Genomic DNA, 45,906 nt, shown 5'->3' with positions numbered 1-45,906 from the left:
AAAGAAACACGTGTGTCGGGCGGACCCCCCCCCCCCCCCCCCCCCCCCCCCCCCCTTCCTCCCCCCTCCCCCCCCCCCCCCCCCCCCCCCCCCGCCCCCCCCGGGGCCGTTCCGTTGTCCCGCGGCCCGTGAACAGCGCTGTGCCAAGGTCCCAGCTCTGCAACCAAACGGCCACCGACCTGCGAGCACAGCTGACGGGTCGGTAGGTTATGCCTCGCCGGACCGATGCCCGGGCGCCCTCACCGCGCCCGTGACCGACCGGATGACCTCACCGCTCTCCCAGGGGGATCACCACATGACCGCCGACACACCACGGGACGCCACGGCCTCGCCGCTCCCGCCGGTCTTCCAGCCACTGCACCCGGACGACCCGCGCGAGGTCGGCGGCTACCGGCTCTTCGCCCGCCTCGGCGCCGGCGGCATGGGCCGGGTCTACCTGTCGTACACCCCGGGCGGCCGTCCGGTGGCACTCAAGGTGGTCCGCCCGGAGTTCGCCGAGGACGGCGAGTTCCGCCGCCGCTTCGCGCAGGAGGTCAGCAACGCCCAGCGGATCCACGGCCTCTACACGGCCCAGGTGATCGACTCCGGCGGCCTGGACTCGGACGCCCCCTGGCTGGTCACCGCGTACGTGCCGGGCCCGTCGCTGCAGCAGGTGGTCCGCGAGAACGGCGCCCTGCCGGTGCGCACCGTGCTGCTGCTGATGGGCGGCATCGCCGAGGCGCTGCAGGCCATCCACAGCGTCGAGGTGGTGCACCGCGACCTCAAGCCGGCCAACGTGCTGGTGGCCGGCGACGGCCCGCGCGTGATCGACTTCGGTATCGCCCGGGCCGCCGACGCCACCGCGCTGACCGGCACCGGCTACCGGATCGGCTCGCCCGCCTTCATGTCGCCGGAGCAGGCCCAGGGCCGCCCGGTCACCCCGGCCACCGACGTCTTCGCGCTCGGCGCGCTGGCCGCGTACGTGGCCGGCGGCACCGCGCCGTTCGGCGACGGCCCGGACACCGCCGTGCTCTACCGGGTGGTGCACGAGCAGGCCGACCTGGACGCCGTCCCGGCCGACCTGCGCGAGCTGATCATGCGCTGCCTGGCGAAGTCCCCCGAGGACCGCCCGAAGCCCGCCGAGATCATCGAGATCGCCCGCAACCACCCGTCGGTCGGCGGACAGCTGCGGTTCGCCGACGACTGGCTGCCCCGGCAGGTCAACACCGAGATCACCCGCCGCTCGGACCTGCCGAAGACCCCGCCGACCCCACTGCCGGCCGCGCCCACCGCGCCTCCGAGCGGCCCGCCGACCACCCCGCCGCAGCCCTTCGCGCCGCCGACCCACCCGGCCACCGCGGCCTCCTTCGGCGTGCCGGACTTCGGCACCCCCCGGCCGCAGCCGGTCACCCCGCCGCCGGGCTTCACCCCGCCGCCGCTCGGCGCGTACGGCCCTCCGCAGCCCGGCTACGAGGCCCCCACCGCGCCGGTGCTGCCCTCGCCGCCGACCGTGCAGCTGCGCCAGGAGCCGCCGTCCTACGACACCCCGCCGCCCGGCCCGGTGGTGACGGACACCCCGGCGCCCGAGCCGCGGCGCAAGGGCGTCTCCTGGAAGGTCCTGCTGGTGGTCGCCCTGGTGATGGCCCTCGGCGGCACCGCGGGCGGCGTGGTGCTGGTGAAGAAGCTCGGCGACGACAACAAGAAGAACGACAGCGCGAGCACCGCCCAGCAGAGCCCCGGCAACCAGCCCCAGCCGCTGCCGTCGCAGACCGCGGACGCCGGGGCCGCCGGCTCGTACAGCCCCTCGCCGACCCCGTCGTCCGCCGGGAAGGTGACGGCCGCGCCGTCGGCCACGAGCAGCAACGGCGTGACCGCGCCCGCCCGGCCGGTCGGCTACACGCCGCTGCTCGACAAGAAGCCGCTGGCCATCCCCGGCACCGAGGCGTACTACGACTCCTACCGGATCGACCTGGACGGCGGGACGGTCGTGCCGCGCGGCAACGACCTCAAGTGGGGCCTGGGGCTGAACGCCACCGGCAGCAGCAGCAAGGCCAACTCCTTCACCACGGCGGGGGACGACAAGTCCGACTTCGCGGTGATCACCGAGGCCAGCGTGACCCCGGAGCAGTGCGCGATCGCGATCGACTCGCGGCCCGACACCGACCTGTCCTTCAACCGGGTCTCGCCCGGACGCCTGCTCTGCGTCCGCGACCGGCTCACCCGCAACATCGCCATCGCGGTGGTCGAGATCGCCGACGGCACCACCGGCGCCGTCAAGCTCACCGTGAGCACCTGGCGGGCCAGCTGACCGGGCGCCCGCCCGGACTATCCTGACCAGGTCGAATCCCCACCGGACCGGAGCGAACCCGTGTACTTCACCGACCGCGGCATCGAGGAGCTGCAGAACCGGCGCGGCGACGAGGAGGTCACCTTCGAGTGGCTGGCCGAGCGCCTGCGCGAGTTCGTCGACCTCAACCCGGACTTCGAGATCCCGGTCGAGCGGCTGGCCACCTGGCTGGCCCGGCTCGACGACGAGGACGACGAGTGACGCGGTAGACCGTGACCGAAGGGCCCGGGAGGCACCAGCCTCCCGGGCCCTTCGCGTGCCGCGCCCCGTAGGGGGCGTCTCGGGGTTCGTTCCGGGTCGCTCTCCGGGGCGCCCTCGGGGCCGGATCCCTTGACTTCGCCGTCACGCGATATATCGTCTTTGGAAGAGGACGCGATACATCGCGAGTCGTAACGGGAGGCGGCAGACATGAGCCAGTGGACGGTCGAGGGCCCCGACAGGATCACCATCGACGGGGAGGTCGACGCCCTCCACGTACGGATCGTCGGAGGCGCCGTGAACGTGGTGGCCACCGAGGGCCCGGCCCGGTTGGAGGTCACCGAGCTGGAGGGCGAGCCCCTTCAGGTCACCCTCGCCGAGGGGGTGCTGACGGTCACCTACAAGGACCTCAGCTGGAGCGAGTTCGGCGAGTCGGTCAAGTCGGTGCAGTCCATCAAGTCGTTCTTCGGCGGGCTGCGGCGCACCCGCCGGGCCGTGGTCTCGCTGGCCGTACCGGCCGGCGCCAAGGTCAAGGCCGGCACCGTCTCGGCCGGCGCCACCGTCTCGGGCATCACCGCGCCGGTCTCGGTGCACAGCGCCAGCGGCGACGCCACCCTGGTCGGCCTGACCGGCCGGACGGAGGCCCACACCGTCTCCGGGGACGTCGACGCCCAGTCGCTCTCCGGCGACCTCAAGGTCAACACCGCCTCCGGGCAGGTCACCCTGGTCGCCGGCACCTCGGACAACGTGCAGGTCCACTCGGTCAACGGGGACGTCACCCTCGACCTCGACGTGGCCACCCCGTCGGAGATCCGGGTCACCACGGTGAGCGGCTCGGTCGGCGTCCGGCTGCCCTCGCTGGTCGACACCAAGGTCGAGGCGGGTACCAACAGCGGGGACGTCACCAGCACCTTCGAGCAGCTCAAGGTCGGCGGCTCCTGGGGCGCCAAGCGGCTCTCCGGCAAGCTCGGCGACGGCCGGGGCAACCTGGTGGTGACCACCGTGTCCGGCGCCGTCACCGTGCTCCGCCGGCCGGAGGCCGAGGACGACGGCCCCGTGATCGTCAAGGAACTCCCGGCCGGCCCCGACCTCGGCACCGGCCCCGACCTCACCAAGGAGGTCTGAGATGACCCCCGTCTTCGGCCACGGCCGCCTTCGCCTCTACCTGCTGAAGCTGCTCGACGAGGCACCGCGGCACGGCTACGAGGTCATCCGCCTCCTGGAGGAGCGCTTCCAGGGCCTGTACGCGCCCTCGGCCGGCACCGTCTACCCCCGGCTCGCCAAGCTGGAGCAGGAGGGCCTGGTGACGCAGAGCACCGAGGGCGGCCGCAAGGTCTACCGGCTCACCGAGGCCGGCCGGAGCGAGCTGGCGGCCCGCCAGGGCGAGCTGGACGAGCTGGAGCTGGAGATCCGCGACTCGGTGGCCCAGCTCGCCGGGGCGATCCGCGAGGACGTCCGGGACGGCGCCCGGAGCCTGCGCGAGGAGCTGTGGGGGGCGGCGAAGCAGGCGCCCCGCCCGGAGGGCGCCGAGAGCGGGGACCCGTGGGCCGGCCCCTGGGGGGACAAGGACGCCTGGCAGCGCGCCAAGGACGAGTTCGCCCAGTTCAAGAAGCAGGCCAAGGAGCAGGCCAAGCGCGCCAAGGAGCAGGAGAAGGCGGCCAAGGCCAAGGCGAAGGCCGCCGAGGAGGAGGCCCGCAGGCTCCGCGAGCAGTCCCGGGCGGCGCGGACGGCCGCCCAGCAGGAGGCGCTGCGGATCAAGCGCCGGGTCGAGCAGCAGGTCCGCGACCACGCGGCCCGCGGCGACTGGCCGACCGGGCTGGCCGAGGGGCTCTCCGAACTCACCAAGGGTCTGGCCGGGCTGGCCGACGCCGCCCGCTGGGGCCACCCGGCGCAGGACGCCGAGGCACCCGCCGAGAAGGTCAGGGTCACCCGGATCGACCTCGACAAGGACGAGCCGGCCGGCACCGCCCCGGCCGACCTTCCGGCCTGGACCGCGACCGACCCGGCCGGTGATCCGGCCCGCGAGCTGGAGCGGCTGCTCGACCGCTTCCGGGACCAGGTCCGCGACGCGGCCCGGGACGGCGGGGTGACGCCCGAGCGGCTGGCCGAGGCCCGCTCGGTGCTGGGCACGGCCGGCGAGCGGCTGCGCCGCCTGCTGGGCTGACCGGGCCGACGGGTCCGTGCGGGCCGGCGCTCCCCCGGGAGCGCCGGCCCGCCGGCGTTCAGGGGGTGAGCACGATCTTCCCGAAGACGTCGCCCCCGGCGAGCCGGGCGAAGCCCTCCCGGGCCTCGGCGAGCGGCAGCACCGAGTCGATCTGCGGCCGGACGCCGGTGGTGGCGCAGAGCGAGAGCAGCCCGGCCAGCTCCTCCTTGGTGCCCATGGTCGAGCCGACCACCCTGAGCTCCAGGAAGAAGATCCGGTTCAGCTCGGCGGTCTTCGGGTTGGGGCCGGAGGTGGCCCCGGAGATGACCACGGTGCCGCCCGGGCGCAGCGACTTCACCGAGTGCGCCCAGGTCGCGGCGCCGACCGTCTCCATCACCGCGTCCACCCGCTCGGGCAGCCGGGCGCCGCTCTCGAAGGCGGCGTCGGCACCGAGCTCCACGGCCCGGGCCCGCTTGGCCTCGTCCCGGCCGGTGACCCAGACCCGCAGTCCGGCGGCCTTGCCGAGGACGATCAGGGCGGTCGCCACACCGCCGCCGGCGCCCTGCACCAGCACGGTGTCGCCGGGCTTCACCCCGGCGTTGGTGAACAGCATCCGGTAGGCCGTCAGCCAGGCGGTGGGCAGGCAGGCGGCCTGCTCGAAGCTGAGCCCGGCCGGCTTGGGCAGCAGGTTCCAGGTCGGCACCGCCACCCGCTGGGCGAAGGTTCCCTGGTAGTGCTCGGTGAGGATGGAGCGCCGCTCGTCCGGGCCCACGCCGTGGCCGCTCTGGCCGATCACCGAGTGGACGACCACTTCGTTGCCGTGCTCGTCGACGCCGGCGGCGTCGCAGCCGAGGATCATCGGCAGCTTCCCGGCGGGCAGGCCGACCCCGCGCAGCGACCAGAGGTCGTGGTGGTTGAGGCTGGCGGCCCTGACCGTGACCACGCTCCACCCGGGACGCGCCTGCGGTTCGGGGAGTTCGCCCAGCTCCAGCCCGCTCAGCGGGTCGTCGGCGTCGATTCGTGCGGCGTAGGCAGCAAACATGGTCCGGACGATAGCGGCGACGGGCGGGGCCCGGAACAGGGTGTGACTGTGACGCGCGTCCCGGGTTCGGCCGGGAGCGCGGAGCCGGCCGGGAGCGCCCCCGCCGCGGGGGCGCTCCCGGCCCGGGCGTCAGCGCCGGGCGACGCCCTCGGCCCGGGCGGCCTCGGCGACGGCCTTGGTGACGGCCGGGGCGACCCGCTCGTCGAACGGCGAGGGGATCACCTTCTGCGGCGTCAGCTCGTCGGCGACCACACCGGCCAGCGCCTTGGCGGCGGCCAGCTTCATGCCCTCGGTGATCCGGGTCGCCCGGACCTGGAGGGCGCCGGCGAAGATGCCGGGGAAGGCCAGCACGTTGTTGATCTGGTTCGGGAAGTCGCTGCGACCGGTGGCGACGACCGCCGCGTACTTGTGCGCGACCTCCGGGTGGATCTCCGGGTTCGGGTTGGCCATCGCGAAGATGAAGGCGCCCTCGGCCATGGTGGCCACGACCTCCTCCGGCACGGTCCCGCCGGAGACGCCGATGAAGACGTCGGCGCCGGCCAGCGCGTCGGCCAGCGAGCCCTTGACGCCGGTCCGGTTGGTCTGCGCGGCGATCTCGGCCTTGACGTCGGTCAGGTCGCCGCGGCCCTCGTACACGACGCCCCGGCGGTCGCAGACCGCCACGTCGCCGATGCCGGCGGCGACCAGCATCTTGGCGATCGCGATCCCGGCCGCGCCGGCGCCGGAGATGACGGCCCGCAGGGTGCCGATCTCCCGGCCGGTCACCCGGGCCGCGTTCCAGAGCGCCGCGGTGGTGACGATCGCGGTGCCGTGCTGGTCGTCGTGGAAGATCGGGATGTCCAGCGCCTCCTGGAGGCGGCGCTCGATCTCGAAGCAACGGGGCGCGGAGATGTCCTCCAGGTTGACGCCGCCGAAGGAGGGCGCCAGCCGGACGACGGTCTCGACGATCTCGTCCACCCCGGTGCAGGCGAGCGCGATCGGCACCGCGTCCACGCCGCCGAACTGCTTGAACAGGATGGCCTTGCCCTCCATGACGGGCAGCGAGGCCTCCGGGCCGATGTCGCCGAGGCCCAGCACCGCGGTGCCGTCGGTGACGACGGCGACCGTGTTGGCCTTCCAGGTGTAGTCGTTCACCAGCTCCGGCTGCTCGGCGATGGCCGTGCAGACCCGTGCGACACCGGGGGTGTAGGCGAGGGACAGGTCGTCCGCGTCGCGCACCGGAACGGTCGCCCGGACCTCCATCTTGCCGCCGCGGTGGAGCGCGAAAACGGCATCGACCGGATCGACGGTGTCCTGGGTGCTGCTGTGGATGATCTCCGCTGCCACGATGACCTCTTCGTCATTGATCAGCGAGGACGCGTGGCCGACGGGCGGACGACCCGGCCGGAAACTTGAAACCGGGTACGCCGAGGCGGACCCGGGGAGGGCTGGATCGGGGCGCCGCCGTCGGGGCCGCGCCCTCGGAATGAGGGTTGTGTAACTGTTGAGCCTGCGCTGTGCTGCTGCTTCTTCCCGGGCCGAGCGTAGGTCGGACGACGGCATCGCACCTATGCCTTTTCGTCCTCGTCGCGCGTGCTTCCTCCGCATCGCGGCCAAAAGACGGGGTGCCTGGCGTCTGGAACACCGGGCACCGGTGGCGGCAACAGCGGACGAGCACGCGCACTCGCAGGAGTGAACCAGGACACGACGGGGAGGCGGTGCCTCGGATACGGAGTCGGCGTCGTCGTGGACTTCCGTTCCTGTGCACCCCGAGCCTGTCGCGACTCGGTGGTCCGGTTCGAGCATCGGGGGTCACCCGGTACTGGATTCTGACACACCCGCCGCCGGGACCGGCAGGTCGGGATGGGAGGATCCCTTCTTCCGCCGTCTCGCGTACATCTCCGCGACGGCGTGGCGACACCACCTCCCTCCCACAGGAGCACCCTCATGCACCACCGCGCCCACCCCCGCCGACCGGCCGCCGCGGCCCTCTGTCTGGCCACCGCCGGCGCCCTGCTGCTGACCGGTTGCGGCGGCGACGAGCAGGCCGCCGCGAAGGACCCGGTCCAGGAGCTGCGGGGCCGGATCCCCCAGGCCCAGCGCACCGCGGGCGTGCTCCGGGTCGCCTCGGACCTCAACTACGCGCCGGTGGACTTCCGGGGTGCGGACGGCAAGCCGGACGGCATCGACCCCGACATCGCCAACGCCGTCGGCAAGATCCTCGGCCTGCGGATCGAGGTCGTCGACACCCCGTTCGAGAAGCTGATACCGAACCTGCACGCCAAGCAGGTCGACGTGGCGATGTCCGGTCTGAGCGACATCCGCCAGCGCCGTGACGGCGTCGACGACGCGGGCAAGCAGGTCGACCCGGGCGTGGACTTCGTGGACTACTTCATCGCCGGTACCTCGATCATCGTCCAGAAGGGCAACCCCAAGGGCGTCCGCACCCTGGACGACCTGTGCGGCCGGGTCGTCGCGGTGCAGCAGAACACCACCCAGGACGAGATCGTCGCCCGCCAGGTGCTGGCCTGCGGCCGGAGCGGCAAGCCGCTGACCGTCCACAAGTTCGACAGCGACGCCAAGGCGCTGGCCGAGGTCGCCGCGGGCACGGCGGCCGCCGGCCTGGACGACTTCCCGGTGGCCGCCTACGCGGCGAAGACCACCGACGGCGGCAACCGCTTCGAGGTGACCGGCGCGCAGTCCCGGTCGAACCCGTACGGGATCGCGGTGCGCAAGGGGGACACCGACCTGCGCGACGTGCTGACCAAGGCGGTGGACCAGCTGATCCGCAGCGGCGAGTACGACAAGATCCTCGCCAAGTGGAACGTCGCCGCGGGGGCGGCCCAGAACGCGGTGGTCAACGGCGGCATCTGAGCCGCCGCACGGGGGCGGGCACCGGGCACCGTCACCGGACGCCGTCCCACCGGACGCCGTCTCGGGCGCCGTCACCGGGCGTCATCACCGGGCGGCGCGGCCGGGGGACCCATCCGGCGGGCACACGGGCGGGCCTCCGGGCGGAGCGCGGGGAGATCTGCATACTTATACGCAGGGTGACAGGGACACGGTATTGGTCCGAATAGCGGACAGTGTGACCCCCCGTTATCCGATTTTGATCTGAATGAGGGCCATCCGACCGTCATCAGATGGCAGGATTCCCCCCATCTCCGATCGAGCCGGCCACTGGTCGAGGCGGTTCGATCAACGTCCACCTCGGCGGAGGGTGGCGGAAGCAGTACCTCGCACCACCCTGCGCGAAGCCTGCTCAGGCCCAGCACGACCGGCTCTGCCCGTTCGACGACGTACAGCGACATACACCCCGTACAGCGCCGTACGGCCTGCTGCCCCGGTGTGCCGCTCCCCGCGGCGCGCTCCGCCCGACCTCTCCCTCAGGAGGAGATCCCCCATGACCGCCCGTACCCCGCGCACCCGTCTCCTCGCCGCCGGCGCGGTACTCGCGTCCGTCTCCCTGGCCCTCACCGCCTGTAGCAGCAGCAAGGACGAGAGCACCGGCGCCCCCAACGCCGGCGCGACCGTCAACGAGGTGAAGGCCGACGACAAGCTGGTCGCCCTCGTCCCCGCCGACATCAAGTCCGCCGGGAAGCTCACGGTCGGCTCGGACGCCTCGTACGCGCCCAACGAGTTCAAGGCCGACAACGGCAAGATCGAGGGCATGGACGTCGACCTGATCACCGCGGTCGCCGCCAGGCTCGGCCTCAAGGTGGACGTCCAGGACTCCGGTTTCACCGCGATCATCCCCGGTATCCAGTCGAACAAGTTCCAGATCGGCATGTCGTCCCTGACGGACAACAAGGAGCGCGAGCAGACCGTCGACATGGTCACCTACTTCAACGCGGGCAGCGCCATCGCGGTGAAGAAGGGCAACCCGGACAAGATCGACCCCGCCGACCTGTGCGGCAAGAAGGTCGCCGTCCAGACCGGCACCACGCAGGCGCAGGAGATCACCGACACCCGCAACCCCGCCTGCGCCCAGGCCGGCAAGCCGGGCATCGTCAACGACGGTGACAAGTTCGACCTCCAGACCGACGTCACCAACGCCGTGGTCTCCGGCCGCGACCAGCTCATGATGGCCGACTCCCCGGTCGTCGACTACGCGATCAAGCAGTCCGGCGGGCAGCTGGAGAAGGTCGGCGCCACCTACGACGCCGCCCCCTACGGCATCGCGCTGGCCAAGGGCTCGGCCCTGACCCCCGCCGTCCAGAGCGCCGTGCAGTCGCTGATCGACGACGGCACCTACAAGCAGATCCTCTCCAAGTGGGGCGTCGAGGCCGGTGCGATCGACAAGTCGACCGTCAACGGCGCCGTCAGCTGACCCTCCGCCTGACTCTCTCTCCCCCGAGGCCACACCGTGAACTCTCTGGACAAGGGGAAGGCGACGAAGGGACGGCCTGAGACCATCAAGGCCGTCCCCGTTCGCCACCCCGGACGCTGGGCGGGCGCCGTCGTCATCGCCCTGCTCGCGGCGATGCTGCTGAGCGCCCTCTTCACCAATCCCGCCTTCAAGTGGGACATCGTCGGGAAGTACCTCTTCCACGACAGCATCGTGCACGGCATGCTCGTCACGCTGGAGCTGACCGCGCTCGCCATGATCATGGGTGTGGTCGGCGGCATCATCCTCGCGGTGATGCGGCTCTCCCCCAACCCGCTGCTCTCCGGCACCGCGTGGATGTACATCTGGATCTTCCGCGGCACGCCCGTCCTGGTGCAGCTGGTCTTCTGGAACTTCCTCGGCCTGATCTGGGCCAAGCTCTCGATCGGCGTACCGTGGGGACCGGAGTTCTGGTCCGAGTCCACCAACGTGCTGATCCCGACCTTCGTCGCCGCCCTGCTGGGCCTGGGCCTCAACGAGGCCGCCTACATGGCGGAGATCGTCCGCGGCGGCATCCAGTCGGTCGACGAGGGCCAGAGCGAGGCCTCGCACGCGCTCGGCATGAGCCGCTTCCAGACCATGCGGCGGATCGTGCTCCCGCAGGCCATGCGGGTGATCATCCCGCCCACCGGCAACGAGACCATCTCGATGCTGAAGACCACCTCGCTGGTCAGCGTGATCTCCCTGGAGGAGATCTTCCGGGCCGGCCAGGTGATCTACTCGCGCAACTACCAGAACATCCCGCTGCTGATCGTGGTCAGCCTCTGGTACCTGTTCTTCACGTCGCTGCTGACCATCGGCCAGTACTACATCGAGCGGCACTACGCCCGCGGCTCCAACCGGACGCTCCCGCCCACGCCGATCCAGCGGCTGCGGAGGCTGTTCGCCGGGAAGCCCACCCCGAAGACCACCACCGACGTGGTCCCGGGGCTCGAGGGAGGTGGTCACGTATGACCGATCTGACCAAGACCCCCGCCGACGCCGGCAACGGCGGCCCGATGGTCCGCGCCGAGGACGTCCACAAGTCCTACGGCACGGTCCAGGTGCTCAAGGGCATCGACCTGGAGGTCAAGCAGGGCGAGGTGTTCTGCCTGATCGGCCCCTCCGGCTCCGGCAAGTCGACCTTCCTGCGGTGCATCAACCACCTGGAGAAGATCAACGCCGGCCGGCTCTGGGTCGACGGCGAGCTGGTCGGCTACCGGCAGAAGGGCGACCGGCTCTACGAGCTCCGGGAGAACGAGGTCGCGCTCAAGCGGCGCGACATCGGCATGGTGTTCCAGCGCTTCAACCTGTTCCCGCACATGACCGCCCTGGAGAACGTCATCGAGGCGCCGGTGCAGGTCAAGGGCGAGTCCAAGGCGGACGCCCGGACCCGCGGGATGGCCCTGCTGGAGCGGGTCGGCCTGGCCGACAAGGCGAAGAACTACCCCTCGCAGCTCTCCGGCGGCCAGCAGCAGCGGGTCGCGATCGCCCGGGCGCTGGCCATGAAGCCCAAGCTGATGCTCTTCGACGAGCCCACCTCGGCGCTCGACCCGGAGCTGGTCGGCGACGTCCTGGACGTCATGCGCGGCCTCGCCGAGGAGGGCATGACCATGGTCGTGGTGACCCACGAGATGGGCTTCGCCCGCGAGGTCGGCGACGCCCTGGTCTTCATGGACGGCGGGGTGGTGGTCGAGTCCGGCAACCCCCGCGACGTCCTCACCGACCCCCAGCACGAGCGCACCCGCGCGTTCCTCTCCAAGGTGCTCTGAGCGCACCGGCACGGCGCCCGGCAGGCCGGTCCTGCCGGGCGCCGACGTTTTCCCCGCCCGGGTAATAGGCTGGAGCTAGTCAGCCTGTTACCGACTCTGGAAGGACCACCGTGGAGCTCGCCTCGTACGCCGAACGGGCCGTTCGGCTGGTGAACACCGAGGAGCCCGAGCGCGGCACCGACACCCTGACCTCCGTGGACGCCGTGCGGTCGCTGTTCTCCGAATCCTCCCGGGCCGCCGCGCTCGCCGACGAGTCGGACCTGCCGCGGCTGCGCGCCGTCCGGACCAGGCTGCGCGGAGTGTTCGAGGCCGCCGCCGAGGGGGACGAGATCCGCGGCGTGGACCTGCTGAACAGCCTGCTGATGGAGTACCCCGTCAGCCCGCTGGTCTCCGGGCACGACTACCTGGACGACGCCGGGCGGCCGCGCTGGCACCTGCACCTCGCCGACAACTCGCCCACCGCCACCGCGCACTTCAGCGCCGTCGCCTGCATGGGACTGGCCGTCCACCTGACCGAGCTGGGCGCCGACCGGCTCGGCATCTGCCAGGCCTCGCCCTGCCGCAACGCCTACCTGGACACCTCCACCAACCGCTCCCGGCGGTACTGCTCCGACCGGTGCGCCACCCGCGCCAACGTCGCCGCGTACCGGGCCCGCAAGCGGCAGGAGGCCCAGGAGGCCTCGGCCCTGGCCGGGGGCTGACCGGTACCCCGGCTACCAGGCGCCGGGGTCGACCCAGACGCCCAGCCGGCGGGCGAGGCCCGGGATCCGGGCCGGCGGGCCGGCCAGCAGCAGCCGCTCCAGCCGGTGCCCCGGGGCCAGCCAGGCCGGGCGCGGGCGCAGCCGCAGCAGCACCCGGCCGAGCACCAGCTCGTCCGGGACGACGCCGTAACTGCGGCTGTCGCTGTCGACCGGCCGGTTGTCGGAGAGCAGCCACCAGCCCTTGGCCCGCCGCTCGACGGCCCGCTTCACCACCAGCAGGTCCTGCTGGAAGGGGTGACGGAACACCACCACCGCCCCCGGTCTGATCCGCGCGCCGTACCTGACCAGGAGCCGGTCGCCCTCACGCAGGGTCGGCACCATCGAGGGCCCCGCCACGTCGATCAGCCCGAACGGCGCGCCACCCCCCGGGGTGCCGCCCTCCGGTTCCGTCATCCGCGCCACGCCTGCTCCTCCCGGCTCGCCGCGTCCAGTCTGCCGTACGGGCCGTCCGCGGCCGATGCCCGAATTGGCCCGGTTCCGGCTCCGCCTTTTGCCCTAGGCCCGCCGCCCGGCCGCGAAACCCGGTGCCCGGAAGGGTAATCTCGCTCGCGGGAAGACGATCTAAGGAAGGACTCCCATGTTCTCTCGTCTGTTTGCACCGCGCGCCACCGCCCACGCCCACTGCGACCTCCCCTGCGGCGTGTACGACCCCGCGCAGGCCCGGATCGAGGCCGAGTCGGTCAAGGGCACCCAGGAGAAGTACCAGGCCAACGAGGACCCGGCGTTCCGCACTCGCGCCCTGATCATCAAGGAGCAGCGCGCCGAGGCCGTCAAGCACCACATCTCGGTGCTGTGGAGCGACTACTTCAAGGCCCCGCACTTCGAGAAGTACCCGCAGCTGCACCAGCTGATCAACGACACCCTGAAGGCCGCCTCGGCCGCCAAGGCGTCGACGGACCCGGCCACCGGCCAGGCCCTGCTCGACCTGATCGCCGAGGTCGACAAGATCTTCTGGGAGACCAAGCAGGCCTGATCACCGATCAGGCACCGCCGACCGCCCCCGTCCGCAGCGCCGGACGGGGGCGGTCGCGCGTTCTCGCGCGCGCGAACCCGGTAAGGGTCGCTCCGGCCCCGCGCTTGTTATGCTGCCAGGGCGTCCGAGGGAGAAGTCCGGTGTGAATCCGGCGCTGACCCGCAACGGTGGGCGGAGCCCTGTGCCCGCGAGCCCGATCGCCCTGGGACGCCGATCTCCCGACAACTCGCCGTGGACTGCGAGGGGATGGCGCCCCGGCAGCTCCGTGCCCGGGCGCGCCGCCTCGCTGCCGTCCGCGGCCCGAGGCGAAGGCGCGCCGCCCGTGAGCACCGCAGTGACCGCACCGGCCCCCGTACCGGCGGCCCGTCGAATACCCGTCGCGGCGCTGGCCGCCGGCCTGCTCGCGGCGCTGCTGCTCTCCCTGGTCTGCGGGGTGGCCCTCGGCGCCTCCGGACTCGGCTGGGCCCGCGTCCTGCGGCTGCTGGGCGCCGGACTGACGGGCGGTCGACTCGATGCCGGGGAGGCCGCCGCGTACGCGATCGTCTGGGAGATCCGGCTGCCGCGCACGGTGCTGGCCGCCGTGGTCGGCGCCGGGCTCGCGGCCACCGGGGTCGCGGTGCAGGCGATGGTCCGCAACGCGCTGGCCGACCCGTTCGTGCTGGGCATCTCCTCCGGCGCCTCGGTCGGCGCCAACGCCGTGCTGCTGCTGGGCGCGTTCGCCTCGCTCGGGGTCTGGGCGATCTCGGTCTCCGCGTTCGCCGCCGCCCTGCTGGCGATGGTCCTGGTCTACGCCGCCGCCCGGACGGCGTACGGGCTCACCCCGCTGCGGCTGGTGCTGACCGGTACCGCGATGTCCTACGGGTTCTCGGCGGTGACGGCGCTGATGGTGTTCGGCGCCGCGCGCGGGGAGGCCGCCCGCAGCGCCATGATGTGGCTGCTCGGCAGCCTCGGCGGCGCGACCTGGGGGTCCGTCCCGATCGCCGCCGCCACCGTGCTGGCCGGTCTCGCCTACCTGGCCGGCGCGGCCGGGCGGCTGGACGCCCTCGCCATGGGCGACGAGACGGCGGCCTCGCTCGGGGTGGACGGCGACCGGCTGCGCCGCGAGCTGTTCGTGGTGACGGCCGCCGTGACCGGCACCGTGGTCGCGGTCAGCGGCGCGATCGGCTTCGTCGGCCTGATGGTGCCGCACCTGACCCGGATGCTGGTCGGCGCCGGGCACCGCCGGGTGCTGCTGGTCGCGCCGCTCGCCGGGGCGCTGCTGCTGGTCTGGGTGGACATCGTCTCGCGCACCCTGCTGGCGCCGGCCGAACTGCCGGTCGGGGTGGTCACCGCCGTCCTCGGGGTGCCCTGCTTCCTGCTGCTGATGCGCCGACGCGGCTACACCTTCGGAGGCCGCTGATGGATCTCGCCCTCGACGGCGTCTCGGTGGACCTGGCCGGCACCCGGCTGGTCCACGACGTCACCCTCGGCGCCGCCGCCGGGCAGGTGGTCGGCCTGGTCGGGCCGAACGGCAGCGGCAAGTCGACCCTGCTGCGCTGCGTCTACCGGGCGCTGCGCCCGGCCGCCGGCGCCGTCCGGCTGGACGGCGAGGACCTGCACGCGCTCGCCGCCCGCGAGGCCGCCCGGCGGGTGGCCGCGCTGCCGCAGGAGCACTCCGCCGAGTTCGACTTCACGGTGGCCGAGGTGGTCGGGATGGGCCGGCTGCCGCACCGCGGCGGCTTCGCCCGGCCGACCGCCGAGGACACCGGGCGGTGCGCCCGCGCCCTGCGGCGGGTGGGCGCGGACCACCTCGCCGGGCGCGGCTTCCTGAGCCTGTCCGGAGGCGAGAAGCAGCGGGTGCTGATCGCCCGCGCGCTGGTCCAGGAGCCCCGGGTGCTGGTGCTCGACGAGCCCACCAACCACCTGGACATCGCCCACCAGTTGGAGGTGCTGGCGCTGGTCCGGGAGGCCGGTACGACCGTGCTCACGGCCCTGCACGACCTCAATCTGGCGGCCGGCCACTGCGACCTGCTGTACGTCATCGCGGCCGGCCGGATCGTCGCCTCCGGGCCGCCGGCCGAGGTCCTGGAGCCGGCCCTGCTGGCCGAGGTGTTCGGCGTCCGCGCGACGCCCGTGAAGCACCCGGGGACCGGCGCCGTCCAGTTGCTCTTCGACCGGCTCGGCCGGACCTCCCCCGGCCCCGCCGACTCCGCCGACTCCCCCTGCTGAGGAAACCCCATGCGTACCAAGGCCGTTGCCACCGCCGCCCTGCTCACCCTCGCGCTGACCGCCTGCGGCGCCGAGATCGCCCCCGCCGGGGACACCGCCGCCGGCTCCGCCCACTACCCGGTGACCGTCGACAACTGCGGTACGAAGGTCACCTTCGAGCGGAAGCCGGCCCGGACGGTGACCAACGACGTGGGCATCACCGAGCTGATGTTCGCGCTCGGCCTGGCCGACCGGATGGCCGGCTACGTGATGCCCGACGACAAGGGCCAGGTCGACAAGGTGGCCTGGAAGGACGGCTACCAGCAGGCCAGGTGGCTCTCCAAGCAGCAGATCACCAAGGAGATCGCGCTGGAGGCGAGGGCCGACCTGGTCTTCGCCGGGTGGCACTACGGCTTCGACGAGGCCGGCGGCTTCACCCCGCAGGCGCTGGCCGGTCTCGGCATCGGCTCGTACGTGCTCAGCGAGTCCTGCCGCAGCGGCAAGGGCCCCGAGCGCGGGGTGATGTCCCCGCTGGACGCGCTCTACACCGACCTGGCCAACCTGGGCGAGATCTTCGACGTCCGGGACCGGGCCGACGCGCTGATCGCCGATTTCCGGGCGCAGGTCGCCGCCGTCCCGCAGCCCGAGCGCCGGCCGCGCGTCTTCCTGTACGACAGCGGCGAGGACAAGCCCTACACCTCGGGGAAGTTCGCCGCGCCCCAGGAGATCATCGCCAGGGCCGGCGGGGAGAACGTGATGGGCGACCTCGCCGACTCCTGGACCACCGTGGGCTGGGAGAGCGTGGTCCAGCGCGACCCCGAGGTGATCGTGATCAACAACTACGGCTCCCCGGACGCCGAGGCCAAGCGGAAGTTCCTCACGTCCTTCCCGCCGCTGGCCGGCGTCTCCGCCGTCCGCGACGGGCGGATCTTCGTCCTGGACTACGTCGACCTGGTGGAGAGCCCGCGCAACCCGGCCGCGATCACCGCGCTCGCGGCCCACCTGCGCGGTGTGACGGCCGGCTGAGCCGCGGCGGGGCGGGCGTACGCTCGGAGGTACGAGCCGACGGAACCGACCGGAGGAGCGAGAACATGAGCACCATGGCCGCGCCGTCCGCCTTCGACACCGGCGTGCTGCGCGAGGGCATCGAGCGCGGCGACGCCGACGCGCTGCTGGCGCTGTACGCGGACGACGCCGAACTGCGTGTGGTCGACCGCGAGACCCAGCCCAGCCACCCGCTGGTGGTGCACGGCCGGGACGAGATCGGCGCCCTGCTGAACGACGTCTACGGCCGGGAGACGAGCCACACGCTGGAGCGGGTGGTCCTGGACGGCGACCGCCTCGCCTTCATGGAGTCCTGCCGCTATCCCGACGGGGTCCGGGTGCTGGTCACCTCGGTCGCCGACCTGTGGGAGGGCCGGATCGTCGACCAGACCTCGATCCAGGCCTGGGACGAGGACGGGCGGGCCAAGTAGGCTCGTGGCATGATCCGCACCGCCGTAGTCACCGATGTCCCGGTCATTCACGCCATGATCCGCGAACTCGCGGAGTACGAGAAGGCACCGCACGAGGCGGTCGCCACCGAGGAACAGCTGCGCGAGTCGCTGTTCGGCGCCGCCCCGGCGGTGTTCGGGCTGGTCGCCGAGGACGACACCACCGGCGAGCCGGTCGGGTTCGCGGTCTGGTTCCTCAACTTCTCGACCTGGCGCGGGACGCACGGGATCTACCTGGAGGACCTCTACGTCCGCCCGCAGGCCCGCGGCGGCGGCCACGGCAAGGCGCTGCTGCTGGAGCTGGCCCGGATCGCCGTCGAGCGCGGCTACTCGCGGGTGGAGTGGTCGGTGCTGGACTGGAACGAGCCCTCGATCAACTTCTACAAGTCGCTGGGCGCGGTGCAGATGGACGAGTGGACCGTGCACCGGCTCACCGGCCCGGCGCTCACCGCGGCCGGCACCCGCTGACCGACCGGGTGCCACGAGTCCCTCCCGGGGGCTGCCACCCTGCGTCGCGAGGGCCTACCATGAGTGACCCTCGCACCCGGTGTCGCTCGTTCCCGTGAAGGCGGGACCGGATCGCGACATCCGCCCACCGATAGCGGTAACGTCTCGGGCGGATGCGCGGCGTCCGACCACCCCTCCCGGGGTATGACCGGTACGTACCGCACCACCCCTCTGGACAGTTGGGGCGAAGCAGTTGAGCCAAGCAACAGACAGTGCCGCGGCCACCGGCCCGGAAGCACAGCGCGTCACCCAGGAGGTGAGGGTGTCCCAGATCGACGGCGAGCCCGGAGTACAGGACTTCGTGGAGGTCCGGCTGCCCGCGGCGGGGGCCTACCTCTCGGTGCTGCGAACAGCGACGGCGGGGCTGGCGGCCCGGCTGGACTTCACGCTGGACGAGATCGAGGACCTCCGGATCGCGGTGGACGAGGCCTGCGCCATCCTGCTCCAGCAGGCGGTGCCCGGCTCCGTCCTCTCCTGCGAGTTCCGGCTGGTGGGCGACTCGCTGAAGGTCATCGTCTCCGCCCCGACCACGGACGGCCGTGCCCCGGAACGGGACACCTTCGCCTGGACGGTGCTCTCCGCGCTGGCCGGCGAGGTGGAGTCCTCGGTCGCCGAGGACAACACCGTCTCGATCAGCCTGCACAAGAAGCGCGGCGGGTCCGCCGCCCATTAGGGCCGCCACAGCAGCACCGAACAAGAGCCGTCCGTCCGGCGCCACGCGGGCCGGCGGACGGCTCCCGGTACCGCCCACCACGCGGTACGACCAACGAGACGAATCCGGGACCACCCCAGGTCCCGGTGCTCCCGGAACGGAACGGGGGAATGGCCGTGAGTGATCTGGACCGTACCGGCCTCGCGACGGCGGGCCCTGCCGTACCGACCCAGGCGAGCGTTCCCGGCCTCGCCGCCAACGACGAAGCGCACCCGAAGGACGCCCACCGGATGAGCCAGCCGACCGAGCCGACGTCTGATCCGTCGCCCACGCCCTCGCCGCCGTCCGCGGCCCCGGAGTCCCCGGTGCCCGACGCGGCCGAGGCGCTGCGCGGTGCGGTGCCCTCGCAGGCGCCGCACCGTTCGGGGGCGCCGGACCGGGAGGCGGCCCGGGCCCTGTTCGTCCGGCTGTCCGCGCTGCCCGAGGGCTCCGTGGAGCGCGTCGAGCTGCGCAACCAACTGGTGCGGATGCACATCCCCCTGGTGGAGCACCTGGCCCGGCGGTTCCGCAACCGGGGCGAGCCGCTGGACGACCTCACCCAGGTCGCCACCATCGGACTGATCAAGTCGGTGGACCGCTTCGACCACGAACGCGGGGTCGAGTTCTCCACCTACGCGACGCCGACCATCGTCGGCGAGATCAAGCGCCACTTCCGGGACAAGGGCTGGGCGGTCCGGGTACCGCGCCGACTCCAGGAGCTGCGGCTGTCGCTGACCACGGCGACCAGTGAGCTCTCCCAGCGGCACGGCCGCTCCCCCACCGTGCACGAGCTGGCCGAGCACCTGGGGATCTCCGAGGAGGACGTGCTGGAGGGCCTGGAGTCCGCCAACGCGTACTCCACGCTGTCGCTGGACGTCCCCGACAGCGACGACGAGTCGCCGGCCGTGGCGGACACCCTGGGTGCCACCGACGAGGCACTGGAGGGCGTCGAGTACCGCGAGTCCCTCAAGCCGCTGCTGGCCCAACTGCCGCCCCGGGAGCAGAAGATCCTGGTGCTGCGGTTCTTCCGCAACATGACCCAGTCGCAGATCGCCGCCGAGGTGGGCATCTCGCAGATGCACGTCTCCCGGCTGCTGGCCCGTACCCTGGCCCAGCTCCGGGAGAAGCTCCTGGTGGAGGAGTAGGACTGACGGCCGCTCAGCGGCCGCCGTCGCCGGCCCTCTTCGCTCAGCCCTCGTGCGGAGCGTAGAGGGCCGTCGTCGCCTTCGGGCTGAGCAGGGCGCCGATGCCGGCCAGCCCGAGCAGGCCGATCGCCGCCCCGACGGCCACCATGGCGCCGCCGGTCTGCCACATGTAGTAGGCCACCGGCAGGCAGATCGAGTTGGTCAGCACCGCCGGGCTGCGGCCCCAGCGGCGGCCCTTGAGCAGCGCCCGGGCGGCCAGCAGCGGCAGCACGCCGAGCAGGACGATCACGAGGCCGCCGAACTCGTTCAGCGCGAGCTGCCGGGAGTCGCCGGACACGGCGGACACCATGTCCCAGACGCCGACGACGGCGAGTGCGGCGCCCTCCAGGGCGGTGATGGCGGCGCCCGCGGTCAGGGCCGCCGGCCGGTCGGCGCCGGGCGCGGGTACGGGTGCGGAGGATTCTGCGGTCACTCCAGCAGGGTAGCCGCCGGTTGGTCCGTACCGCCCCGTAGGCTGAGCACATGCGCGCTCTCCTGGTCGTCAACCCGAAAGCGACCACCACCAGTGGCCGCACCAGGGATGTCCTGATCCATGCCCTGCGCAGCGACCTCAAGCTGGAAGTGGCCCAGACGGAGTACCGCGGCCACGCGCGAGACCTGGCCCGCGAGGCGGTCGAGGACGGCACCGTCGACCTGGTGGTGGCCCTGGGCGGCGACGGCACGGTCAACGAGGTGGTCAACGGACTGCTGACGCACGGCCCGGGCGAGAAGGTCCCCCGGCTGGCCGTGGTGCCCGGCGGGTCGACCAATGTGTTCGCCCGCGCGCTGGGTCTGCCCAACGACCCCGTGGAAGCCACCGGGGCCCTGCTGAACGCCCTGGACCAGCGCCGGGAGCGGCCGATCGGCCTGGGCAAGGCGATGACGGAGGGGCTGCCGGACCGCTGGTTCACCTTCACCGCCGGCCTCGGCTTCGACGCGGGCGTGGTGGGCCGGGTGGAGGAGCAGCGCAGAGCGGGGCGCAGGTCGACCCACGCGCTCTACGTCGGGCAGGCGCTCCGGCACTACGTCACCCAGCGTGAGCAGCGCCGATCGGGCCCCGTCACCCTGCAACTGCCGGGCCGGGCGCCGGTGCCGGGCCTGGTGCTGGCCATAGTCAGCAACACCTCGCCGTGGACGTTCCTGGGCAACCGCCCGGTCTATCCCTCCCCGCTCGCCTCCTTCGACACGGACCTCGATGTCTTCGGCATCACCCGGATGACCGCGTTCGGCACTGCTCGAACGGTCCGTCAGATCCTGCGGTCGCACACGCCTTCGGCCGATGGCGCCGCCCCTGCCGGCCCGTCCGGAAAGCACGTCGTCTCCTACCACGACGCTCGGCACTTCACCTTGGTTTCGCAGGAACCGGCCCCATTCCAGGTGGACGGGGACCACCTTGGAGACAGGAGTCGCGTCAGTTTCACAGGCGTACGGCGGGCACTGCGTGTGATTGTGTGACTGGAAGGAGGGTTCTCCCTTCTTCTCGAACGCACAAGCCCCCTTCACTCCATAGAAGTACTGGCTGTGAGCTAGGCGACACCGAAGAATCAAAAATTCCTCCCTGAAGGGGGTTGTATCCGGGCCCGAGGTTTGCGAACCTCTACATGGCGATCGGGACACATCGCAGCGACGGCAACCACAGACCCTGGCGGGTGCCGACCGCGGAGTGTCCCTCGAATCGCCGAATCCCTCCCCAGCACAGACCACCCGGGCCCGATGGGCCTTTGGTCTCTTTTGCTGTTGCGGGATTCGTGAAAGCGTTCACATTCACAAGCCATCGATTATGCCGATCGGGTCACCCCCGCCGGCAGGAGGAGTTGGACGACCATGGACTGGCGCCACCGCGCTGTCTGCCGCGAAGAGGACCCGGAGCTTTTCTTCCCGATCGGGAACACCGGTCCTGCTCTGCTGCAGATCGAGGAAGCCAAGGCCGTGTGCCGCCGCTGTCCGGTCATGGAGCAGTGCCTGCAGTGGGCGCTCGAGACCGGCCAGGATGCCGGCGTCTGGGGCGGTATGAGCGAGGACGAGCGTCGCGCGATGAAGCGCCGCGCTGCCCGCAACCGCGCCCGCACCGCCTGATCACACGCCGTAACACCAGTAGTGACCGCAGTGCCGATCAACACATGATCAAGGGCTTCCCTGCACTTCCTGGCGAAGCCTTCCGTACAAAGGACCTTGCTCGACACGGTCCGACGACACCGGGCCGCCCAGGCACTTGATACTGTTCACTTAGAGCAATATTGTGGAGCTGAGGCGCTCACCGTGTGCAACGCACCGGTGAGGTGTCGTATCACCCAGAGCCCCCGTTCCGGCCGACTCCCCCCGACGGCCGGAACGGGTTGAGAGGCCCTGTCGACCCACCCCCCCGGTCGACAGGGCCTCGTTTCTGTTTCCGCGTCCGGTCACGCGCGGCGGCCGCCCGCCGTTCGGGGCGCCTCCCGATGGCCACCCGCGGTGGTGCGGAGGTGCGCACCCGGCGCCCGTTCCGGGTACACGCCCCCGGCACACTCCACTGCGCCTCGGGGGCCGCGCCGTGTCCGTCGAGCCGGGACGGCTCAGGGCACCGGGATCTCCAGGATCACCTTGGTGCCGCCGTTCGGTCCCGCCACCATGTCGAAGGTGCCGCCCAGCTCCCCGGTCGCCAGGGTCCGGACGATCTGCAGCCCGAGGTTGCCCGCCTGCTGCGGGTCGAATCCCTCCGGCATGCCCCGGCCGTCGTCCTGCACGGTGATCAGCAGGTACTCCTCCGGCCGGGCGCCGCCGTTCCAGCTGTCCGACCAGCCCATGCCGGTGGCCGGGGCCCGCCCGCGCAACGCGCTGACCTCCAGGTTCCCGGAGGCGGACGGCCCGAAGGCGTGCTCCAGCGCGTTCTGCAGCAGCTCGGTGAGCACCATCGCCAGCGGGGTGGCCACCTCGGCGGAGAGGATGCCGAAGCTGCCGCTGCGCCGGGTCGCCACCCGGCCGTCCTGGGACAGCTCCATCACCATGGCCAGCACCCGGTCGGCGATCTCGTCGAAGGCGACCTGCTCGTCCAGCGCCTGGGAGAGCGTCTCGTGCACGATCGCGATCGACCCGACCCGGCGAACCGCCTCGTCCAGCGCGGCCCGGCCGGCGTCCGAGTCCATCCGGCGGGACTGCAGCCGCAGCAGGGCCGCCACCGTCTGGAGGTTGTTCTTCACCCGGTGGTGGATCTCCCGGATGGTGGCGTCCTTGGTCATCAGCTCGCGGTCGCGCCGCCGCAGCTCGGTGACATCGCGGCAGAGCACCAGGGAGCCGGTCAGGGTCCCCTTGGGCTTCAGCGGGATCGCCCGCAGGGTCACCACCCCGCCCTGCACCTCGACCTCGGTCTGGCGCGGCGCCCAGCCGCTCGCCAGCTTCACCAGTGCCTCGTGCACCGCCGACCGCGAGGGCGGGACCAGCTCGGCGGTGGCCCGGCCGAGGTGGCTGCCGACCAGGTCGGTGGTGAGCCCGAGGCGGTGGTAGGCGGAGAGCGCGTTGGGGCTGGCGTAGGTGACGATGCCGTCGGCGTCGAGCCGGATCAGGCCGTCGCCGACCCGGGGGGCGGCGTCCATGTCGGTCTGCTCGACCCCGTGGTACGGGAACGTCCCGGCGGCGATCATCTGGGCCAGGTCGGAGGCGCTCTGCAGGTACGTGAGTTCGAGTCGGCTGGGGGTGCGGACGGTCAGCAGGTTGGTGTTGCGGGCGATCACGCCGAGCACCTTGCCCTCGCGCCGCACCGGGATCGACTCGACTCGGACGGGCACCTCCTCGCGCCACTCCGGGTCGCCCTCGCGCACGATCCGCCCCTCGTCGAAGGCGGCGTCCAGCAGGGGCCGGCGGCCGCGCGGGACGAGGTGGCCGACCATGTCGTCCTGGTAGGAGGTGGGCCCGGTGTTGGGCCGCATCTGGGCCACCGAGACGTACCGGATGCCGTCCCAGGTGGGGATCCACAGGACCAGGTCGGCGAAGGAGAGGTCGGAGAGCAGCTGCCACTCCGAGACCAGCATGTGGAGCCAGTCCACGTCGGCACCGGTCAGGGTGGTGTGGCGGCGGACGAGTTCGTTCAGCGAGGGCACATGGCGAGCGTAGCTCCAGGTCCCGGGCGCGGACGTGGCGCACCCGCCCGCGCGCGGGTGACCGCAGGTTGTCCAGACCAATTTTCGGGGTCCCCTGGACAACCCAGATTGGTCTAGTCCACAATGAAAGAGCACCAAGGAGAGGCCGCCGCGCAACTGCCCTGACCGCGCGACGCCGCTCCTCGGTCGGATACCGCCGAGCGAGGACCCCGCACAGTTCTCGGTCGTCCCGGTGCCCGACGACAGCTCCGGGCTGCGGTGCCGCATGGGTTGAGGGTCCCGTGTCGGCGCCGTGGCCCGTAGTGCTTCCCGCCCCCGGCCGGGGGCGCTCCCCGCCCCGGCGGGACACCCGCGGACCGCTCCGGCCGCTCAAACGCCGCACCCCCGTCCACGGCCCGTGGACGGGGGTGCGGCGTCGTGGCGCCCGCGGTCAGTGCGTCTCGGTGACCTTGGCCAGGGCGCGCGGGGCGTCCGGGTCCTGGCCGCGGGCGATGGTGACCTCGTAGGCCAGCAGCTGCAGCGGCAGGATCTCCAGGATCGTCTGGACCTCCTCGGGTACGCCGGCCGGCAGCACGAAGCCCGCCGAGGCGGCGTCCACCTGCTGCCGCTGGCCGATGACCACCAGGTCCGCGCCGCGGCCGCGCAGGCGGTCCAGGACCGGCTGCAGGGCCTCCCCGCCCTTGCCCTCCGGGACGATCGCGATGACCGGGGAGACGTTGTCGACCATGGCCAGCGGGCCGTGCAGCAGATCGGCGCCGGAGAACGGGGAGGCCGGGATGTAGGTGGTCTCCATGAGCTTCAGCGCCGCCTCGCGGGCGGTCGGGTAGCCGTAGCCGCGCGAGGTGATGACCAGGCGCTGGGCGAAGCGGTAGCGCTCGGCCAGGGCCTTCACCTCGGGCTGCCGGGCCAGGATTCCGGCGGCCAGCTCCGGCAGCTCGCGGGCGGCCGTGCCGTCGCCGCCGCGCAGGCCCTCGACCAGCAGGTAGAGCGAGAGCAGCTCGGCGGTGTAGGTCTTGGTGGCGGGCAGCGCCTTCTCCGGGCCGGCCAGCACGTCGATGTGGAACTCGGAGACCTCGGCGAGCGGCGAGGAGGCGTTGTTGGTGACCGCCAGCGTGATCGCACCGGCCTCGCGGGCCGCCTTGGTGGAGGCGACGAGGTCCGGCGAGCCGCCGGACTGGCTGACGGTGACGACCAGCACGTCCGTGAGGTCCGGCTTGGCGCCGTACGCGGTGGTGGTGGACATCGAGGTCAGACCGGCCGGCTTGCCGAGCAGGATCTCGACCAGGTACTTGGCGTAGAGCGCCGCGTTGTCGGACGTGCCGCGCGCGGTGAGCAGGACGAAGCGAGGGTTGCGGGCGGCGATCCGGGCCGCGATGTCGAAGATCTTCGGGGCGCCCTCGTCGAGGATGCGCCGCAGGACGGCCGGCTGCTCGGCCATCTCCGCCGCCATGATCCGGCCGGGGACGGGGGCAGTCTGCGGGTCGGACATCAGGATGTGCCTCCGATGAGATGGTTCGACCCCGCCCGGACGGGGATGTCCGGCGAGGACCTCTACGGCGGCGAGTCCGCACACTCGCTGCGGTGGTTCCGTGATTCCTGCGGCAATCGTACGGGGACTCCCCCGCGCGGCACATCCGAGAGCCCCTCCCGGTGGTCCGGAAGGGGCTCTCCCCGGGGCGCCGGCCCCGCCGGCGCGGCTCAGCCCTGCTTGTTGATCAGCTGGTCGATCGCGGCGTCCGCCTCCTTGGCGGCCTGGTCCACCGGCTTGTTGCCCTTGAGGATCGCGGTGAGCATGTCGGGCAGGATCTTCTGCTTCTCGATCGCGCCCCAGCCCGGCGCCAGCGGGGTGAACCAGGCGTCCGGCACCGCGTTGGCCGCGGCGGCGGTCGCCGGCTTGCTCTTCAGCGGGTTCAGCTGGGTGAGGTTGTTCGGCAGGATGTCCTTGTCCGCCAGCGCCTGCTGGGACTTGGTACTGGTGAACATCCGGACCCAGTCGGTGGCCGGCGCGGCCGACGGCGACTTGGCGGTGACGGCGAGGTCCGAGCCGCCGATGAAGGTCGGCAGCGGCTTGCCGCCCGGGCCGGGCATGGTGGCCAGCTTGACGGCGTCCTTGAGGGTCGGGTCGCCGGTGACCGGCGCGGTCACGCTGGAGGCCTCGTAGCCGTTGCCGTAGAAGGCCCCGGCGTGGCCGCGAGCCATCGCCTCGAACTGGTTCTGCTCGTTGACCGCCAGGTCGCCCTTGTTGTACTTGCGCACCAGGTCGACGAAGTGGTTCAGCCCCTGCTGGGACTTCGGGTCGCTGAGCGTGCCGTGCCAGTTCCCGGCGCTGTCGAAGCGGGCGATGGCTCCGCCGTACGCGGAGACGTAGCTCATCGCGGCGTACCAGTACGGGCCGGGCAGGTAGAGCGCGGAGTAGCCCTTGTCGGCCTTGTTCTTGTCCGCGACCTTGTCCAGGGCCGCCTTGAGGTCGTCCTCGGTCTTGGGGAACTCCGCGCTGCCGGTGGCCGCCTGGAAGGCCGTCGCGTTGTAGATGGCGACCCGGGCGCCCGCGTAGTACGGCACGCACCAGAGCTTGTCCTGGTAGGTGCAGGTGTTGGCGAGCGCCTTGATCCAGGCGTCCGAGTTGTCGAAGCTGGAGCGCTCCACCGGGGCCAGCGCGCCGGCGAGCACGTACTTCATGGTCTCGGTGTTGCCGAGCTCCACCACGTCGGGGGCGTTGCCCTCGGCGAGCGCCTTGTCCAGCTTGCCGACCTTGTCGGCCCACCCCTGGTAGGCGAGCCGCAGGGTGACGTTGGGGTACTTCGCCGCGAACTCGTCGTTCACCCGCTGCACGAGGTCCGGCCAGTTCTTCTGGGCGTCGTCCATCAGCCAGACGGTGACCGTGCCGGTGGCGGACTTCGGGTCCGCCGTGGCGGCCTTGCCGTCGCCCGGGGGCGAGCCGCCCGAGGAACAGGCCGTCAATCCGGCGGCGAGCGCCAGGATCCCGAACGTCGCCATGAGCTGACGCTTCTTCACGCCATCCTCCGAGGGTGCTAGAGCCTGTGCCCGCCGGCAGCGTGATGGCGCGTCCGCCGGGAGGGGTCCGGGCGGGGACGGCGAAGTGCTTCAGGAAGGGCCTATACCACATCCGGTGAGGTTGAAGTTCGAACCGGATGGACTGGAGCCTGGCCTAGACCACTGGCGGTGTCAACGCCAAATGGCCAGGCCGACAAGGACGTTGCAGACCTGTTGTAGCCCGTGGCGATCAGTTGCGACGCCATCACCCTAAGTAGAACTTAAGGCTGCCTTAAGGCCGATTTGAGGGAACACCGTCATCTGGGAACGCCGCAGGCCAACGGCGGGAAAACGGAACGGGCCCGCCATGCGCCATGCGCATGACGGGCCCGCTCGCGGAGGCCTTCCCGGCCCCCGGGGTCACGGTCCGACGGGACCTCAGCCGATCGCTCCCGACTGGCCGGTGAGCACCTCGACGGCCGCCAGCCCGCAGACCCGGGCGGCGCCGTGGGTGGCGATGTGGAGCGCGCCGACCGGCTCGGACTGCGGCAGGCCCATCTCGACCACCGCGGCGTCCGGGCGGGCCGCCACCAGCCGGGACAGCGCGGCGGACATCCAGGCGTAGCGGTGCGCGTCGCGGACCACCAGCACCAGGCGGCGGCCCTCGGCGCCGGCCACCACCTCGGCGACCAGCGCGTCCAGCTGCTCCGGGGCGGCGTCCTTCGGACCGACCTCCCGGGTGCGGGTGCCGGGGAAGCGGTCGGCCAGCATGTCGGCCACGCCCCACGGGGTCACCGCGCCGACGGCGATGTTGGGCTCGTCGGAGAACGAGGCCACGTACGGGCGCTCGGTCACCGGCAGGGCCTCCCGGCCCGGCGCCCGGACCACCCGCAGCGCGCGGCGGGCGGCCCGCAGGCCGACCGCCAGATCGGGCTCCAGCCGCTCGCCCTGGGCCGCGATCCGGCCCCAGCTGCCGAGCGCGCGCACCCGGTCGGCGGCTTCGGCCAGCCGCTCCTCCGGGAGCTTGCCGGCCCGCACGCCCGCCACGATGGCGTCGCGCAGCAGCAGCACGGTGTCCTCGTCGGCCAGCCCGCCGCCGACGCAGATCGCGTCCGCACCGGCCGCCAGGGCCAGGACGGTGCCCTCGCCCATGCCGAAGGTGTCGGCGATGGCGCCCATCTCGATCGCGTCGCTGACGATCAGGCCCTGGTAGCCGAGGCCGCCGTCGGCCGGGGCCGCGCGCAGCAGGTCGCGCAGCACGCGGGGGCTGAGCGTGGCCGGCAGCTTCGGGTCGAGCGCCGGGATCATGATGTGGGCCGTCATCACGGCCTTGGTCCCGGCCGCGATGGCGGCCTGGAACGGGATCAGGTCGCGGGCGCGCAGGGTGGCCAGGTCGACGTCGATCACCGGCAGGCCGTGGTGCGAGTCGACCGCGGTGTCGCCGTGCCCGGGGAAGTGCTTCGAGCAGGCGGCCACGCCGGCCGACTGCAGGCCCTCGACCCAGGCCGCGGTGTGCCGGGCGCACAGCTCCGGGTCGGCGCCGAAGGAGCGGACGCCGATCACCGGGTTGCGCGGGTTGGAGTTGACGTCCGCGGTGGGCGCCCAGTTGTAGTTGACGCCGGCGGCCGCCAGCGCGCGGCCCAGCTCGCGGGCGACGTCGCGGGTCAGCGCCGGGTCGTCGATCGCGCCGAGGGCGAAGTTGCCCGGCCAGGAGGAGCCGGAGCCGGCCTCCAGGCGGGTGACGTCGCCGCTCTCCTCGTCGATCGCGATCAGGAGGTCGGGGTTCTCCTCGCGCAGCGCCCTGGTGAGCGCCGACAGCTGGTCGAGACCGGTGACGTTGCGGTCGAAGAGCGCGACCGAACCGAGGCCGGCCGCGAGGTGGCGGCGGACCCACTCCGGGGGCTCGGTGCCGACGAAGCCGGGCTGCAGGACGGTCAGCGCGTCACGGTGCAGCTGGTCGCTGGCCGGGAGGGTGGGGACAAGGATGCTCACGTCGCGTCAGCCCTTCACTGCACCGTCGGTCAAGCCACCGACGGCCTTGCGCTGGAGGAATACGAAGAGGATCAGCACCGGGAGGGCGAACAGCGTCGAGGCGGCCATGGTGGCACCCCAGTCGGTGCCGAAGTTGGTCTGGAACGAGGACAGCCAGAGCGGCAGGGTCTGCCCCTCGGTCTTGTTCAGGATCAGGACCAGGGGGAACTCGTTCCACGCGGTGATGAAGCCGAACAGCGAGGTCGACATCAGGCCCGGGGCGAGCAGCGGGAAGATCACCTTCACGAAGGCCTGGGTGCGGGTGCAGCCGTCCACCATCGCCGACTCCTCCAACTCCTTCGGGACGGCGGCGATGAAGCTGCGCAGCGTCCAGATGGTGAAGGGCAGGACCATCATCATGTAGAAGGCGGTCAGCGGGACCAGGCTGTTCAGCATCTCGCTGTCGCGGGCGATCAGGTAGACCGCGATGGTCATGACCTCCCAGGGCGCCATCTGCGCCGCCATCACGACCAGGACGAAGGCCTTGCGGCCGCGGAACCGCATCCGGGCGATGGCGAAGGACGCCAGGGTCGCGATCACCAGGGAGATCAGCACCGCGACGACCGTCACCGTGAAGCTGTTGGTGACGTACGTCCAGAACTTGGGCGCGTTGACCGCCGTGGTGAAGTGGTCGAACGTCGCGTGGATCGGCAGGAAGACCGGCGTCCGGCTGACGATGTCCTTGTCGTCCTTGAAGGCCGTGATGACCATCCAGTAGACCGGGAAGATGAAGAAGACGAAGAGGACGAGCGCGATCACGTTCGGCCAGGTACGTCCGATGAGCGAGCGCCTCACAGCTCGTCCTCCTGCTTCAGAATGATCCGGAAGTAGTACGCCATCAGCACGCCGAGCATCAGGATGGTGAGCACCGCGATCGCGGCGCCGGTCCCGTAGTGCTGGGCGCCGGAACCCTCTAGGAAGGCGTGGACGGGCAGCGTCCGGGTGAGCGAGTCGGGGCCGCCCGCCTTGATCGCGTAGACCTGGGTGAAGGCCTTGAAGACCCAGATGACCTCAAGGAAGGTCGTGGCCAGGAAGAACGGCCGCAGGCTGGGGAAGATCACCGAGGTGAAGATCTTGGCGGGGCCGGCGCCGTCCATCCGGGCCGCCTCGTAGAGCTCCTTCGGGATGGTCGTCAGACCGGCGTACATGTTGAACGCCACGAAGGGGATCGAGCCCCAGACGATCAGCAGGATGATCACGAAGAAGGTGGAGTACTGACTGCCGGTCCAGTTGTAGGCGGCCATCGAGTGCCAGCCCAGCTGGTCCAGGAACCAGTTCACGACACCGAAGCGGGTGTCGAACAGCCAGGTGTAGACGGTGGTCGCGGCGACCACCGGCATGGCCCAGGCGAGGAGCAGGCCGACCGAGAGCACCAGCCGCATCTTCTTGCCGAGCCGGTTGAGCAGCAGGCCGACCAGCGAACCGCCGACCATGATCAGGACCACGTTGACCAGGGTGAACGCGACCGTCCGGCCGGTGACCGCCCAGAAGTCGGCGTTGGTCAGCTGCTCGGTGTAGTTCTCGAAGCCGTTCCACTCGGTCAGGTGCTGGACGAGCTGGCGCGCGTTCAGGTTCTGGAACGAGACCAGCACGGTCTTCAGCAGGGGCCAGCCCAGCAGGCCCAGGGTCACCACGGTGGCCGGCAGCAGCAGCAGGTACGGGGCGAACCGCGTGCCGAAGCCCGGTCCGCCCGCTGTTCTGGTGCTCTTCTTCGGAGTGCCCTCGGCGCCGCCGGCGACGCTCGTCTCAATAGTGGCCACAGCAGCCTTCCCTGTGTCCGGGGACTGTGTCTGCACCCGCTCCGAATGCACAGCCATCGTTCTCTCTTCCTGGAACCTGACCACGACGGACAGGCGCCGCCCACCGGCCCCCCGCCGGGGGCCGGTGAGCGACGCCGCTCGACTACTACTGCTTGGCGTTCAGACGCTTGGCGATCTCGTCGTCGGCCTTCTTGGCGGCGGCGGCGTAGTCACCGGTCAGGGCGCCGGTCAGGAACTCCTTGATGGGGTTCGGGTTGTTCTCGACGCTCGCCCAGTTCGGCGTGGTCGGGGTGATCCCGCCGGAGGAGGCGGCGACCTTGGCGGCGGCGGCGAAGTCGCCGACCACCTTGTCGTCCAGCGACTTCTTGTTCGGGATGCTGCCGGCACCCGCGACGAGACCCTCGTTCTTGTCGTTGAGGGCGATCTTCAGGAAGTCCTTGGCCATGTCGGTGTTCTTGCTCGCCTGGGCGATGGCCAGGTTCGAGCCGCCGAGGAACACGCCGGAGGCCTTGTCGGCGGTCTTGCCCGGGAGCGGGAAGTAGCCGATCTTCTCCTTCGGCATCTCCTTCTCGGTCGGGATCTCCCAGCCGAGGCCGATGATCGAGCCGATGTCGCCCTTGGCGAAGACGTCCTTCTGCTGCGGCTTGGCCTCGTCACCGTCCTTGGCGGCGGTGGCCGAGTAGCTCTGCAGCTTCTTGTAGGTGTCGAAGGCCTTCTGCGCCTCGGGGGTCGACAGACCGCCGGCCCACTTGTCGCCGTCCTTCTTCGCCAGCTTGCCGCCCTCGCTGGTGAGCAGACCGAAGTAGGTGTACCACTCCTGGCCGGGCATGTAGATCGGGTCGGTGACGCCGGGGACGGCCTTGACCTTCTCCAGGTCGGCGTAGAACTCGTCCAGGGTCTTCGGCGGCGTGGTGATGTTCGCCTTGCCCCAGATCTCCTTGTTGTAGGCGACCACGCGGTTGGTCACGAACCACGGGGCGGCGTACTGCTTGCCGTCCAGGATCGCGGACTCGCTCTGGTTGTCGTTCCAGTCGGCACCGCCCAGGGCGGCCTTGTCCTTGGTGATGTCGAGGAGACCCCCGGTGGCCGCGTAGCCCGCGGTCTGGGTGTTGCCGACCTCGAGGACGTCGACCGAGCCCTCGGACAGCGCGGCGGTGACCTTGGGGCCGATGCCGGTCCACTCCTGGATCTGGTACTCGACCTTGGAGCCCGGGTAGGTGGACTCGAACTCGGTCTTGACCGCGTCGTCCCAGCCCTTGGGGGCCGAGCCGGACATCAGCCACACCTTGAGCGTCTTGCCGCTGTAGTTCTTGGCGGCGGACGAGGACGAGCCGGCCTTGTCGCCGTCGCTCTTGGCGTCCGAACCACAAGCCGCCAGGCCGACGACCATTGCTGCGACGCCGACCGCCGCGATGAGCTGACGCTTCACGCCATCCTCCTGAGGGATGCCTGAGTGACCCCCGTCGGGTGGCAGCGGCAGACCCACATAAAGCGGGAGGAAAGGTGCCGCGGACCCCATCGAACGGGTGGGGGGATTCATAGTTACCGATCTAGTGGTGTAGACCAGATGCCTGGAGCTTGGCCTAGACCAATGGGCCTGTCAACGGCTCTTAGACCGATCCGGACCACCCGTTATCAAGCCGACACCGCACATCGTTCATCGCGTGATGAGGTATTCGTTCCGTAGCCATACATGCAACGATGTGAGTTGTTAACGATGCGGCGGGGCGCCCAAAGACCCCGCGAGAAGCGGGAGACAGGTCCGATGAGCAGCGACGGGGGCAGCACGGCCCAGGTCAACGACCCCCAGGTGAAGAACCTCCCCGCGCAGACCGGCGCGGACACCACCGCGCGGGTGCCCAAGTACTACGGCCTCAAGCGGCATCTGCTGCAGCTCACCGAGACCCAGCCGGCCGGTACCCCCGTACCGCCCGAACGGGCACTCGCCGCCCAGTTCGACACCTCGCGCACCACCGTCCGCCAGGCCCTCCAGGAGCTGGTGGTCGAGGGGCGGCTGGAGCGCATCCAGGGCAAGGGCACCTTCGTCGCCAAGCCCAAGGTCGCCCAGGCGCTCCAGCTCACCTCCTACACCGAGGACATGCGCGCCCAGGGCCTGGAGCCCACCTCCCGGCTGATCGAGATCGGCTACATCACCGCCGACGACCGGCTGGCCCCGCTGCTGGACATCAAGCCCGGCGGGCGGGTGCTGCGGATCGAGCGCCTGCGGCTGGCCAACGGCGACCCGATGGCCATCGAGGTCGCCCACCTCTCCGCGAAGCGCTTCCCGGCCCTGCGCCGCAACCTGGCCAAGCACAACTCGCTGTACACGGCCCTGCGCGAGGTGTACGGCGTCACGGTGGCCGAGGCCGAGGAGACCATCGAGACCACCCTGGCCACCCCGCGCGAGGCCGGGCTGCTCGGCTCCGACCTCGGGCTGCCGATGCTCCAGCTCGCCCGGCACTCCTTCGACGCGGACGGCGACCCGGTCGAGTGGGTGCGGTCCATCTACCGCGGCGACCGGTACAAGTTCATCACCCGGCTCAAGCGCCCCGAGTAGGCTTCCGGCCGCTCCCCCACCGCTCTCCCGGCACCGGCGTACGCACGGCGTACGCCGGTGCCTTCGTGTACGGGTCCGGCGCGCGGCGGCCCGCCCCGGCGCGCGGAGCGTCCGGAATGCGGGAAGTTCTGTCGTTCCCGGTGACACAGATCACGCCATGCTCTAGATTTCGCAGCCGTATTGACTGTCGATCACCAGTGGTGCTGCTCGGCGGGTTCCGGGGGGCTGTGCGGTGCTCCGGGGCTGCGGCGCCGTCGGGGTGAGCCCTCTGGAGCGGAGCCGAACCATGTCGTCAGATCCTGCTGCCACCGAACCTGTCATGCCCGAGCCACCGGGCCCGGCGGCCGTGCCGGCGGTGACCCCGGAACGGGTCCTGGCCGGGCTCGCCCTGCTCGTGCCGATCGTCGCGATGCTCTGGGTGTCCTCGTACGACAAGACCGACCCCGAGGCGGGCGGGGTCCCCTTCTTCTACTGGTACCAGCTGCTCTGGGTGCCGGTCTCGGCCGTCTTCACGGTGGCCGCGTACCTGCTGATCAACCGGGACGAGAAGGCCCGCAAGGCGGGTGGCGCGCGATGACCGGCGTCAACGTACCGGCCCTGACCGTCTTCGTCCTCTTCTTCGTGCTGGTCACCGTGATGGGCTTCATGGCCTCGCGCTGGCGCCGGGCCGACGACGCCCTGCACCTGGACGAGTGGGGCCTGGGCGGCCGCAGCTTCGGGACCTGGGTGACGTGGTTCCTGCTCGGCGGCGACCTCTACACCGCCTACACCTTCGTCGCCGTCCCGGCGGCGGTCTACGCGACCGGCGCGGCCGGCTTCTTCGCGGTGCCGTACACGATCATCGCGTACCCGCTGGTCTTCCTCTTCCTGCCCCGGCTCTGGTCGGTCTCCCGGGTGCACGGCTACGTCACCCCGGCCGACTTCGTGCGCGGGCGGTACGGGTCCAAGCCGCTCGCCCTGGTCGTGGCGCTGACCGGCATCCTGGCCACGATGCCCTACATCGCGCTCCAGCTGGTCGGCATCCAGGCGGTGCTGGACGTGCTGGGCGTCGGCGGCGGGGAGAACGCCAACTGGTTCGTCAAGGACCTGCCGCTCTTCATCGCCTTCGGTGTGCTGGCCGCCTACACCTACTCCTCCGGGCTGCGCGCGCCGGCGCTGATCGCCTTCGTCAAGGACGCCCTGATCTACATCGTGATCATCGTCGCGGTGATCTACATCCCGCTGCGGCTCGGCGGCTACGGGCACATCTTCGACGCGGTCGGCGAGAAGTTCAGCGCCCCCAAGTCGGCCGGCTCGCTCACCGTGCCCGAGAACAAGCAGTGGACGTACGCCACGCTGGCGATCGGCTCGGCGATGGCGCTCTTCATGTACCCGCACTCGGTGACCGGCGTGCTGGCCTCGAAGTCCCGCAACACCGTCCGCCGCAACATGGCGATCATGCCCGCCTACTCGCTGATGCTGGGCCTGCTGGCGCTGCTCGGCTTCATGGCGATCGCGGCCGGCATCGGCAAGGGCGACAAGAAGTTCAACGCCCAGCTCTCGGTGCCGCAGCTGTTCGAGAACATGTTCCCGGACTGGTTCACCGGCGTGGCCTTCGCGGCGATCGGGATCGGCGCGCTGGTGCCGGCCGCCATCATGTCGATCGCGGCGGCCAACCTCTTCACCCGCAACGTCTACAAGGAGTTCCTGAAGCCGGCCGCCACCCCCGCCGACGAGACCAGGGTCGCCAAGCTGGCCTCGCTGCTGGTCAAGGTCGGCGCGCTGGTCTTCGTGCTCAGCATGGACAAGCAGGCGGCGATCAACCTGCAGCTGCTCGGCGGGCTGTGGATCCTGCAGACCTTCGTCTCGATCGTCGGCGGCCTGTTCACCCGGTGGTTCCACCACTGGGCGCTGTTCGCCGGCTGGGCGGTCGGCATGATCTACGGCACCTGGGAGGCGTACGACATCGCCAGCCCCGCCACCAAGCACTTCGGCGGGAACGCCGCCGAGATCCCCGGCATCGGCGAGCTCGGCTACATCGGCCTCACCGCCTTCGTGCTCAACCTGGTCGTCTCGGTGGTGCTCACCCTGGTGCTCCGGGCGGTCAAGGCGCCGGACGGGCCGGACGAGACCCGGCCGGGCGACTACAGCGCCGAATCCGGCGACGAAGAGCTGAAGAACGCGCCGGAGCCCGTGGCGGCGCACTGATTCGCTCCGCGCGCGCCCTGTGACCGCGCCGCCTCCTCCGTGAACACTGGAGGAGGCGGCGCGATCATATGTATGAACGGCCGCACATGCAGGGCACCACCAGACCGGACCGGCATCCGGCCGGCACCCGATCGACCCACGGGGAGCAGCGGCGATGGCAGAGCTCGGCACCACACTCAACGGTCAGCACCAGTCCACCCACCGGCCCGGCCCGCAGGTCACCGCGGCGCCCTACCCGGCGGCGCCCGCCCCGCACACCGCGCCGGTGACGGCCCCCGGCCCGCTGCCGTCCGTGCTGATCGCCACCCGGCACGGCGAGTCCACCGCCAACGTCGAGTTCCAGCTCGCCGAGGCGGCCGGCGCGCTGAGCGTGCCGATCAGCTGCCGCGACGCGGACATCCCGCTCTCGCTCCAGGGCCGGCAGCAGGCCCAGGCGCTCGGCCGCTGGTGGGCCGGCCTGCCCAGCGCCGACCGCCCGCGCAGCGTCTGGTGCTCCCCCTACGAGCGCACCACCGAGACCGCCCGGATCGCGCTGGCCCAGGCCGCCGGGCTGGGCGCGGTACCGGTCTCGCTCGCCGTCCGCTACGACGAGCGGCTGCGCGACCGCGAGCTGGGCATCCTGGAGATGCTGCCCAAGGCCGCGATCGAGGCCAGGCACCCGGACGAGGCCGCGAGACGCCGCAAGATGGGCGAGCTCTACTACCGCCCGCCCGGCGGGGAGTCCTGGGCGGACGTGGCCCTGCGAGTGCGCAGCGTGCTGCGCGACATCTGCGCGGAGGAGGCCGGGCGGCCGGTCCTGCTGGTCGCGCACGACTGTACGGTGCTGATGCTCCGCTACGCGCTGGACCGGCTCACCGAGGCGCAGTTGACGGCCCTGGACACGGTCCGCAACTGCTCCACCAGCCTGTGGCGGGCCGAGGCCGGGCGGCTGCGCCCGGCGCACTGGAACGACACCGGGCACCTGACGCTCGGCTGAGGCCGCGGGCCGTCGGCCGACGGAGGCAGGCCCGGGCGGGCCGCCGTCAGCCGACGGCCGGTTCGGCGAAGCAGCGGCGGTACGCCAGCGGGGTGGTGCCGAGCCGGCGGCCGAAGTGGTGCCGCAGGGTGGCGGCGTTGCCGAAGCCGCAGCGCGCGGCGATCGCGTCGACCGGCTCGGCGGTGCTCTCCAGCAGCCGCTGGGCGAGCAGCAGCCGCTGCCCGGTGAGCCAGCGGTGCGGGGTGGTGCCGGTCTCCTGCTGGAAGCGGCGGGCGAAGGTGCGCGGCGACAGGTGCACCCGGGCCGCCAACTGCTCGACGGTGGACTCCTCGTCCAGGTGGTGGCGCATCCAGTCGAGCAGCGGCGCGAGGGACTCGCCGTCCCCCTCGGGCAGCGGCCGGGCGACGAACTGGGCCTGGCCGCCCTCCCGGTGCGGGGCCACCACCATCCGGCGGGCGATCCCCCGGGCCACCTCGGCGCCCTGGAACCGGCGGACCAGGTGCAGGCAGGCGTCGATGCCCGCCGCCGTGCCGGCCGAGGTGATCACCGGGTCGTCGTCCACGTAGAGCACGTCCGGCTCGACGGTGGTCCGCGGGAACCGGGCGGCCAGCTCCGCGGTGTGCCGCCAGTGCGTGGTCGAGCGGCGGCCGTCCAGCAGCCCCGCGGCGCCGAGCACGAAGGCGCCGCTGCAGATCGAGAGCACCCTGGCACCGCCCTCCACCGCCGCGCGCACGGCGTCCACCAGCGGCTCCGGGTAGTGCGGGCGCACCCCGGTGGCGGTCACCACGACGAGGTCGGCCTCGGCGAGCCGCTCCGGGCCGTACGGGACGTCCACCGAGAAGCCGGCGTGGGTGCGGTGCGGCCCGGGGCGGGCACCGGCGACGGCGAAGTCGTACCGGGGCAGGCCGTCCGCGCTGCGGTCCAGGCCGAAGACCTCGCAGGCCACCCCGAGTTCGAAGGGATGGAGCTCCTCCAGCACCACCGCGACCACGTTCTTCAGCATGCCGCCCAGGATGCCTCCCCGGGGAGCCCGCGGGGAAGGGCCCGGGTGGCAGGATTTCGATGGGATCGGGCATTCCTGCCACTCGTGGCCGGCCTGCCGCGCCGCGAGAGTGGAGCCATGGACTCCGACACGCTCGCAAGTGCACTCGCCCTGGTCGGGACCGTCGGCGGCTTCGGACTGCTCGGCACCCTGATCGGGCGCGACGTGGCCCGCGGCGCCGCCACCGGCCGCGACAACTGGCACCGGCCCGGCGGGTACCCCGTCGACCCGGCGCTGCCCGACCGGCTCTACGGCACCATGCCGGCCGCCTCGCTGCGCCCCGACGCCGACCCGGCCGCCACCACCACCCCTGCCGTCGCCGGCCCCGCGGCGGCCGCCGCCACCGGTCCGCGGGCGGCCGCCCCGGCGCCCGCCGCCGGACGCGGCTCCGGCACACTGACCGGATGGACATCGTCATCCGCCCGGCCCGCGAAGCGGACCTCGAAGCAGCCGGCCACGTCACCGTCGAGGCCTTCGTCGGCGACGGTTACACCTCGCCCGAGAGCCAGTACGTCGACCTCCTGCGCGACACCGCCCGCCGGGCCCGGGAGGCCGAGCTCCTCGTCGCGGTCGACGCGGCCGAAGGACGGGTGCTCGGCTGCGTGACCTTCGCCGTGGGCGGCACCGAGTGGGCCGACATCGCCACCCCGGACGAGGGCGAGATCCGGATGCTCGCCACCGCGTCGGCCGCCCGCGGCCGGGGCGTCGGCGAGAGCCTGGTGCGCGCCGCCCTGACCCGCAGCCGCGAACTCGGCCTGGCCGGGATGGCCTTCTCCACCCGCCCCGACATGACGACCGCCCACCGCATCTACGAGCGGATCGGCTTCCGCCGGACCCCGGAACGCGACTGGGCGCCGTACCCGGGGATGGACCTGATGGTCTACAGCATGGCCTTCTGACGGCCCACCGGGGGCGGTCCGGCCGCGGGCCGGCCCGCCGGTCAGGGGGCGGCGGAGCGGCGGGCCGGGGACCGGATCGGCCGGCTGCCCCGGCGGCCGACGAACGATCAGGCCGCTCTTTTGATATAAACCTCTGATCGAGACACGTCGTGGTAGCCCATCGATCAGAGGAGCAGCACCTCATGTACGACGGGCCCGGCATCGGCGCGCCCTCCGCGGCGAGCGGACCCACCCTGCAGGACATGCGCGAGGCGCGCGGGATCCCCGCGCCGCGCGGCAGCCGGTACGCGATCCCCGCGGAGCCGCCCGCCCCCCGGCGGCCGGTGCCGCCGTCGGTGCGCTTCAAGGCGGTGGACGGCCTGCGCGGCCTCGCCATCGCCTCCGTGCTGCTCTACCACACCAACTGGTTCCAGAACGGCCTGTTCGGCGTGGACGCCTTCTTCGTCCTCTCCGGCTTCCTGGTCACCCTGGTCCTGATCCGGGAGCTGGACCGCACCGACGGCATCGCCCTCGGCGTCTTCTACCGCCGCCGGGCCAAGCGGCTGCTGCCCGGCCTGCTGGTCACCGTGCTCCTGGTGGTCCTCGTCTCGGCCCTGCTCAGCCCGCTCAAGGACGTGAAGGAGCTGCGCCCGCAGGCGCTGGCCGCGCTGGCGCAGGTCGCCAACTGGGCGCAGCTGGAGCGCGGTGACGCCTACTGGCAGCACTTCGCCGGCATCGACCCGCTGGCCGCGATGTGGTCGCTCAGCATCACCGAGCAGTTCTACGTGGTCTGGCCGCTGCTCCTGCTGCTGATCTACGCCGTCTGCCGCCGCTCGCTCAAGGCCGCGGGCCTCGTGACCGGTGTGCTGTTCGCCGGCGCCGCCGCCGTCGCCCCGCTGATGTGGAACGGTTCCAACAGCGACCGGCTCTACCTGGGCACCGAGTCCCGCGCGGTCGGTTTCGCGGCCGGCGCCGCCGCCGCCTTCGTGGTCTACCTGCGGCTGCGCCGCACGGTCCAGGAGGGTCCGGAGACGGGCTCCCGGGCCCAGCGGCGTTCGCCCGGCCGTCCGGGGGCGGGGAGCACGGTGCTGCCCACCGTGGTCGGCACCCTCGCGCTGGGCGGCCTGGTCTGGGCCAGCCTCAGCGTGGACAACTACCACGAGCCCTGGCTGTACCGGGGCGGGCTGGCCGGCGTCGCGGTGCTCTCGGCCGTCCTCGCTGCCTCGCTCTGCCACGACCGCGGTCCGCTGGTCCGGCTCCTCGCACTGCCCCCGCTGCGGCTCACCGGCACCATCTCCTACAGCCTCTACCTGCTGCACCTGCCGGTCTACTGGCTGCTCCAGCGGTTCGTCGACGACATCTCGCCGGCGCTGCTGCTGGCCATCGGCGCGCCCGTCTCCTGGGTGCTGGCCTGGCTGCTGCACACCGGAACCGAGCGGCTGCGGGTGCTGCGCTGGCGACCGCTGCCGACCATCCCGCTGCTGGCCACCGCCGCGCTGACGGCCACCGCCGGCGCCTGGTACCTGCCCGCCTGGGTCGAGCACGACATGCGCGGCGGCTCCGCCGACAAGCCGCTGGTACTCGCCCTCGGCGACTCCTTCTCCGAGGACCTGGCCACCGGCCTGTACCGGCACGGCGACCGCTTCCGGGTGGTCGACGGCGGCATCAGCGGCTGCGGCGTGTTCGGCTCCGAGAAGGTCCGCGGCACCTCCCGGGTGGAGTTCGACACCACGGACGACTGCCGCGACCGCACGGCGCTCTGGGCGAAGAGCCTGGACGGCGTCCAGGCGCAGGCGGTCGTCCTGCACCTCGGCTGGGACGCCGCCGAGCAGTACCTGGACGGCAGCTGGCTCAACCCCTGCGACGAGGACTACCGCACCCGGTACACCGCCCAGCTCACCCAGGCGACGGACCTGGTCCGCGAGCGCGCGCACGGCGCCCGGGTGCTGCTGATGAACGAGCGGGTGCAGAACGGCGCGATCAGCAAGGCCTGGGGCACCTGCTACAACCAGCAGGTCGGCGACTTCGTGAAGGCCTCCGGCGGCGCCGTCCAGCTGCTCGACCTGAACGCCTTCTACTGCCCCGGCGGCAACTGCCTCTGGAAGGACCGGGACGGCCACCTGGTCTCCCCCGCCACCGACGGCGTCCACCTCACGCCGGCCGGCATGCGGCTGGTGACGCCGTGGCTGGAGCAGCAGATCGCGGACGCGCTGGCCGGGGTCCGGCCGCCGGACGCGCCGGCCCCCCAGCCCACACCGACCGCCCCGGTGACGCCGACCGCCCCGCCGGCCACCGAACAGGCCACCCCGACCGAGCAGCCGTCCCCGAGCCACTCGACGACCCCGTCCCACAAGCCCACCACCACGCCGTCCCGCAAGCCCACCACCGGCCCGAGCCGGGCGGCGACCCCGCCGGCCGGTCAGCCGGCTGTGCCCTCCGGGACGGCGTAGGTCTGCGCGAAGCAGTCGCGGATCGCCTGCTCGGAGGCGGGGCGCCCGGCGAAGTCCATCCGCGGGGTGTCCTGGTTGGTGGGCAGGGTCGGGTCGATGCCGAAGTAGAGCGACCAGAAGTACAGTCCGGCCAGCTTCCGCTCCTGCGCCACCTGGCAGACCGCGGTGAACCAGGTCGCCTGCACGGGCTCGTTGAGCTCGCGCTTGGTGTAGAAGTCACCGGGCGTCTTGTAGGCGCCCTTCTGGGCCGGGATCCCCACCTCGGTCAGCTTGGTGGTCGGCTGCGGGCCCTTGCCGCGCTTGTCCAGCCAGCTGTTCCAGCTGGCCGCCAGGTCGGCCGCGGTGGCGTCGTCCCCGGCCGACTTGGCCGGGAAGTAGGCGTCGACGCCGGTGCGCCCGGTCGGCACCGCGACGGCGCCCTTGGACCAGTTGTCCCAGTTGGCGTCGTAGGCCACCTCGCCGTGGAAGGTCTTCCCGGCCTGCTCGACCAGCGGGGCCCAGTGCGGGTCGGCCTCCAGCGAGTTGAACTCGGTACCGATGGTGAACTCGGTCGCGTCGTGCTCCTCGGCCGCCTTCAGGTAGGGCGCCAGGAAGGCCGCGTAGCTGGCGAACCAGGCGTCCCGGTCGGTGGGGGCGATGTTGCCGCGCCAGCCGTTGTTGGCCGGCTTCAGCGACTCCTCGTCCAGGATCGGCCGGACGGTGGTGCGCAGGCCCGCCCGGTGCGCGGTGTCCAGCAGGATCGCCAGCCGGTCCGGGCTCGGGGTGGTCGGCCGGGCGGCGACCGCGTTGGACTTGCTGCCCACCGTGTAGAACGGGAAGGACACCGAGAGCGCGTTGGCGTTCAGGCCGACCACGTACTTGACGATGCGGTCCGCCTTGCCCTGGACGAAGCTCTCCGGGTCGGCCGGGTCGTCCAGCCAGTACACCTGGACGCCCCATTCCGGGCTGCCCTTCGCCCACGGCCGGGCCACCTTGGGCCCGGTGTCCTCCGGCGGCGCGTCCTTGCCGAAGCCCCAGACCCGGCCCTGCTCGGCCGGGGCACCGGCCCAGTGCACCTCGGTCGGGCGCTTGTGGTCGAACTTGATCGGGTGGTCGCCCCAGACGATCGGCACGCCCACGGTGAGGCCGAGCACGACGGTCGGCAGGATGAAGATGACGAAGCGTTTCATATCTGGCAGCAGTCCCTGGTCGCCGGTCAGGCCGGCTTGGCGATGACGACGAACTTGTTCTCCTCGCGGCGCAGGAACTTGATCAGTCCCCGCATCCCGCCCCAGCCCTCCAGCAGGGAGAACAGCGGGATGGCCGCCACCACCGCCATCGGCTCCCACCACTTGCGCCGGTGGTCGGCCGAGCCCACCACGTTCAGGCGCAGGCCCTCCCAGTACGTCCAGATCACGTAGGCGAAGTTGATCGACCAGATCAGCACCACCGACTGGGTCACCGGCGAGGTGTTCATCGTCCCGGTGAACCAGGCGATCAGCAGCACCAGGCCGACGTGCTGGAGCGGTCCGAGCACCCAGCTGACCATGCCCATCCCGATGAACAGCCGGAACCGCAGCGGGATGCTCTTGTTGAAGCAGAGCGCCACCAGGCCCCAGGCCCAGCGCTCGCGCTGCTTGAGGAAGTCCTTGAGGCCGGCCGGCGAGGCGCCGTAGCAGCGGCCGTTGAACCAGTCGCTGCGGCCGGGGTAGCGCACGCAGAAGTTGAGCGCCATCTGGGCGTCCTCGACGATGGTGTCGGGGCCGAAGTCCCAGCCGATGGTGGCCTCCACCGAGGAGCGCACCAGCAGCAGTTCGCCGTGCACGCCGGCGATCGGCGTCCCGGTCCCGGTCATCGCGCGGAAGCGGGCGATGTCGTCGGCCGGGCGGATCGCGTCGGCGAGCCAGGTGAAGGTGGAGACGGCGTTCTCCCGGGGGTACGTCAGGATCCCCTGGGCCATGTGCTTGGCGTCGTCCCCGGCCCGGCGCTGCCGGTTGATGAACTGGGCCACCGCGGCGGCGGTGTCCGGCCCGACCCCGGTGTCGTCGTCCATGTGCAGCACCCAGACGTCGTCCTCGGCCTCGCCCTCCTCGATCCGCAGCTCGTGCGAGTAGTGGTTGGCGCGAGCCTTGAACTTGGTTCCGTTGGGCGTCTGGTAGGCCTTCGGGACGGTCACCACCCGGATCAGCGGGTTGCGGGCGGCCAGCTCGTCGATCTTCTCGCCGGCCGCGCAGCCCTCCTCGGTGAGGATGTCCACCCGCATCCACGGGAAGTAGGCCGGCAGGTGGTCGACGTACGACAGCACCGAGCGCTCCAGCGCCGGGTAGGTGTCGTGCCGGCCGATGGTCGGCACCAGGACGATCAGGTAGTCGTCGTCGACCGGCACCGCCGGGGTCATCCGGTTCGCCTTGCGCAGCCGGCGGCGGACCATCAGCACACCCTGGAAGCCGATCAGCACGCCGAAGACCGGCATGCCCCAGAGGATCGTGATCGCCCAGCCGAGCGGGGTCGGGTTGGGCACGTACGCCCAGAGCGAGAAGCCGAAGATGATCACGAACGAGAGGTAGAACGGGACGATGCGCGGCTTCCACGACATCTGCCGGTCGGCGAGCCGAGCGGCCTCGCGGGACGTGGTGAGTACCGTCCGCGCGGGTGCTGGTGCTGTCATGGCGAAAGTCGTTCCTCGTCTGTTGCGTCTGTCCGTTCACCCCGCCGGTCCGGGCCGGCGGGTTCTGCTCGCTACCCCGGGTAGGGCGGCGCCCCCGGGGCCGGCGGAACCGGCCCGGGCGTCACCGGCGGGGCCGGCCACGAGTGCTGGGGCTGCGGGGGCTGCGGCGGGACGGCGGCCGGCGGCGGGGTCCAGCCGGGCTGCGTCCGGTCGTGCGGGGGGTGCGGAGGCTGCTGGGGGTACGAAGGCTGCTGGGCCTGCGGCCAGGCCTGCGCGGGCTGCTGGGGCTGGGTCGGCGGGTGGCCGGGAGCCTGGTCCTGCGGCAGCGTCTGCAGCAGCGACCAGTGCAGTTGGCCGGGCTGCTGCCCCTGCTGAACGGGCAGCGGCTGGAACGGCGAGGGCTGCCCGGCGGCCGCCCACGGGCCCGGCGCCGGCGTCCAGCGGGATCCGGTCCGGCGCAGCGAGACGACCAGCAGCACCGCCAGCGTCGCGGTGACGGCCACCCCGAGCCCGAAGGTCGCCAGCTTCAGCCAGCCCTCGGTGGTGCCGGTGAACCACCGGCGCTGCGGGGCGTCCAGCAGCGCGCCGGTCAGGCTGCGCACCCGGTTGTAGCCCTCGACCAGCGCCACGCCGACCACCACGCCGCGCGCCCAGTCCCGCCCGCGCAGCAGCAGGATGCCGGAGGTCAGGTACAGCACCGCGAAGTTGAGGCTGCCGGTCTCGGCGCCCACCGAGGAGCCGCCGTAGTAGAAGACGCCCTTGGCGAAGGTGGCGAAGCCGACCTGCCAGAAGCAGTTGTAGACCGCCCAGCCGAGCATCACCGCCCCCCAGGCCACCGCGAGGCCACCGGCCGGACGGTCAGGACGCGCCTGTGTCATCTCCCGTACCCCCGCCCCTGCCGGGCGCACCCGGCTTCAACCCGTTCGATTCCGGGCCACAGGATGCCACACGCGCGAACGGACCAGGAATTCCCCGGGTTCAGGAGGGTGCGGAGGTGTTGTCGATCTCACGGCGGAGGCCGGCCGGTTCACCGGACGTGCAGACCGCTCCAGTCGACGTCCGCGCCGAACGGGCCGGAGCCGCCGGTGAGCGCCAGGCCGTTGCCGTAGGTGGCCTTGACGTCGGCGTTGGAGTTGCGGGGCTGGTCCGGGGTCAGGTTGTCCGCCGTCAGCGACTGCCCCCAGACCGTCCAGATCGTCCACGGGGTCCGCCGCAGGGTGTCCGGCTGGCGGGAGTTGACCGGCACGGCGAAGGACTCGGCCAGGATCCGCGGCTTGCCGTAGCCGGCCAGGCCGTCGTAGTAGCGCTTGGTCCACACCTCGCCGGTGCCGATCGGGTGCGCCGGGCTGCCGCTGTAGTCGTCCACCCCGACCACGTCGACGTACCGCGCGCCCGGGTAGTAGTCCCACGGATCGACGCCCGGGGCGCCGTCCCAGGAGACCGGCGTCCAGGCGAACAGCAGGTTGTGCAGGCCCCTGGTCTCCACCAGGTAGTGGTAGGTGATCCGCCAGAGCGCCTGGTAGTCGGCGGGTTTGCGGCCCGACCACCAGAAGCCGCGGGCGCAGTCGGCCGCGTTCATCTCGTGGTACGGCCGCAGCAGCACCGGCACGTCGTGGGCCGCCAGGTACTCCAGGTGGTCCGCCAGGAAGGAGAGGTCCGTCAGCAGCGCGCGGTACTCGGGGGTGTCGCCGGCGCTGTCGACGACCCGGCCGAACCAGCCCGGGTCCTTCGCGCCGGGCGAGGCCGAGCAGAGCACCCGGTCGAAGGACTTCACGTCCGAGCCCGGGTACGGCTCGTGGAAGGACATCCCGACCAGTCCGGCCGGGCCGCCGCCGTTGTCGGGCAGCTCGGTGCTGGTGCCGTCGCAGTTCTTCCGGGTGCCCGACGCCCCGTAGGTGCCGTCCTCCGGGCGCGGGTGGCCGGACCAGACGGCGGTCATCAGGTCGACGGCGTCGTCGGTGTACTGCCAGCCGACCGCGCAGGCCGGCCAGCGGCCCGCCGAGTAGGAGCGCGGGTTGCCGACGCCCCAGCCGTTCTGGCCGTAGCCGGGGCCGAGGTCGGTCTCGACGAAGCCGGGCAGCCGGCCGGTGATGTCGGCGGCCTTCTTGTAGTAGTAGCCGACCGGCTTGGTCCCCCGGTAGTCCCCGTACTCGGGGTTGTAGAGCTCGTTGTGCGCCTCGACGTGCTGGCCGATCACCGTCCCGCCGGAGCGGCCGGCGCGGGCCGCGCTCTCCAGGTCGGCGAGGAGCTGCTGGACGGCCCGCGCGTTGGGCGAGGCCTGCGGGTCGCGGGCCAGCAGCTCGCGGCCGACCTCCGGCGCCAGGGTGCGCCCGGCGCCGCCCAGGGTGAGCGTGCTGCGGGCGGGCGCGTCCCGGCGGTCGCCGTCGGCCCGGCCGTCCTGGCCGGCCAGCACCACCGCGCCGGCGGCGAGCAGCGCGCCGGCCGCGGCCAGCACGGCCGGTTTGGCACGCAGCGCGCGGGGCATGGCCACGGACACTCCTCCGGATGCTCACCGGCACCGGCCTGCGCCGTCACAACCGGAACACGTGTACGACTGACAGGCGGTGAGCCTGCCACATCCCCCGGGGCCGGGGCGAGCGGACCCGCCGGGCGCGAACCGGGGCGGGCCCGGCCGGAACCGGGCCGAACCGGGCGGACCGTCAGCCCGCCGGGGTGGCGGCCGGTGCGC

Annotated in this window: 42 protein-coding genes (1 of these 42 only partly in view); 25 read left to right on the top strand and 17 right to left on the bottom strand. The window is 72.0% G+C overall.

Annotated features, from left to right (window positions below):
• Positions 1-295 precede the first annotated feature (295 nt).
• The 4 genes from ACZ4UX_RS13075 (at position 296) to ACZ4UX_RS13060 (ending at position 4,688) form a co-directional block, all read left to right on the top strand.
• A complete protein-coding gene (locus ACZ4UX_RS13075) occupies positions 296-2,287 on the top strand; it encodes a serine/threonine-protein kinase (RefSeq protein ID WP_465706665.1) in 1,992 nt (663 codons plus the stop codon).
• Positions 2,288-2,347: 60 nt separating this feature from the next.
• Entirely contained in the window at positions 2,348-2,527 is a 180-nt protein-coding gene (locus ACZ4UX_RS13070; protein WP_063347844.1) for a DUF6104 family protein, read from the top strand.
• 207 nt (positions 2,528-2,734) lie between these two features.
• Positions 2,735-3,649, top strand: coding sequence for a DUF4097 family beta strand repeat-containing protein (locus ACZ4UX_RS13065; RefSeq protein ID WP_329489570.1), 915 nt, complete (start codon positions 2,735-2,737; stop codon positions 3,647-3,649).
• Position 3,650: 1 nt separating this feature from the next.
• A complete protein-coding gene (locus ACZ4UX_RS13060) occupies positions 3,651-4,688 on the top strand; it encodes a PadR family transcriptional regulator (RefSeq protein ID WP_329489569.1) in 1,038 nt (345 codons plus the stop codon).
• A 58-nt stretch (positions 4,689-4,746) separates the two neighbouring features.
• Here the strand turns inward: ACZ4UX_RS13060 and ACZ4UX_RS13055 are convergent, their stop codons facing one another.
• Positions 4,747-5,709, bottom strand: coding sequence for a zinc-binding dehydrogenase (locus tag ACZ4UX_RS13055; RefSeq protein WP_352293130.1), 963 nt, complete (start codon positions 5,707-5,709; stop codon positions 4,747-4,749).
• A gap of 129 nt (positions 5,710-5,838) precedes the next feature.
• The gene (locus ACZ4UX_RS13050; protein ID WP_329489567.1) at positions 5,839-7,035 is read right to left on the bottom strand and encodes an NAD(P)-dependent malic enzyme; all 1,197 of its coding nucleotides are present in this window, start codon (positions 7,033-7,035) and stop codon (positions 5,839-5,841) included.
• A gap of 600 nt (positions 7,036-7,635) precedes the next feature.
• On the opposite strand from ACZ4UX_RS13050, the gene ACZ4UX_RS13045 reads away from it, so the two are divergent.
• The 5 genes from ACZ4UX_RS13045 to ACZ4UX_RS13025 all read left to right on the top strand — a co-directional run bounded on the left by ACZ4UX_RS13045 (position 7,636) and on the right by ACZ4UX_RS13025 (position 12,527).
• Positions 7,636-8,562, top strand: coding sequence for an ABC transporter substrate-binding protein (locus ACZ4UX_RS13045; RefSeq protein ID WP_465706664.1), 927 nt, complete (start codon positions 7,636-7,638; stop codon positions 8,560-8,562).
• 529 nt (positions 8,563-9,091) lie between these two features.
• Positions 9,092-10,018 carry an ABC transporter substrate-binding protein gene (locus ACZ4UX_RS13040; RefSeq protein WP_465706663.1) on the top strand — a complete coding sequence of 309 codons (927 nt, stop codon included), beginning with the start codon at positions 9,092-9,094 and terminating at the stop codon, positions 10,016-10,018.
• Between the two features lie 36 nt (positions 10,019-10,054).
• Entirely contained in the window at positions 10,055-11,029 is a 975-nt protein-coding gene (locus ACZ4UX_RS13035; protein ID WP_465706662.1) for an amino acid ABC transporter permease, read from the top strand.
• On the top strand, positions 11,026-11,826 hold the full coding sequence (locus tag ACZ4UX_RS13030) for an amino acid ABC transporter ATP-binding protein (protein WP_329489563.1): 801 nt from the start codon (positions 11,026-11,028) through the stop codon (positions 11,824-11,826). The genes ACZ4UX_RS13035 and ACZ4UX_RS13030 overlap by 4 nt, the downstream gene beginning before the upstream one ends.
• Before the next feature lie 110 nt (positions 11,827-11,936).
• Positions 11,937-12,527, top strand: coding sequence for a CGNR zinc finger domain-containing protein (locus tag ACZ4UX_RS13025; protein ID WP_465706661.1), 591 nt, complete (start codon positions 11,937-11,939; stop codon positions 12,525-12,527).
• A 12-nt stretch (positions 12,528-12,539) separates the two neighbouring features.
• Here the strand turns inward: ACZ4UX_RS13025 and sodX are convergent, their stop codons facing one another.
• A complete protein-coding gene (gene sodX / locus ACZ4UX_RS13020; protein WP_465706750.1) occupies positions 12,540-12,980 on the bottom strand; it encodes a nickel-type superoxide dismutase maturation protease in 441 nt (146 codons plus the stop codon).
• Between the two features lie 184 nt (positions 12,981-13,164).
• Here sodX and sodN point away from each other — a divergent pair, with 184 nt between their 5' ends.
• The 8 genes from sodN to ACZ4UX_RS12980 all read left to right on the top strand — a co-directional run bounded on the left by sodN (position 13,165) and on the right by ACZ4UX_RS12980 (position 19,583).
• The gene (sodN, locus tag ACZ4UX_RS13015; RefSeq protein ID WP_063347853.1) at positions 13,165-13,560 is read left to right on the top strand and encodes a superoxide dismutase, Ni; all 396 of its coding nucleotides are present in this window, start codon (positions 13,165-13,167) and stop codon (positions 13,558-13,560) included.
• Between the two features lie 322 nt (positions 13,561-13,882).
• Positions 13,883-14,959: a FecCD family ABC transporter permease gene (locus tag ACZ4UX_RS13010; protein WP_359803200.1), complete on the top strand. Its 1,077-nt coding sequence runs from the start codon at positions 13,883-13,885 to the stop codon at positions 14,957-14,959.
• Positions 14,959-15,768: an ABC transporter ATP-binding protein gene (locus ACZ4UX_RS13005; protein ID WP_396488405.1), complete on the top strand. Its 810-nt coding sequence runs from the start codon at positions 14,959-14,961 to the stop codon at positions 15,766-15,768. The genes ACZ4UX_RS13010 and ACZ4UX_RS13005 overlap by 1 nt, the downstream gene beginning before the upstream one ends.
• A 9-nt stretch (positions 15,769-15,777) precedes the next feature.
• The gene (locus ACZ4UX_RS13000; RefSeq protein ID WP_465706660.1) at positions 15,778-16,773 is read left to right on the top strand and encodes an ABC transporter substrate-binding protein; all 996 of its coding nucleotides are present in this window, start codon (positions 15,778-15,780) and stop codon (positions 16,771-16,773) included.
• A gap of 65 nt (positions 16,774-16,838) precedes the next feature.
• Complete coding sequence (locus ACZ4UX_RS12995; RefSeq protein ID WP_465706659.1) at positions 16,839-17,222, top strand: nuclear transport factor 2 family protein; 384 nt, start codon at positions 16,839-16,841, stop codon at positions 17,220-17,222.
• A gap of 9 nt (positions 17,223-17,231) precedes the next feature.
• Positions 17,232-17,708 carry a GNAT family N-acetyltransferase gene (locus ACZ4UX_RS12990; protein WP_465706658.1) on the top strand — a complete coding sequence of 159 codons (477 nt, stop codon included), beginning with the start codon at positions 17,232-17,234 and terminating at the stop codon, positions 17,706-17,708.
• Positions 17,709-18,009: 301 nt separating this feature from the next.
• Entirely contained in the window at positions 18,010-18,420 is a 411-nt protein-coding gene (locus tag ACZ4UX_RS12985; protein ID WP_093860582.1) for an ATP-binding protein, read from the top strand.
• 155 nt (positions 18,421-18,575) lie between these two features.
• Entirely contained in the window at positions 18,576-19,583 is a 1,008-nt protein-coding gene (locus ACZ4UX_RS12980; RefSeq protein WP_465706657.1) for an RNA polymerase sigma factor SigF, read from the top strand.
• A gap of 43 nt (positions 19,584-19,626) precedes the next feature.
• Here ACZ4UX_RS12980 and ACZ4UX_RS12975 read toward each other — a convergent pair whose 3' ends face one another.
• Entirely contained in the window at positions 19,627-20,055 is a 429-nt protein-coding gene (locus tag ACZ4UX_RS12975) for a hypothetical protein (RefSeq protein ID WP_329489555.1), read from the bottom strand.
• A gap of 50 nt (positions 20,056-20,105) precedes the next feature.
• Between ACZ4UX_RS12975 and ACZ4UX_RS12970 the strand changes: the two genes are divergently transcribed.
• Both ACZ4UX_RS12970 and ACZ4UX_RS12965 read left to right on the top strand, forming a co-directional pair.
• The gene (locus ACZ4UX_RS12970; protein ID WP_465706656.1) at positions 20,106-21,077 is read left to right on the top strand and encodes a diacylglycerol/lipid kinase family protein; all 972 of its coding nucleotides are present in this window, start codon (positions 20,106-20,108) and stop codon (positions 21,075-21,077) included.
• A gap of 369 nt (positions 21,078-21,446) precedes the next feature.
• Complete coding sequence (locus tag ACZ4UX_RS12965) at positions 21,447-21,698, top strand: WhiB family transcriptional regulator (RefSeq protein ID WP_014138019.1); 252 nt, start codon at positions 21,447-21,449, stop codon at positions 21,696-21,698.
• Between the two features lie 476 nt (positions 21,699-22,174).
• On the opposite strand, the gene ACZ4UX_RS12960 is transcribed toward ACZ4UX_RS12965, so the two are convergent.
• The 7 genes from ACZ4UX_RS12960 to ACZ4UX_RS12930 all read right to left on the bottom strand — a co-directional run bounded on the left by ACZ4UX_RS12960 (position 22,175) and on the right by ACZ4UX_RS12930 (position 31,909).
• Positions 22,175-23,695, bottom strand: coding sequence for a sensor histidine kinase (locus ACZ4UX_RS12960; protein ID WP_329489553.1), 1,521 nt, complete (start codon positions 23,693-23,695; stop codon positions 22,175-22,177).
• Between the two features lie 430 nt (positions 23,696-24,125).
• Positions 24,126-25,184: an SIS domain-containing protein gene (locus ACZ4UX_RS12955; RefSeq protein WP_359803214.1), complete on the bottom strand. Its 1,059-nt coding sequence runs from the start codon at positions 25,182-25,184 to the stop codon at positions 24,126-24,128.
• A 209-nt stretch (positions 25,185-25,393) separates the two neighbouring features.
• Positions 25,394-26,692, bottom strand: coding sequence for an extracellular solute-binding protein (locus ACZ4UX_RS12950; RefSeq protein WP_465706749.1), 1,299 nt, complete (start codon positions 26,690-26,692; stop codon positions 25,394-25,396).
• Between the two features lie 435 nt (positions 26,693-27,127).
• The gene (locus tag ACZ4UX_RS12945) at positions 27,128-28,681 is read right to left on the bottom strand and encodes a glycoside hydrolase family 3 protein (RefSeq protein WP_329489550.1); all 1,554 of its coding nucleotides are present in this window, start codon (positions 28,679-28,681) and stop codon (positions 27,128-27,130) included.
• Positions 28,682-28,687: 6 nt separating this feature from the next.
• Entirely contained in the window at positions 28,688-29,515 is an 828-nt protein-coding gene (locus tag ACZ4UX_RS12940) for a carbohydrate ABC transporter permease (RefSeq protein WP_329489549.1), read from the bottom strand.
• Complete coding sequence (locus tag ACZ4UX_RS12935; RefSeq protein ID WP_329489548.1) at positions 29,512-30,537, bottom strand: carbohydrate ABC transporter permease; 1,026 nt, start codon at positions 30,535-30,537, stop codon at positions 29,512-29,514. Before ACZ4UX_RS12935 ends, ACZ4UX_RS12940 begins: the two co-directional genes overlap by 4 nt.
• A gap of 88 nt (positions 30,538-30,625) precedes the next feature.
• Complete coding sequence (locus ACZ4UX_RS12930) at positions 30,626-31,909, bottom strand: extracellular solute-binding protein (RefSeq protein WP_329489547.1); 1,284 nt, start codon at positions 31,907-31,909, stop codon at positions 30,626-30,628.
• Between the two features lie 336 nt (positions 31,910-32,245).
• Here ACZ4UX_RS12930 and ACZ4UX_RS12925 point away from each other — a divergent pair, with 336 nt between their 5' ends.
• The 4 genes from ACZ4UX_RS12925 to ACZ4UX_RS12910 all read left to right on the top strand — a co-directional run bounded on the left by ACZ4UX_RS12925 (position 32,246) and on the right by ACZ4UX_RS12910 (position 36,200).
• Positions 32,246-33,037 (top strand): GntR family transcriptional regulator, encoded by a 792-nt coding sequence (locus ACZ4UX_RS12925; protein WP_465706655.1) that lies wholly within the window; start codon positions 32,246-32,248, stop codon positions 33,035-33,037.
• 319 nt (positions 33,038-33,356) lie between these two features.
• Entirely contained in the window at positions 33,357-33,614 is a 258-nt protein-coding gene (locus ACZ4UX_RS12920; RefSeq protein ID WP_329489545.1) for a DUF3311 domain-containing protein, read from the top strand.
• On the top strand, positions 33,611-35,224 hold the full coding sequence (gene mctP / locus ACZ4UX_RS12915) for a monocarboxylate uptake permease MctP (RefSeq protein ID WP_352293106.1): 1,614 nt from the start codon (positions 33,611-33,613) through the stop codon (positions 35,222-35,224). Before ACZ4UX_RS12920 ends, mctP begins: the two co-directional genes overlap by 4 nt.
• Before the next feature lie 154 nt (positions 35,225-35,378).
• Complete coding sequence (locus ACZ4UX_RS12910) at positions 35,379-36,200, top strand: histidine phosphatase family protein (RefSeq protein WP_329489543.1); 822 nt, start codon at positions 35,379-35,381, stop codon at positions 36,198-36,200.
• Between the two features lie 46 nt (positions 36,201-36,246).
• Here ACZ4UX_RS12910 and ACZ4UX_RS12905 read toward each other — a convergent pair whose 3' ends face one another.
• Positions 36,247-37,203, bottom strand: a complete 957-nt coding sequence (locus tag ACZ4UX_RS12905; protein ID WP_352293104.1) for a helix-turn-helix domain-containing protein — start codon at positions 37,201-37,203, stop codon at positions 36,247-36,249.
• Between the two features lie 443 nt (positions 37,204-37,646).
• On the opposite strand from ACZ4UX_RS12905, the gene ACZ4UX_RS12900 reads away from it, so the two are divergent.
• Both ACZ4UX_RS12900 and ACZ4UX_RS12895 read left to right on the top strand, forming a co-directional pair.
• On the top strand, positions 37,647-38,141 hold the full coding sequence (locus ACZ4UX_RS12900; RefSeq protein WP_352293102.1) for a GNAT family N-acetyltransferase: 495 nt from the start codon (positions 37,647-37,649) through the stop codon (positions 38,139-38,141).
• Between the two features lie 182 nt (positions 38,142-38,323).
• Positions 38,324-40,570: an acyltransferase family protein gene (locus ACZ4UX_RS12895; RefSeq protein ID WP_465706654.1), complete on the top strand. Its 2,247-nt coding sequence runs from the start codon at positions 38,324-38,326 to the stop codon at positions 40,568-40,570.
• On the opposite strand, the gene ACZ4UX_RS12890 is transcribed toward ACZ4UX_RS12895, so the two are convergent.
• The 5 genes from ACZ4UX_RS12890 to ACZ4UX_RS12870 form a co-directional block, all read right to left on the bottom strand.
• Entirely contained in the window at positions 40,540-41,739 is a 1,200-nt protein-coding gene (locus ACZ4UX_RS12890; protein WP_465706653.1) for a glycoside hydrolase family 113, read from the bottom strand. The two genes, ACZ4UX_RS12895 and ACZ4UX_RS12890, sit on opposite strands and share 31 nt — an antisense overlap.
• Positions 41,740-41,765: 26 nt before the next feature.
• Positions 41,766-43,217 carry a glycosyltransferase family 2 protein gene (locus ACZ4UX_RS12885; RefSeq protein WP_329489538.1) on the bottom strand — a complete coding sequence of 484 codons (1,452 nt, stop codon included), beginning with the start codon at positions 43,215-43,217 and terminating at the stop codon, positions 41,766-41,768.
• Positions 43,218-43,288: 71 nt separating this feature from the next.
• Positions 43,289-44,095: a hypothetical protein gene (locus ACZ4UX_RS12880; RefSeq protein ID WP_465706652.1), complete on the bottom strand. Its 807-nt coding sequence runs from the start codon at positions 44,093-44,095 to the stop codon at positions 43,289-43,291.
• Between the two features lie 149 nt (positions 44,096-44,244).
• On the bottom strand, positions 44,245-45,702 hold the full coding sequence (locus ACZ4UX_RS12875) for a glycoside hydrolase family 26 protein (protein WP_465706748.1): 1,458 nt from the start codon (positions 45,700-45,702) through the stop codon (positions 44,245-44,247).
• Between the two features lie 175 nt (positions 45,703-45,877).
• Positions 45,878-45,906, bottom strand: the 3' end of a protein-coding gene (locus tag ACZ4UX_RS12870; protein ID WP_465706651.1) for a hypothetical protein. 1,219 nt of this gene lie beyond the right edge of the window; only the last 29 of its 1,248 coding nucleotides appear in the window; its start codon lies beyond the right edge, outside the window — the gene reads right to left on this strand; it ends in the stop codon at positions 45,878-45,880.

It is taken from the genome of Kitasatospora sp. NPDC028961 (assembly GCF_055564815.1).
Note: the sequence above shows the minus strand (reverse complement) of the source record. Positions and strands in the feature narration are given on the sequence as shown.

Excerpts from the sequence above, each read along its gene's own strand:
- ACZ4UX_RS12905 (WP_352293104.1), bottom strand. The coding sequence starts at position 37,203 with ATGCTGAAGAACGTGGTCGCGGTGGTGCTGGAGGAGCTCCATCCCTTC.
- ACZ4UX_RS13030 (WP_329489563.1), top strand. The coding sequence starts at position 11,026 with ATGACCGATCTGACCAAGACCCCCGCCGACGCCGGCAACGGCGGCCCG.
- ACZ4UX_RS13040 (WP_465706663.1), top strand. The coding sequence starts at position 9,092 with ATGACCGCCCGTACCCCGCGCACCCGTCTCCTCGCCGCCGGCGCGGTA.
- ACZ4UX_RS13065 (WP_329489570.1), top strand. The coding sequence starts at position 2,735 with ATGAGCCAGTGGACGGTCGAGGGCCCCGACAGGATCACCATCGACGGG.
- ACZ4UX_RS13075 (WP_465706665.1), top strand. The coding sequence starts at position 296 with ATGACCGCCGACACACCACGGGACGCCACGGCCTCGCCGCTCCCGCCG.
- ACZ4UX_RS12880 (WP_465706652.1), bottom strand. The coding sequence starts at position 44,095 with ATGACACAGGCGCGTCCTGACCGTCCGGCCGGTGGCCTCGCGGTGGCC.
- ACZ4UX_RS13055 (WP_352293130.1), bottom strand. The coding sequence starts at position 5,709 with ATGTTTGCTGCCTACGCCGCACGAATCGACGCCGACGACCCGCTGAGC.
- sodN (WP_063347853.1), top strand. The coding sequence starts at position 13,165 with ATGTTCTCTCGTCTGTTTGCACCGCGCGCCACCGCCCACGCCCACTGC.
- ACZ4UX_RS12875 (WP_465706748.1), bottom strand. The coding sequence starts at position 45,702 with ATGCCCCGCGCGCTGCGTGCCAAACCGGCCGTGCTGGCCGCGGCCGGC.
- ACZ4UX_RS12895 (WP_465706654.1), top strand. The coding sequence starts at position 38,324 with ATGTACGACGGGCCCGGCATCGGCGCGCCCTCCGCGGCGAGCGGACCC.
- ACZ4UX_RS13060 (WP_329489569.1), top strand. The coding sequence starts at position 3,651 with ATGACCCCCGTCTTCGGCCACGGCCGCCTTCGCCTCTACCTGCTGAAG.
- ACZ4UX_RS12950 (WP_465706749.1), bottom strand. The coding sequence starts at position 26,692 with ATGGCGACGTTCGGGATCCTGGCGCTCGCCGCCGGATTGACGGCCTGT.
- ACZ4UX_RS13005 (WP_396488405.1), top strand. The coding sequence starts at position 14,959 with ATGGATCTCGCCCTCGACGGCGTCTCGGTGGACCTGGCCGGCACCCGG.
- ACZ4UX_RS13000 (WP_465706660.1), top strand. The coding sequence starts at position 15,778 with ATGCGTACCAAGGCCGTTGCCACCGCCGCCCTGCTCACCCTCGCGCTG.
- ACZ4UX_RS12955 (WP_359803214.1), bottom strand. The coding sequence starts at position 25,184 with ATGTCCGACCCGCAGACTGCCCCCGTCCCCGGCCGGATCATGGCGGCG.
- ACZ4UX_RS12965 (WP_014138019.1), top strand. The coding sequence starts at position 21,447 with ATGGACTGGCGCCACCGCGCTGTCTGCCGCGAAGAGGACCCGGAGCTT.
- ACZ4UX_RS12890 (WP_465706653.1), bottom strand. The coding sequence starts at position 41,739 with ATGAAACGCTTCGTCATCTTCATCCTGCCGACCGTCGTGCTCGGCCTC.
- ACZ4UX_RS12925 (WP_465706655.1), top strand. The coding sequence starts at position 32,246 with ATGAGCAGCGACGGGGGCAGCACGGCCCAGGTCAACGACCCCCAGGTG.
- ACZ4UX_RS12885 (WP_329489538.1), bottom strand. The coding sequence starts at position 43,217 with ATGACAGCACCAGCACCCGCGCGGACGGTACTCACCACGTCCCGCGAG.
- ACZ4UX_RS12970 (WP_465706656.1), top strand. The coding sequence starts at position 20,106 with ATGCGCGCTCTCCTGGTCGTCAACCCGAAAGCGACCACCACCAGTGGC.
- ACZ4UX_RS12920 (WP_329489545.1), top strand. The coding sequence starts at position 33,357 with ATGCCCGAGCCACCGGGCCCGGCGGCCGTGCCGGCGGTGACCCCGGAA.
- ACZ4UX_RS12995 (WP_465706659.1), top strand. The coding sequence starts at position 16,839 with ATGAGCACCATGGCCGCGCCGTCCGCCTTCGACACCGGCGTGCTGCGC.
- mctP (WP_352293106.1), top strand. The coding sequence starts at position 33,611 with ATGACCGGCGTCAACGTACCGGCCCTGACCGTCTTCGTCCTCTTCTTC.
- ACZ4UX_RS12990 (WP_465706658.1), top strand. The coding sequence starts at position 17,232 with ATGATCCGCACCGCCGTAGTCACCGATGTCCCGGTCATTCACGCCATG.
- ACZ4UX_RS12900 (WP_352293102.1), top strand. The coding sequence starts at position 37,647 with ATGGACATCGTCATCCGCCCGGCCCGCGAAGCGGACCTCGAAGCAGCC.
- sodX (WP_465706750.1), bottom strand. The coding sequence starts at position 12,980 with ATGACGGAACCGGAGGGCGGCACCCCGGGGGGTGGCGCGCCGTTCGGG.
- ACZ4UX_RS12935 (WP_329489548.1), bottom strand. The coding sequence starts at position 30,537 with ATGGCTGTGCATTCGGAGCGGGTGCAGACACAGTCCCCGGACACAGGG.
- ACZ4UX_RS13045 (WP_465706664.1), top strand. The coding sequence starts at position 7,636 with ATGCACCACCGCGCCCACCCCCGCCGACCGGCCGCCGCGGCCCTCTGT.
- ACZ4UX_RS12910 (WP_329489543.1), top strand. The coding sequence starts at position 35,379 with ATGGCAGAGCTCGGCACCACACTCAACGGTCAGCACCAGTCCACCCAC.